The organism is Staphylococcus simulans, from assembly GCF_002994445.1.
Lineage (GTDB): Bacteria > Bacillota > Bacilli > Staphylococcales > Staphylococcaceae > Staphylococcus > Staphylococcus simulans_B.
Window position 1 is genome coordinate 1 of the sequence record NZ_MRZJ01000011.1, and the last position, 55,222, is coordinate 55,222.

Here is a 55,222-nt window from a genome sequence, read left to right on the forward strand (position 1 = left end):
ATGCTGATGCCGATGCTGACGCAGATGCAGATGCTGACGCCGACGCCGATGCCGATGCCGACGCAGATGCTGACTCAGATTACCCTAATGAACCAACTGAACCAGTAAATCCTGATGAGCCGGGTGAATCAGGACAGCCGTCTGAGCCAGGACAGCCGTCTGAGCCAGGACAACCGTCTGAACCAGGTCAACCAGGTGAACCTGCTGGTCCAACGCCAGAACAAGGTGTTGAAAATGGTTCAAATGGTGAACAACCAAGTCATGCTGAAGGTAATGGAGATAAAGAATTACCTGATTCAGGTGAAGAAAATAATAATAAACAAGCTACTTTATTCGGTGGTCTATTCGCAGCACTAGGTTCTGCACTATTATTAGGACGCCGTAAGAAAGATAAGAAACAATAATTCTATTTGAATAGTGGGCTGGACGATGTCCGGCCCATTTATACATATTTAATGAGAAGGGGTTTGGCCATGATGATAAACAACGAGATTGAACAAGTACTACAAAAAGCAGATCAACAATTGTTAGGTAAAGATTATGTGTTTGTAAGCTTAGGTAATCCGAATATGAAAGCAGTTGTTAAGCTGTTAAAAAACTCTAACAATCTTAAAAGAGATATTGTGAAACAATATGATCAGTTTAAAAAGAAAGCTGGGAAATATCCTCAATGGGTCAAAGTTGATTTTGTTTATCGTACGAGGGATGTTGTATTTGAAGAGGTCAAACGCGATTTAGAGGAAACACGTCGTAATTATATTGATTACGGTATCGCGTATGACCAAAATTGGAATTTGGCTTTTATGGCTGAAGAAATCAACATCAATGCATTTGTCAGACCTACGAAAGATAAAAAGAAATTCTTCTTATCAGAAGACAATATCAATAATTATTTGAAAAAGTATACGAAACATAAGCAGTTTTATAAACATCAAGATTATGCTGGAAAGCCTATCACAACGTTTTATACGAAAGGTTATTTTATTGAAAATCATGAAGTATATGAGTTAGGGGCAGAGGGTCGAGAAAAAGGTTTGCGTAAAGTGGATAATTTATCTCGCGAGATTGATAAGATGCTTGAAACATCTACGGATTATTTAGCGAATGAATTACAACCTAACGGAAAATTCTTCTATGGCTACTTCCCGCACTTTGATAAGAAAATCAGCTTCTATAATAATTTGAGACATGCTTCATCTACTTATGCTTTGATGGAAGGGCTACATTATTTAAATAAAGATATCAGTGTAGCTGAAAAGGCGATAGATTACTTAATCGACAACTATTTGTTTGAACAAAATGATAAAGCACATATCTTCGATGACACTAAAAACATCAATGAAATTAAACTAGGTCAAAATGCGGCGTTTATCTTTGCGGTTTGCGAGTATTTGAAAATCAAACCAGGTAATGAAAAGTATTTAGAAGCAGCACAAAAAGTTGCAGAAGGTATTCTCTCTATGATAAATCAAGAAACGGCTGAAACGGTGCATGTTTTGCATTATCCAAGCTTAGAAGTCAAAGAACAGTTTCGTGTGATTTATTATGATGGAGAAGCCGCATTAGGATTATTGCGTCTCTATCAAATCGATAACAACGAAAAATGGTTAGATACTGTAAGAAGTATGTTTGATCGTTTTATTAAAATGAATTACTGGAAGAACCATGACCATTGGTTAGGTTATTGTACGAATGAATTAATTCAAATAGACCCTAAAAAAGAATATATTGAGTTCGGAATCAGAAATGTTTCTAGCTATCTAGACTTTATCAAACATCGTATTACCACGTTCCCGACTTTCTTAGAGAGCGACGTATCATATTATTAGAAAAGCAAGAGAAAAAGGATATGGAACACTTGTCGACCAACTCATCAACGTGGATGCACTCATGGAAACCATTCATACCCGTGCAGATTATCAGCGCACAGGTTATTTCTATCCTGAACTGGCAATGTATTTTAAGAATCCAAAACGTATATTAGGTTCATTCTTTATCAAACACCATGGTTATCGTGTCAGAATCGATGACATTGAGCACTATATTTCAGGTTATGTTCAATATCAAAAAGTATTTAAAGAGAATGAATAAGAAGATAGGCCATGCTCCAAAGGGGGCATGGCCTATTTATTAAACTCCTAAATGTTCTCTGAACATATGTCCTTCATATGATGTACGATAGATATTGCGCTTTTGCAGTTCTGGAATGATGAGGTTGACGAAATCTTCTAAGCTGCCAGGTAAAGTCGGAGGCATGAGATTGAAACCATCTGCGACGCCTTCATTGAACCAGTGTTCCATTTCATCAACGATTTCTTCTGGTGTACCGATCAGTGTGAGATGACCGCCGCCTGCATTAAGGTAGCCGAGTAATTCACGTACTGTCGGATTTGTATCGCGGATAATTTCTAAGACTGTTTCATATCTGCCGACAGGTCCTGTAAATTCTGAAACAGGGGGCAGTTCTGGTACTTTCTCATCTAACGCCCATTTAGAACAATCTTGTTGTACAAAGAAGCTGAGTTGATTTAAGGCTGTTTCAATAGGAAGCAGGTTGTCTAATTCAGCTTTCTTCGCAAGTGCTGCTTCACGTGTTTCAGCGACATAAGTCACAAGACCTGGGAATACTTTAAGTTCGCGGTCAGTCTGTCCGGAGGTCTTGATTTCATCATCTAAACGCTGTCTGAACTGCTTTGCTTGTTGGATATTCCATGATACAGAATAAACAGCATCCGCATATTTTACAGCTAAAGCGACACCTTGTTTAGAAGCACCTGCTTGCATGGCAACGGGTTTGCCTTGTGGACTGCTCGGTGTAGATAGTGGACCACGTACTTGGAAATTGTCGCCTTTATGCTGGAACGGTTGAATGTGTTCAGCGTCAATCAGCTGATTGTTTGTGCGGTCATGTTTGAAGTCATGCACAGACCAAGATTCGAATAATTGATTCATTACTTTTGCGAATTCATCTGCGACCGCATAACGTTCTGCGTGATTCGGCAATGCTTCCATACTGTGATTTTGCGCTTCGATATCTGTCATGGATGTGACTAAATTCCAACCTACACGTCCGTTAGTGATATGATCCAAACTTAAAAGCTGCCTTGCGGCAGTATAAGGATTAGAAAATGTACTGGAAATAGTAGACACCAAACCGACATGTTTTGTGACTTGTGATATCGCGGTTAAGTTGACGATAGGGTCAAACCAGAATGCGGGCATGGTTGTGTCGTTGTTTGCGGGAAAAGATTGATTATCCGCAAAGAAAACGGCATCGAAATAACCGCGTTCTGCGATTTGTGCGAGTGTTTGATAATATTGGATGGTTCCGATTTGTTCGATACTGGAATCAGGCATTAACCAAGCTGCCTGATGATGACCAGTGCCATATAATAATACGCCTATATGCAACTGTCTCTCTTTTGGTACAGGCATGTTGTTTCACCTCTTAGTTCATTGTTAAGCCGCCATCGACTGTAATATTTTGGCCTGTAATTCCGTCTGCTTGTTTTGAAACTAAATACGCCACCATATTTGCGACATCTTGCGGTGTTGTTACTTTGCGAAGTGGTGTAGTTTGGGCAATCAAGTCAAAGACTTCAGGTGTTGTTGCAGAACTTGCATCAGTCGTTTTCAACAAACCGCCGGATACTACATTCGCATTGATACCGTATTGGCCTAATTCAGCTGCGATATTACGTGTGAAACCGATTAAAGCAGCTTTAGCTGTTGTATATTCGTGGTACGGTACAACTGGATTTTGATATAAATTAGTACCGATAGATACGACAGTACCGCGTTGGCGTTCCATAAATTGAGGAATGACACTTTGAACGACATTGAACGCAGCTTTTAAAGTGCCGTCGATTTGTGTTTGATAGTCTTCCCAATCCATATCTTTAAATGCTTTTTGAGCAGTCGGATCAAATTTGAATCCGATTAATGCATTATTGACAACGCCGTCAATTTGACCGAAAGCTTTCGTACCTTCTTGTACTAAGCGTTCTACATCTTCACGTTTTGTGACGTCTGCTTGAATTGCGACGGCATGTTCATTACCGATTTCTTCTGCGAGTGCTTTTGCTGCTGCTTCGCTTTGATTGTAGTTAATGATGACATTAAAGCCTTGTGTGCCTAAAGTACGGCTGATTGCTGCACCTAAGCCGCGTCCGCCGCCTGTTACTAATATTGTTCTTGCCATATTCATTCGCTCCCTTTATGAAATTAGACATAAAAAAATACACACCTGCAAAACAGCTGTGCGTAAAAGAGCGAGACAAAATCCTATTATAAGACATACTACATTTGCCGCTATCTCACACTTTCCTACGCTAGTTTCAGCTAGATCAGGTTCAAAGGGTCTGAGGCAAGGCCTCATCTCAGTTTTAAAACGCCCCTAGTGCATTATTCTTGTCATTACACTCAATGTATCGAGTTTCATATAACGTGTCAAGAAAGTGTGATTTTGTTTCAATTAGTAAAAAAACATGAACAGAAATGTTATGATGAAATGGAATGAAAAATACGGGATAACCCTGCAGAATTGGAGTGAGTGGAATGTTCTGGTTAGGTATGTCATTCCCTTTATTAGCAATTATCTTTATTGTGTTCGCAATACGTGAAGAAAAGCAGCGTAAAATAAAACAACAAGAAAAAGAAGCTAAATGGGAAGCACAAAAACAACAAGAAGCAAAAGCTCAAAATGAAACACAGCGTGTTGAAAATGCAACAAAATCTGAGACACAAACTACAGATGAAACGACAACTTCAGACAACCAAAAATAAGGAAAACAAAGCTGACCGAAAATACAACGGTCAGTTTTTATATGTAATGGCACATGACTGTTCCTAGAAATTAATACGACTATTCCTGATAGATTAGGTTATATAATCTAAAATAAGAAAATTCAGATAATAACTGAGTTGGGGGAATGTGTATGAAAGAAAAGGGACAGAATCATTCAGAGGATCAAACGTCTAAAATCAAACTGAAGACACCGCACACCTATGCATTATTAATGATGATTATTGCGGTGGCTTGCGTGCTAACTTACGTTATTCCGGCAGGTGAATACAAACGTGTAGATAAGGGCGGCCAGACTTTAGTGGTCCCGGGGTCTTATCATGAAATTGCACAGAATGGTGTCGGCTTTTTAGATTTGTTCAGAGCAGTGCCTGAAGGGTTATTGACTGGTGGAGAGATTGTCTTTTACATCTTCTTAGTCGGCGGTGCATTTGGAATTGTACATCGTACAGGTGCGTTTGAAAACGGCATTAACCGTGCGATTCAAATTTTAGGTTCTTCAAAAATATTGATGATTCCTTTAACTATGATTGGCTTCTCGATATTAGGCTTCTCTATAGGTTTAGCCGAAGAAACGATTATTTTTGTGCCAATCGGTGTCTTGATTGCACGTACGTTAGGTTATGATGCGATGACAGGGGCAGCGATGGTTATACTGGGTGCTGCAAGCGGATTTATCGGCGGTATGCTGAATCCATTTACGGTCGGAGTGGCTCAAACTGTCGCAGAATTACCGATGTTCTCAGGCTGGGGTTTACGTTCAATTATTTACTTATTCATACTGATAGCCGCAATTACATGTGTCATGCTGTATGCACGCAAAGTAAAACGCAATCCAAAGAAAAGTATTGTCTATGAACTTGAACAATCTGAAGGCAACAGTCATAAAGCAGTGGATTATGGCCGCTTTACTAAACGTCAAGCACTCGCTTTATTAATGATTATCTTTGCGATTATTTTTAATGTCTACGGTATCTTTACGTATGAATGGAGTTTTAATCAAATGAGTGCCAATTTTGTATTGGCAGGTTTAATTGCCGGACTAATCAGCGGATTAGGTTTGAATGGCACATTTGATGCGATGATTGAAGGCATGAAAGACATTTTATTTGGAGCGATGATTGTCGGCTTTGCGAAAGGGATTGTTGTGATTTTAGAACAAGGGAAGATTATTGATACGATTATTCACGCTATGACAACCTTGCTCAATGATGTTCCATCATCTATTGTGATTATTGTCATGTTTATTTTCCAATTCTTCTTAAACTTCTTTATCCCGTCAGGTTCAGGACAAGCACTGACAACGATGCCGTTGATGGTTCCGATTTCTGATTTGCTGGATATTAACCGACAGCTGACTGTTTTAGCATTCCAGTACGGTGACTCCATCAGCAACGTCTTATTCCCGACATCTGCTATTTTGATGGGAGCGTTGGCAGTCGCAAAAATTTCATATATACAATGGCTCAAATTTGCGTGGAAACTGATTTTGCTTTGGGGTATTATTTGTGCCGTTGCGATGTCGATTGCGTTGCTTGTCGGATATTAATGAAGAAAAGATTAACGTTAGAACAGGAGCATAGATAGTGAGTCAATATACAAAAGAAAAGCTGTGTTACACATATAAATATGAAGTCATGTGGCACAGTCAAAAGCATTATCAGCTGATTCGCGATAAGTTGAAAGAAAATATCAGTGAAACGGAATTAGATGATTTTATCGCAGCTGCTTTAGCTATAACACCGTCCTCAGAGTCTGTTATCAAGACATTTGATCATATGTGGGGATACTTTAAGAAGACTGCAGATGAAAAAGAAAAAGCACAGCACACAACACTCAAATCAGAGTATCTTCAAGGACAAACTACAAAGGAAGATTTGCTGCGGTTTATTAGAAGTCTTGCACAAAAATATGACAGTACTTATTTGTTGACCAGTTCATTTTTGAAAAAAGGGTGACAATCTTTCATTCAGTCATAAATATTTCCACAAATGTACAGGTTATTGAATGACATTCATAGTGTTTTCAATTAGTATGAGACACAAGTTCAAAATATATAAACCCAGCAAAAACTGCGGAATAACTTTATAAATATCCATTTAGGGTATATATCCCTGTGATGAATATAGACAACAAGGTGTGATTTGAGTGGAACAATTAATAAATGAGGATTATGAATATTGCAGGCAAATAATGGAGGAGTACTCTAAGACTTTCTCTTATGCTTTTAACAGTCTTCCTGAGGCAGAACGTAAAGCAGTCTGGGCAATTTATGCCGTTTGTCGAATGATAGACGACAGTATAGATGAATATGAAGATCCAAAACGCTTGGATCAAATTCGCAATGATTTAGAAATGATATATCAAGGCAATTCACAAAATACATCATTTCAAAGCAATGCTTCTGTGATGCGTGCATTTCGCGATACTTTACAATCATACCCAGTCCCATTACATGCATTTACTACATTAATGGACTATGTACAAAGCGATTTGACGATGACTGCCTTAGAGACAGATGAGGAACTTTATGCCTATTGCTACGGTGTGGCAGGTACCATTGGCGAACTTTTAACACCGGTATTAGCTTATGAAGCACATTATAAAACTGCCGATAAAGTAGGCATTGAACTCGGTAAAGCACTTCAAATCACTAATATCTTACGTGATGTCGGAGAAGATTTTGAGAACGACCGTATTTATTTAAGTGCAGAACGCTTAAAAGCTTATAATGTGGATTTGAAGGAAAACTTCGAACATGGCGTGACACAAAACTATATTGATTTGTGGGAAAGCTATGCTAAAGATGCAGATGCTATGTATGAGAATGCATTAAGCCATTTGGATTACTTCCATGAAGAAGCACGTCCGATTATTGAAGTGGCCGCAAAAGCGTATCGCGAAATTTTAGAAGTCGTACGCAAGAAAAAGTATTCCTTACACCAACGTGCATATGTCAGCCGTTTGAAAAAAGGACAAATTTATCGACGTGTCATGAAATCTTATAAATAATATAAAATCAGCACGCAATTCTTAGGAGTTGCGTGCTGATTTATGCGTTTTAAAGTTTAATCAAACTCTACTAATTGCGGTCCGTCTTCACTGTCGCTGTTCATTAAGCGAATCGAACGCGGCATGGCACGAATGACACAGAGTCTCGGATCAGACTTATTGTTGAAGAAGCTTTTATCAGATTCTTCCCAAATCCAATCAATGACATCAGGATCTTCTGTGACTTCTAAGTCTGCATAGATTTCTAAGAAACTGTGATTTTTAGTGTCGTCATATCCCAGTAAAATATGTGCAACAGGATTATTTTCTATCTCTTCGATTTTCAATGAATCTCTGCTTGTTTTTGTGTATAAGTCGAATTCTTGGTCATAGAAAATCATATAACGGCTGTCAGGTGCATTTTCATGTGCAGTAGAAAGTACCCCGATACGGGATTTTTTCATGATATCTTTTATCTTTTTCAATACAACTTGTCTGTCCATTTTTCTTCACCTCGTCATTTAAATACCCAAGAACAATGTCTTTTAAAAGTTGTGTCATATAAGCATATTTTGTGATGCATTAAAAAGCGGATATAATGAAGTTAAGTAAGGAGGAAGCGGTATGGTTATTCATAAAGTAGTGATTGCGCCGGATGCATTTAAAGAATCATTAACAGCAGCAAACGCAGCGCAAGCAATCGAACAAGGTATGCGTGCAGTGCTGCCGGAATCAGTCGTATATGATAAAGTTCCGATGGCAGACGGCGGAGAAGGGACGATGCAGTCCCTGCATGATGCTTTAGGCGGTACATTTCATACTGTAAAGGTCATAAACGCAGCAGGCGGTATTATCCCAGCGACGTATTCATATGTTGCGCATACAAAGACCGCAATCATTGAATTAGCAGAAGCCTCAGGGTTAGAAAAAGTGCGACGTACCAAGCGTAATCCTTTAATAACATCGACCTATGGAACCGGGCAATTAATTGCGGCTGCACTTGATCAAGGTGCACAAAAAGTCATTTTAGGGATAGGCGGAAGTGCCACGAATGACGGCGGAACAGGTATGATGAAAGCTTTAGGTGTAAAGTTTTTAGATGATTTCTCTCATGAATTGCCTGAAGGCGGTGCTGCGCTTGCACACTTAGCACATATTGATATGTCGCAAATGGATCCGCGTTTAACAAATGTCGTCTTCGAAGTCGTATGTGATGTAGATAATCCATTGCTCGGACCACATGGCGCAACCCATACTTATGCGAAACAAAAAGGTGCGAATACAGATGATATTACACAGCTTGAAGCGGCACTTTCCCGTTATAATCAAGTACTTATACAAACGTTTAATCATGACTATTCGACAGTTCCGGGTGCTGGTGCTGCAGGCGGAACTGGAATTGCTTTGGTCGCATTTTTAGCAGCACAACTATCGAGAGGTATTGATGTCGTTTTACATGAAACAAAGTTAGAACAAAGACTCTCAGATGCTGATGTTTGTATAACCGGAGAAGGCAAAATCGATCAGCAGACCATTTACGGTAAGACCCCAATCGGTGTCGCAAAAGCCGCAAAACAATTCGACTTGCCTGTATATGCATTGTGCGGTGTGACAGGAGAAGGGTATGAAGCGGTAAAAGCACATGGGATTGATACCGTCATGAGTATTACAGGATTAGATGATCGCCCGCAAAGTATAAAACCGCATCCTCCTATTCACAAACAAGATGCGATAGACCATGCTTTTGAACATTTAGAACAATTAGGGTATGAAGCAGGAAAATGGATTCAAGAGAACGCTGAAAAATAGGCGTTCTCTTGAATTTTTCTTAAAATTTTGTAACCGATTACTTGTAGAGTATGCAAGTCTTCAGGAGAAACAAGCAAAAATGTACTCGAAAAAAGATAGAAGTTTATTGTTGACATTGGTTAACTATGCGTTTAATATTATAAAACGTACACAGGGTGTACAATTAAAAATAACAATATTGAATGGGAAAAAATCAACGTGAAAGTGCAGAGATTAGCCTTTTGCGTTTAAAAATCAATAATAGTACATGGGGTGTACTATAAAAGGAGTAAGTAGTATGTGGAATGAATTCAAATTCATTAAAAATAACAAGATGTTAATTGTCGCATTGATTGCGATTGGTTTATTGCCGCTGATATATGTGGCACTTTTCGTAGGTTCCATATGGGATCCTTATGATAAAACAGACAATCTGAAAATAGCGATTGTAAACGAAGATAAAGCAGCAGAGTTTCAAGGCAAACAAATTACTATAGGCGATGACTTAGTAGATAAGCTGAAAGATAATAAAGACTTTAAGTTCCAAGAGACATCTAAAGCAACAGCAAAGAAAGAACTTAAAAACGGCAAATCTATCGGAACGATTATAATTCCAGAAGATACTTCCAAGAATGCGACTACATTATTAAGCAAGCATCCTAAGAAAATAGAATTAGAGACACAAGTCAATCCAGGCTCCAGCTATACAGGCAGCCAAGCAGCACAAAAAGCGATTGATACTGTGACTAAATCGATGCAGAACAATGTAAGAGCGAAATATTTAGATGAGTTGTTTGCGGCGAATAAAGAGTCCAAACAAGGTTATGCGGACACTTCTAATGCACTAGGACAAATGTCAGATGCTGAAGGACAATTAATCGATGGTAATGAACAAGTCACTTCAGGTTTAAAACAAATGGCACCTATGGCAGGTCCACAAGGCGAACAACTCGTTCAAGGCAATGAAAAAGTGACAAACGGTTTAGAACAGTTGAAACAAAATAATGATCAACTTAAACAAAAAATCGATGACGCAGTGAAAAAACAAACAAATGTCCACTTTGAAAACGAAAATGAAAAAGCGTTGAATGACATTGAAAAAGTCACAGAAAATAATCCGACAAAAGCAGATCATTATGGCGAAACAGTCTTGCCTTACATGGCAAGTGTGGGCCTATTTGTAGGTGCAGTTTCCTTTGCGGCTATTTATCCGTTAACGAAAACATTACGCAAAGAGACAGCACCGTGGAAACAATTTACCGGCAAAGTATTGTTATATGTCTTGCAAGGGGCATTCAGTGCATTAATGTTAAGTTTGTGGGTCATCTTCGGACTTGGCTTAGAAATTCAAAATCTAGGCAAATTCTTGCTTGTCGGTTTCTTATGGGCCATTTCATCACTCGCAGTCACATCGTTATTGGTCTTATTCTTAGACCGTGTCGGATTGTTCTTATCGATGTTATTGCTGGTCTTGCAGTTAAGCTCGAGTGAAGGTATGTTCCCGATTGAAATGTCAGCCGCATTCTTTAGATTTATTCATCCATTCTCTCCTATGTCTTATGCGATACAAGGTTATAGAGAAGCGATATTTACTAATGCTGGGCACTTCAGTTTCGGCTTCGTGATGGCAGTCTTAGGCGGTATTGCAATCGGTGCATTGCTGATACAATATCTTGTATTAATTTGGTTCAACAAGCGCGGCAAACCTTTAATTCAAATGAAATTCAACTAATGATAAATCTGTGCAGAACGATTAGAATATTAAGAGAATGAATATATAGAGAACGGAGGCGCACCGATGAGTTACGACATGGAAGAAGCACTGACAAGGTTTGATATTTCCTTAATGAATATTAATAAGACCATTTCAGAAATGCTTCAAGAAGCAGGACTTCAATACACAGTATCTCGTGAACAATTAGAGGCATTGATTATTATTCACACGCACCGTAGGCTGACGATTAATGAACTTGCACAAAAGCAAGGCATCTTTAAGACAGCTGCATCAAAAAGAATTTACAAGCTTGAGAAAATCGGATTGGTGCAGCAAGCACCTTCTGAAAACAAACGTATCAAATTAATGGAAATGACAGAAGAAGGCGCACAGTTTCTTGTCGATGTGAAACGCAAAATGGCACACATTGTAGAAGATGCACTGGATGGCCAATTAACTACAAAAGAAATTGTCCGCTTTGTCGATCAGCTTCAAATTATTGAGGAAGCATTAAAACAACGCAGAATAAAAAACAACTAAAGCAAAAGCCGTGTTGCATCAATGTAACGCGGCTTTTGCTTATCTTATTATTTTGCGAACAACATAATGATACCGAGCAGTATAATAAAAATATAAATCCAATGCTCAAAACGGTCATGCGGTGTTCGCTTAGAAATATATTTCCCGAGCAATACTGCAAGAAGCAATAAAGGTAAGGACATGAAAAACAACGGCAAGGTTTGAGCTGTCCAAATGCCCCCCTGAAACCTGACCGATAATCACAAAAACAGCTGTAATAAGGAAATGGGCTTGAATCGTTGGTTTAAATTCTTTAATTCGATATGGACTCAAGGTAGCATAAATAACAATCGGCACACCATGTGAGTTGTATATACTGCCGAGAACTCCCGAAAGAAAGCCTGAAACACCACTGAATATTGGATGCTTGAGCTGTAAATGTTGAAGATGAGACAACCATGTTGCTTTCGATAGGGCATAAAGGCCATATAGGATTAAAAATACCGCTAAACAGTTTTGAATCATGCCAGTATCAAAGCGGTGTAAGACAACAATGCCTATCGGTATACCAAAAAGACTGCCGATTAACATCACTAAAAGCACTTTGTAATGAATGCCTTTAAAATCACTAAGTATATTCATTAAAGCGACAGAGAGTCCCGCCAAACCTATGACAGAGATGGAAGTGTGGATATCTAAGCCGATAATTGCAAGTAACGGCATACTGATTAAAGCTTCGCCAAAACCGAAATAGGTACGGACTAAAGCTCCTAAGAAAATGGCGATTAGTGAGAGGATTAGTATTTCAGACATGTTTTACTCCTTAAACGTTATGACATGAGAAAGTATACCGATACAATCATTAGCAGAGGTAATGTACGGGTATTAATGTTAAAACAAATCTAATTAAATAATAGGAGTTATTATTGTGTCTATGATGTGGAAATTGTAAACACAGGTTATCTTTATAGTGTAACGTTTTTTCTAGTTTCGTACAAAATAGTATAAATAAGGAGTGAGTTGTATGTCTGAAATGATGAAAGCGATGGCAGTAAAAAAATACGGGAAAAATCCTGTAGAAATGATAGATGTGCCTGTACCTGAAATCAATGCAGAAGAAGTATTGATCAGAGTGAAAGCAGCAAGTATTAATCCAGTGGATTTCAAAATCAGGGACGGTAAATTAAAACAAGTGATGAAACATCAATTTCCGCTTATTCTCGGTAATGATTTAGCAGGTGTAGTGGAAAAGGTCGGTAAAGATGTGACACAGTTTAAAGTAGGAGATAAAGTATACGGACGTCCAGATAAAACGAAAATCGGGACATTTGCTCAATATTTTGCGATAGATCAGCATGATATAGCGTTGATGCCGAGTAATTTAGACTTCGTACAAGCCGCAAGTATTCCGTTAGTCGGCTTAACAACGTATCAAGCCTTTCATGAGGTCATGCATCTTAAAGAAGGCGACAAGGTATTGGTACAAGCAGGTTCTGGCGGTGTCGGTACTTTTGCGATTCAGCTTGGACGTGTGATGGGCTTGCATGTCGCAACGACAGTCAGTGAAAAAAGCGAACGCTTAGTTCATGAACTGGGCGCAGATGAAATCATCAATTATAAACAAACCAACTTTTGGGATGTACTATCTGATTATGACGGTGTGTTTGATTTGATGGGCGGCGAAAACCTGAAACAATCGTTTACCATCTTAAAACGCGGTGGTGCGATTGCGTCATTAGTCGGTCCGCCTACTGAAAAGTTCGCAGACGAATGGCATTTAGGTCTAACAAAGCGTGCAGGTATTTGGTTCTTATCAAGAGATGTGCGCAAGTGGGCCAAACAATACGGCGTACATTATGAGTTCTTCTTAATGCATCCGAGCGGAAAACAACTGCGCACGATTAAGAATCTGATTGAAGAAAATGAAATCAGACCGGTTATTGATCGTGTCTTTCCTTTCCATGAAACACAAAAAGCCCTTGATTACTCAGAACAAGGTCATGCGAAAGGTAAAATTGTCGTTAAAATAGAAGACTGACCGAGGCTTAGGGAAGTCTAAAGATAATGTAAAAGGCGCACCGTAATGGTGCGCCTTTTAAGTATGCTTACATGAAAATTAATGTGATTAAAATAACTACACTTGCTGTAGCGTTATTGAGTACATGGACCATATAACTGTCCCAGATATTTTTGCGGCGGTGATAAGCAAGGTAGAAACAAGCACCCATTCCCATATATAAGAAGAAGCCTATAATGTTGCCACTGGCGTGGTTGAGTGAGAATATCGCAGAGGATATCAGCATCGGCCACCAAAATGAAAACTTAGAGAAGAGTGTTTCTTTGAATATGCCTCTGAATGTGATTTCTTCAAAAAACGGACCTACAAAAGAGATGTGCACAAGAAAGATAACTAAAGCAATAACGATGATAGGATTGCTGAAATCTTTCAAGTTTTGTACTTGCTGCAAGAGTGCTTCGTCATTAGGAGAACTTTGTTCCTTAAAGATCAGTGCAATTAAAAGCATGCAAACAGCGGTCCAAATGCGTGTTGCTATGAAGTATAAAATATTCCAAGCGATATCGACGAGACGAAGCGGTTTCATTTTTTCATAACCTTTTTTGCGGTAATACCAGACGAGCAGTAAAGCTACGAGTCCTGACCAAACGATATATAATGCGACCAGTGCGATAAACGGCATAGCATTCATATTTGGTTTAGAAGCAGCAAAACCAACCATCAGCATCGCAACAATTGTAGGTGTTGTGCATAAAAACATAAAGACAATCCACAAAATAATGTTTAACCAACGTCTACCTTTAGGGCGGATATTATCTGGATGGTTGCGCTGCTTAGGTCTGTGCTGTTTGGGTTCAGACGGTGTTATGTAAGAGGAATCAGAATGCTCGGATTCAGTATGGTAAATATAGTCGTTGTTTTGTTCGCGCATGATGCGACTCCTTTCTCTATCTAGTTAGTTCAAGTCTATCATATGAAAAGTGTTTATCGGTAAGTCTAGCGCAAGTGGCTGTTTTTTCTTCTTAAGCGTAGATAAGTTTAAGATGAGTTGAAATAGAGAATGAATAGAAGTAAGCGTTCAGTTATTAAAAAAGCTCTGTTAATCTCTAAAATCAAATAATTTATAAACAAAATGTTTTGGAATTTTGTCACAAATGGTTTAAGATAGATAAGTAAAGCAGTGAAGGTCAAGTCATCTGATGACCGGATAATTAAAATGAGGAAGGTGGTTTCAAATGAGTCAAGAATCAAAAAACGTTATTTTGATTGGTGCAGGGGTCTTAAGCACAACATTTGGTTCATTTTTAAAAGAAATTCAACCTGACTGGAACATTAAGTTATTTGAACGCTTAGATGGTCCTGGGTTGGAAAGTTCTTATGATACAAGTAATGCTGGTACTGGGCATGCCGCATTATGCGAATTAAACTATACGGTAGAACAACCGGATGGTTCAGTAGATGTAGAGAAAGCAAAAGAGATTAATGAGCAGTTCGAGATTTCTAAGCAATTCTGGTCTCACTTAGTGAAAACCAATGCGATTGAAAATCCGCGCGAATTTATCCATCCATTACCGCACATCAGTTTCGTGCAAGGGATAAAAAACGTACAATTCTTGAAGAAACGTTATGAAGCGTTAAAAGATTTACCGATGTTCTCTGATATCGAATATACTGAAGATCGTGAAAAACTCGCACAATGGATGCCATTGATGATGCATGAACGTTCACCGCATCTTGCGATTGCGGCAAGTAAAATTGATAAAGGTACAGACGTGAACTTCGGGGAATTAACGCGTAAATTAGCGAAAAACTTAGAAGCACATCCGAATGCGGAATTAAACTATCGTCATGAAGTCTTCTCATTCGAACAACGTGCTGACAAAAAATGGGAAGTGCAAGTCCGCGATTTAGATGCAGATACAGTTAAAACGTATGTAGCTGACTATATCTTCATCGGTGCCGGCGGTGCAGCAATTCCATTACTTCAAAAAACACGTATCGAAGAAAGCAAACACTTAGGCGGTTTCCCTATCAGCGGTGCTTTCTTAGTCTGCAACAAACCAGAAATCGTACAGCAGCACGATGCGAAAGTTTACGGCAAAGAGCCGCCAGGCACACCGCCGATGACAGTTCCGCACTTAGACCGTCGTTATGTACGCGGAAAAGAAAGTCTGTTATTCGGACCATTCGCAGCTATCGGACCTAAATTCTTAAAACACGGTTCTAACTTGGATTTATTCCGCTCACTTAACCGCGACAACTTATTAACAATGGCTGCGGCGGGTGCGAAAAACTTATCATTAGTGAAATACTCAATTCAGCAAATGCTGATGAAAAAAGAAGACCGTATGAAAGAATTACGTCGTTTCGTTCCAGATGCGAAAGACGAAGATTGGGATTTACACATTGCCGGCAAACGTGTTCAAGTCATTAAAGACACAAAAGAACATGGCCGCGGCTTTATCCAATTCGGTACAGAAGTCGTACACTCTAAAGACCATACAGTGGTCGCAATGTTAGGTGAATCACCAGGGGCTTCAACTTCAGTGTCTGTTGCTTTAGAAATTATCGAACAAAACTTCCCAGACTATTTAGATCAATGGTCAGGCAAGTTGAAAGAAATGATTCCATCTTATGGTCAATCATTAATTGAAGATACGAACTTATTAAACAAAGTACGTAAAGCATCTGCAGAAACATTGGAATTAAACAAAAAATAAGATACATGCTGAGATGATTAGCTGTATAAAGAAGCGGAGTTGTCTGTAATAGACAGCTCCGCTTTTGTTATGCAGAATTAAATTTTCAAGGGAAAAGGGTGCATATACAATTACCTACTTATATTCCCCAAATCATGTAAGATAACCGTATTAATTTCAATTTTCAGAATTATTTGCACACTTGATTTAATTCTGTATATAATAACCCCAACTCGCATAAAACAGGGGGGACTGTGTATGAAAGAGAATGCAAAGAAAAAGGGGTTTATGGACAAATTTCTGGATATCATTGAGAAGTCGGGGAACAAACTTCCAGATCCAGTTGTTATCTTTATTTCATTATGTGTGATTATTTTAATTGCTTCGTTTATTACAGGGAGCTTAGGTGTAAAAGCGAAGAATCCGGCTGATGGGAAAGTCGTTGAAGCAGTGAACTTATTGACACCTAGCGGTATTGCGAAAATGATTTCTGAAGCTGTAAATAACTTCGCAACTTTCCCGCCGCTCGGCTTAGTACTGGTCGTTATGATCGGGGTGGGGATAGCAGAAAAGACAGGCTACTTTGAAACTGTGATGAAATATACAATTGAAAAAGCACCTAAACAAATTATTGTACCGGTGATTATATTTGTCGGGATTTTAGGGAACGCAGCCGGGGATGCAGCACCGATTGTATTGCCTCCGATTGCGGCGATGGTCTTTATTAAATTAGGCTATCATCCGATTGCAGGGCTGGTTATGGCTTATGCCTCAGCGCTCGGCGGTTTTTCAGCCAGTTTAGTCATCGGGATGACTGACGCTTTAGTAGTTTCTTTTACAGAACCCGCAACTAAATTGGTCAGCGATGCTGTCCATGTGAATGCGGCGATGAACTATTATTTCTTATGTGCTTCTACAGTATTATTGTTAGTTGTGGCTTGGTTTGTAACAGTGAAAATTGTCATACCGAGATTCGGACATTATGAGAACCGTGTAGAAGAAACTGAAGCAGATGTAACACCGCTTGAACGCCGTGCTATGATTTGGTCGAACATTGCTTTAGTTGTGGTACTGCTTGTCATTGCGGCACTGACAATTCCAGAAAACGGTTTGCTGAGAAATCCGAAGACAGGCAGTATTATCAATGACTCGCCGTTAATGGATGGCATTGTGCCGATTATTACGATTTTATTCTTAGTACCTGGTTTAGTGTATGGCTTTGTCGCAAAGACAATGCGTACGTCACGTCAATTTGCTGAAATGCTTGGCGAAGCGATGAGTACAATGGGACCATTTATCGTGATTGTCTTCTTTGCATCGCAGATGCTCGCATACTTCACTTGGAGTAATTTAGGAACAATCTTAGCCATCAAAGGCGCAGATGCCTTGCAAGGTCAAAATGGTGTAGTACTTATTTTAGGAGTGCTGATTCTCTCAGCCGGTATTAATATGCTGATGGGAAGTGCCTCTGCGAAATGGGCTATCTTAGCACCGATACTGATACCTATGCTGATGCTGCTCGGTTACCATCCGGCATTTACACAAACAATTTATCGTGTCGGGGATTCGATTACGAACCCGATTACACCGATGATGCCGTACTTGCCGTTGTTGTTATCCTTTGCACAAAAATACCAAAAGAATATCGGTTTAGGTACATTGATTGCAGGGCTTATGCCGTATTCTGTCGCATTCGGTATCTTTTGGACGTTATTGCTTGTGATTTGGTATCTGCTAGGTATTCCAGTAGGACCAGGCGGACCGATTCACTTGAAGTAAGGATGAGCTGTTAAGGGGGACAAACTATGAACTATGAACAATACAAAGATCGTATTATCGCATATCGCAGACATCTGCATGCACATCCTGAAGTTTCTTTTCAGGAATACGAAACAGCCGCATTTATTCGCGAGCAGCTTTATAACATGGACTGCAAAGTGGTAGAACTGACTGAAACAAGTACAGTTGCGGTATTTAACGAAGGCAAAGGCAAAAAGATTGGTTTACGTGCTGATATTGATGCTTTGCCGATGCAAGAACAACGTACCGATTTAGAATTTATGTCGCAAAACAAAGGGGTGATGCATGCATGCGGGCATGACGGCCATACTGCCGTATTACTCGGTGCAGCCCATTACTTTGATGAACATCGCACATCGATTCCAAATGAAGTCCACTGCATCTTCCAGCATGCAGAAGAACTGATTCCAGGCGGTGCGAGAGAAATGGTGGCGACAGGGTATTTTGATGACTTTGACTTTATATACGGCCATCATTTATGGACACCTTTAGAATTAGGATTCATTGATATTAAAGAAGGGCCGGCCAGTGCCAACTCAGATATTTATCATATTACGATTAAAGGGCATGGCGGACATGCCAGTCAGCCGAATTTGGCACTAGATCCGCTAGTGCTTGGTGCACAATTCGTCAATAACTTGCAGACGATTGTTTCAAGAGATGTCTATCCGTTTGATCCGGTAGTTGTATCTAATACTATCTTTCAAGCAGGTAATATCGGTGCTGAAAATGTCATCGCTGATAAAATCACCCTTGGCGGTTCTGTCCGTACAACGAAAGAAGAAAACAGACAACTGGTTAAAAGACAAATGGAACGTCTGCTCGCAACGACATGTGAAAGTGTCGGTGCAACGTACAAATTAGATTATCTTGTCGGTTATGATGGTGTCTATAATGACCCGGAAAAGACACGCTTTGTAAAACAATTAGCAGAAACTTATTTCCCAGGAAAAGTCGTCACGAAAGATCCGATGATGGGCGGAGAAGATTTCAGTGCCTTTTCTAATATTGTGCCGAGTACGTATGTCTTTATAGGTGCAGGTACTAAAGCAGGAGAATATGACAGACCGCATCATCACCCAAGATTTGCTTTGAATGAAGATGCATTCGAAATGGCGTTTGATATGTTTGTGGAAGTAGCGAAACATTATAAATAATGTATGATAAACCAATGTTTTTGTAACAAATATAAGGATTTTTACAATTAATTAATATTTAAATTCACCTTATAATAACAATTAAACTATTACCATAATTTTATATATACATGATTAATAGGTTGTGTTACGATATAAATAACTGACAGGCTATGATGTGTGTCCTCAATACTTTAATGTTATTGAGGACTTTTTTATAGCATCTAACATCAATCATTGATTGGTATCTATTACTTTAATCGAAAACTTGAGTATTCTGATAAAGTAAGTGCAGTTTAAGGCAATCAGTATACATAATGAACCATGCGTTGAACTACTTGAGCCGCCATCTTTAAGGTGCTTGAGCGTTTGATATAAATATATAAATAAAAAGTACTGGAGGAGTAAAGTTGAAATTTACGAAATTAGGAATTTTTATTGGATTTATCGCATTATTTATTATTTTAGCTGGATGTCAAAGCCAAGAGGACAAAGAGAAAGAGTTTAAAAAACAAACGAACCTATACATTGATAAACTCGCAAAAAATGTAGACAAAGTAGATAAAGCAGGTACAGATAACCCTGAGGACCATAAGAAAATCATCAGTGTTACAGACAAAGCGAATAAACAAATCAAATCAGATTTTAAAAAGTATAAAGAAGACTTCAACAAAGATGCATTAGATAATAAAGATAACAAAAAAATCTATCAAACTATCAGCAACATCACAGATATCTATACACAGTCTTATGATAACTTGCACAAAATTTCAAAAGCAGAAGGCTTAGATAAAGAATCATTTGCAAAACATGCATTGAATGAATTTACTAATTCATACGTGGCATTAGGAACACAAATGAGCAACTTAGAGAAAAGCAAAGCGAAGAAAATTTTAAATGAAAAAGCGTATGACCACTTAAAGAGCACGATTGATCGTTCAACGAATGAAGTGGATACTGTAGCTAAAGGCTATGCGATGCTTCAAGGACAAGGGTTTGATCTTAAAGCAGAAGATATGCCGAAGTTCGATGCTGTGAAGTACGGAAAATATCATAAAGACGGTGAAACGAAAGAAGTTTCTGCAGATAAATACAATCAGCTTGCGGACAAAGCCAACAAAATCTATGACAAAGATTCACAAGTACCGCATGTTGATAAAAGTGTGAATGAACTTTCATACAAACTCTTAGAAGAAAAATACAACTATGCAAAAGCAGTGAAAGAATTAGTCGACAGTTTAACAGAAGCAGCATAAAAAATTTGATATAAGCATAAAACACAGCCTCCGTATTGAATGCGGGGGCTGTGTTTGTCTTTAATGTAATCTATACTTCAACTTTGAAATCTGTCACATTCGGAATATCCAATTCAGGATGTGCTTGCAAGTAATCAATAATCAGCTGTGCACCTTCAGTCGGAATCGATTTGATAATTTTATCTTCACTGAACATTGGATAGTTGCCGCCGCCGACAGCACGATAATTATTCAGTACGACTTCATAGGTTTGATGCATAGCAATCGGCTGTCCTTGATGTGTCAAACGTGTAATACGTTCGCCTTTAGGATTGCCTGCTTTGATAGTATAGGTGATACCTGACCAAATATCATAATTGTAATGCTGAGGCTTAGGTTCAATATATTCAGGGTTCACAATGACTTCTTGGTCTTGTACTTCAAAGTATTTTGCTGTTTGTTCCAAAGCATCTTTAATGTCTTGTCCGCTGAGTTTAAGTACGTTGAAAGTATTAGGGAAGGGATAATTGTTTAAGACATCCCGCATTGTGACTTCGCCTTTAAAGCCGCGTGATAAATCAAATAAGGCAGATGCCGCAATCGGAGCATTGCTTGCTTCCATTAAGATATAATTCAAGAAGTTAAGGTATGGATGCGGTGCAGTGCGTGCTTTAAATTGATCTTCAACGGCCATATCTTCAGATAATAAAGTAATCGGTGCATCCAGCCATTGTTCGATGTAATCACTGAATTGCTGAAGCTCATCTGTCAGTACAGCTTTATCTGGATTATCATCTGTTAGAAGCTGTGCAGTCGCATGATAGACACCTTGATCATGGTAGTCTAAGACAATTTTGCCGACAGTATTGCCTTTAGAACCAGGCTGGATGACTGGGACGCCGTGAATGACTTGTGCGATTTCACGATGCTGGTGGCCGGTGATTAAAAGGTCGATGTCGGTGTGGAAGCGGTCGAGCAATGCATAACTTTCATTTTCTCCAGTTAAGGCTTCCGTAGGTGCACCGCTTTCTAAATCTCTTTCAAACCCGCCATGGTAACATACTGCCACAATATCTGATTTGGCTCTGACTTCAGGCAGCCACTGTGCCAATGTGCTTTCAGCACTTTCAAATGTCAGATCTTCAATGTATTCTGCTTTCTCCCAGTGCGGGATATATTGTGTAGTTAAACCAATCACGCCAATCGTCAATCCCTCTCTTTGTAAATACGTGACACCATGACCAGTGAAGGGTTCGCCGTTTTCTAAAATGTTCGCAGATAAGACTGGATAATCTAAATCCGCTAATGTGTCTTTGAGATAATTTAATCCGAAGTTAAACTCATGATTTCCGATTACACCTAAGTCAAATCCGAATTGATTATAAATCGCCGCCAGCTGTTCTGCAGATTCTCTTTCTTTCGCAAGATAATGTCCAATAGGCGATCCTTGAAGAAAGTCGCCGTTATCTATACGAATCGTGTTTTTGTACTGTGCACTATCTTCTTCTATGATGGCTTTGGTATGCAAGAGCCCCATCGGTAATCGTTGCGTCTTGTCTTGATAGTCGGTTGGAAAGAGATAGCCGTGTACATCGCTGACGATATAGAATGCAAGTTGTGTCAAAGTAAAATCCCCCTATGTGCGTATCAGTTAATCGTTATAGATTGTGTTTTCAGGTTATGCGAACCTTGTTTTAAACGCAAGTGTGCAGATCCTGAAGCATCAGATATTGTTTGACCTTTCAATGTCAGTGTCGCATTGCCGTTTCTGTCTGTTTGAACAGACTGTGCTGTACTATAACCTGGTGATGATTGTGTGCCGAATGTCGCAAGCTGTCGTCCGCCATCTGCGTAAATACCGGCACGCAAATCGTTTAAAGTTTGGTTGGCAGGCTGATCTTTAAATTGGATTTTGATAGTAAATGTTTGTCCTGCTTGAAGCTGTTCAGGCACATCGAATGCAATGCCATTCGTATTGATAGATGTGCTGCTTGTATCCTCATCTGGTGTTGAAGGCTGTTCTTCTTTTGGAGTTTCAGATTGTGAGCCTCCATAGCTGCCAGCCGCAAAAGTTGATGGGTCATACCATTTATAACCTGCTTTAGGTGCTGACCAAGGTTCTTTTTGCGGTTCTGTTGATTGCTTTGGCTGTTCGAAATCTTTCAATGGTGTGGCTTGGTCTTTTGAGATACCGAGTGCTGTGATCGATTCGGCATCCTCTTGTTTGCCGAGCCACGTTGTTAAGTTAGAGAGCAATTGCTGATTGTCTGCTTCTTTAAAGCCGTCATAAGTTTTCTTTGTATCTCCGCTGTCTTCTCGTTTGTATTTCGGTGTGCTGTCTTCAACTAAAGATGAATCACCGATAAATGCAGCTTTGCCTTTGCCGACTTTAGACACCGCGACATAAGGCCCTTCAGCTTTACCGCCTCCGGCATAAACGCCTTGATCCACTGCATGCGACCATTTTTGTTCTGAAGATAAACCTTCAGGTGTATAAATAATGCCCTTTGCTTTATCAGGGTCAGTAATGGCTAACGTTGAGCCTGCATGCATAGAAACACTGTTGACATTATCTGTGATGCCCATTGCATCTTTGCCTGTTACCATATTTTTCGTTGTAAGATTGTTTAAACCATTATATCTAAAGCGTACACCAAAGTTTTCAGCTAACCAATCAGAACTGTTTACGCCTTGCATAGCCTCTGATTGCTTTTCATCTTGTGTCATATCTTTGGTCATATCATTGTATGCACCGCGGCGATAGCCGTTCATGGCTTCAGATGAATCAATACGGTTCAAGTTGCGGTCTGCGTTATAGTGATCAGAAATAAAAATAATACTGCCGCCTTGTTTCGCAAAATCAACCATAGCTTGTTGTTCAGAAGATTTGAAAGGTGTATTCGCTTCAGGAATGACTAGAATCTTTGTATCTTTTAACTTTTCAGGCGTGATACTTGCTCGTCCGCGTAATTCTTTCACTTGATAACCTTGCTTTGCGATTTGGTTGGCATAATCAGAAAAACCGCCGTCTAAGACCCAATCTGCCGCACCTGCGGTTTGGGCATGTGAATTATCCATAAGTACTTTTCCTTTTTCAGCTTCTCCGATAGTCGGTGCATCAGTTGTACTTTGTGCGTATGTATCAGGTGATGCACTGAGTAGTGTAGTTGCAATCAGAACAGAACTTGCGACGTAACGATGGATTACTTTCAATTGAATGTTCCTCCTAAAATGGTTATGTATTTATTTTTATTTACTTGTCCTTTCATTATATTCGTAATCTTAGAAAGTTACATTGGATAAATTTAAGATTTACGATAACTTAACTAAAGCTTCAAATAATTTAAAACGAATCAACATCGCATAAATTATTTACTCAATCTACACAAATATTGTGTTGTTTCTCACTTTAATTCACTCATATAATAAATGTGTAACACATCACAATACATATGGAGGAATGTTGAATGAGAAAGAAACATGCGTTAAAGTCACTCTTCGCTTTAATGATGGCAGTTATTTTATTCGTATCCGCTTGCGGCAACGGCAGTTCTTTAGACAATAAGAAAGAAAGTGATAAAGAGGGAGGCAGCGGGGATTACAAACCTAAAGAATTAACAGTTCAATTCGTCCCTTCTCAAAATGCTGATAAGTTAGAAGCGAAAGCAAAACCGTTAGAAAAATTATTATCTAAAGAGTTAGGTATCCCAGTGAAAGTTTCAGTTTCAACGAACTACAACACAATTGTTGAAGCAATGAAATCTAAAAAAGTAGATGTTGGTTTCTTACCTCCAACAGCTTATACATTAGCGCATGATCAAAAAGCAGCCGATGTATTGCTTCAAGCACAACGTTTCGGAGTGAATAAGGACGGTTCAGATTCAAAAGAACTTACAAAGGACTATAAATCAGAAATTCTTGTTAAAAAAGATTCAGGTATTAAAAGTGTTAAAGATTTAAAAGGCAAAAAAATCGCGTTGCAAGATGTGACTTCAACTGCAGGGTATACTTTCCCACTTGTTGAATTAGACAAAGAAGGCGTAAATGTCTTAAAAGACATGAAAGTTGTGAACATGAAAGGCCATGACCAAGCAGTCATTTCATTAATGAACGGCGATGTAGATGCGGCAGCTGTATTCAATGATGCACGTAAAATCGTGAAAAAAGATGAACCGAAAGTCTTTGACGAAACTAAAATTTTAAAATTAACTAAACCAATTCCAAACGATACAATCTCAGTGCGCAGCGATATGGATTCAAAATTCCGCGACAAATTGAAAAAAGCTTTTAAAGATATTGCGAAAACAAAAGAAGGGCACAAAGTTATCAGTGAAGTTTACTCTCATGAAAACTACGTAGACAGCAAAGATGAAAACTTCGATATCGTTAGAGAATACGAAAAAAAAGTCAAAGAAATGAAGTAAGCACAAAGCTAACAGATGTGCACCATCACACCATTTTAATGAGCGTATTTCAACGCAGTGAGGCTTGTAAGAGCACATTGAGTCCGTTGAATACGCTCGCTTTGTATTAAAGCGAGAAGGAAAGGAAATGAGTATGAGTCAAATTGAATTTAAAGATGTACGCAAAGTTTATAGTAACGGTCATGTTGGTTTAGACCGTATTAATTTAAATATTGAAAAGGGTGATTTCGCAGTCATCGTCGGCTTGTCAGGATCAGGAAAATCGACATTACTGCGTTCTATCAACCGGCTGCATGATATTACAGAAGGGGAAATTCTGATTGACGGCAAATCGATAACGAAAGCCAGCGGCAACCAACTGCTTGAAATGCGCAGAAACATCGGTATGATTTTCCAAAATTTCAACTTAGTCAAACGTTCTTCGGTGATGCGTAATGTACTCAGCGGACGTGTCGGCTATCATCCGACTTGGAAAATGATTCTTGGTTTATTTCCGAAGGAAGACAAAATCAAAGCATTAGAAGCTTTAGACCGCGTCAATATTTTAGATAAGTATAAATCACGTTCTGATGAATTATCCGGCGGGCAGCAACAGCGTATTTCTATTGCTAGAGCGTTATGCCAAGAACCTGCGATTATTTTAGCAGATGAGCCTGTTGCTTCATTAGATCCCTTAACAACCAAACAAGTGATGGATGATTTGAAACGTATCAATCAAGAATTAGGCATTACGATTATTATCAACTTGCACTTTGTGGATTTAGCACGCGAATACGGCACACGTATTATTGGTTTGCGCGATGGTCAATTGGTCTTTGACGGGCCTGTTGAGCGTGCAACAGATGAGGCCTTTAATGAAATTTACGGCCGTTCTATTCAAGACGAAGAGAAGTTAGGAGTGAATTAACATGGATCATGCGAAAGATTATGCGTCGATGTTAAATAACAAGAAATCGTTTAAGACGACTTTCAGTGCAGTCCTTATACTCTTCTTAGTAATATGGAGTTTAAATTATACGGGATTCAGTATCGGTGATTTATTATACGGCTTGCCTCAAATCGGTGTCTTATTTACAGATATGTTTCCGCCGGATTTAAGTTATTTATCTCAAATATTAAATCCAATGTTAGATACGATTCGTATGGCAATCGTAGGTACATTTATCGGTTCAATTATAGCAGTACCCATTGCTTTATTATGTGCTAAGAATATTTCGCGGACGAAATGGATAGCAATGCCGGCACGTTTTGTGCTGAACATTGTGCGTACGATTCCGGATTTATTGCTTGCGGCTATTTTCGTTGCGGTCTTTGGGATTGGTCAAATTCCAGGTGTGCTTGCGGTCATTGTATTAACTATCAGTATCGTCGCAAAGTTATTATATGAAGTTTTAGAAGCGATTGATCCAGGTCCTTTAGAAGCCATGACGGCAGTAGGGGCGAATAAAACTAAATGGATTTTGTTCGGTGTCGTTCCGCAGGCACTAGCTTCTTATGTGTCTTATGTATTATTCGCTTTTGAAATCAATATTCGTGCAGCTGCAGTACTTGGTTTAGTTGGTGCCGGCGGTATCGGTCTCTTTTATGACCAAACACTCGGCCTGTTCCAATATGATAAAACGGCAGTGATTATCTTATTTACACTATTGATTGTAGTCATTATTGACTTCATCAGTTCGAAAGTGAGGGAACAACTCACATGACGACAATGAGTAAAACAGAGTTATTAAACAACTACAGCAATAAGCAGAAGAAAATCAAATATACCTTAACAGCACTAGTGGTTGCGGCACTTTTGATTTGGGCTTTTGCCGGTATGCCGGCTTTAGAAATTAAAGATAAATCTCGTCAGATTCTAGGTTCTATCTTACAAGGGTTAACCCATCCGGATTGGGGCTTTGTCTATCAAAAAGGCGGAGAAGACTTGCTGCATGGTTTGTTAGAAACCTTGGCGATTGCAGTGGTCGGAACAATATTAGCAGCGATTATCTGTATTCCTTTAGCGTTCTTAGGCGCAAAGAATATTGTCAAATTCCGTCCAGTCACAGGGACAAGCAAATTCATTTTAAGTATTATTAGAGTCTTTCCTGAAATTGTAATGGCTTTGATTTTTATTAAAGCAGTAGGACCAGGATCATTTTCAGGGGTATTGGCACTCGGTATTCATTCAGTAGGGATGCTAGGAAAACTCTTCGCAGAGGATATTGAAAATATTGATTTAAGTGCAACGGAGTCGCTTAAAGCAAGCGGCGCAAATAAAATTAAAACATTAGTATTTGCGGTTATCCCACAAATCTTACCGACGTTCATGTCATTAATTCTTTACCGTTTTGAGCTGAACTTGCGTTCAGCATCCATCTTAGGTTTAATCGGTGCCGGAGGTATCGGTACACCATTAATCTTTGCCTTGCAGACACGTTCTTGGGATCGTGTTGGAATTATCTTAATCGGCTTAGTAATCATGGTCGGTATCGTGGATTACATCTCTGGAAAGATTAGAGAGAAAATTGTATAAGTAAAACAATTGTTGTGCGCTCAATCATTGTGGTTGAGCGCTTTTTTGCATTGTAGGTCAGACTGAAGTTTGTCTGAAGGAACAAAGCGGGGTGTCTAAAAATACATATAAAAAGACCACTCCCTAAGCCTAGGAAGTGGTAAGGAAATATAGTTTTAAGCATCCTATATTTTATCTAATATTTTGATTTGTGCCACTTGTTTGGTGTGAAAGCATCTGGTTTCACAACTGCTTTGATACGCATAAAGAGATAATAAAACAGCATGGTTGCGATTAATGATTGAATGGCAGGGATACCGAGTTGATGTACAAATTGAGTATAGTAGCCGATTATCATGCCGATTATCATGCCGATTACCATCGCCAATGTTGCCATTACATTCCATCCGGCTACTTTTTGCCATGTACGTTCTCTCAAAAAGAAGAAGTCTACGAACAAAACACCGGCAATGGCAGGATATACAATCGCAGTTAAACTTAAGAAATCGGTAAAGTATTTTAAGAAGCCTGCTAAAGCGACACCAATGGCAATCAGCGTGCCGAGCAGCGTTAATATTTGCCGCCCGCGGTGGGAATCGATATTAAGCAAGTTCGCAAAAGCCAATCCCATACTATAGTTGTTCACTAACTGGCTCGTCCATGTCGCAAACCACAATATCAAGAAGCCCCAAACCGGAAAACCGAGTCCCATCATCACTTCTACGATATCAGCTTCGCCGACGCCGACACTCATTACAGCACCGACGATAAATAATGGAATGCCGACTGCGATAATGCCGAGTGGTATCAAGATATTATCTTTCCATGTTGGTTTGGCATAACGTGTATAGTCTGCCGCAATGACCCATTGAGAGACATTGACACCGATGATTAAACTGATCGCAGTCAGTACGGTCATTTTAGGTTCCGGCTGCCATTGCATCAACTTGTCTAATCCATTATTGCTTAAGGCGTAATAAATACCGCCGATGACTAACAGTAAGCCTGCAGGGACTGCAAGGTAATCTGTCCATTTCATCGACTGGTAACCGATGATAGAAGGTGCCGCAAACAACAAGCCGGCTACTATTGTAATCAGTGCCCATAAGAACCACTGTTTATGGTAATCGATACCTAACATGGCAGAAATGGCGTTGCCTGCGACAGCAGTCTGAAGCGACCACCAACCTAAGGAAACAATAAAAATCGTTCCGCCTGCGATTAAACGTGCTTGGATATCTCCAAAGCTGTTCTTCGCAATAACAGAAGAGGGGCGGCCTGTTTTTGCCCCGATATAGCCGTTGATAGTGTTGCCGAGCCATTGAAAGACCACCATAGCGATAATAGTAATCCAAGCGACTTGAACTAAACCGAATGATCCGGCTAAGGATGCTCCGACCATTAAGACCGGTATGGTAAATTCAAGACCGCCGAAGATGACTGCAGGTGTTGTCCAATGCTGGCGCTGGTCGACTGGAATACTGTCTAAAGGGTTGTCTGAAGATTGCGTGTTTCTTGAAACTGGTTTTTCTTTCATAGGCAACGCCCTCTCTGATATCTATTTAATTGCTTTGTTCATAACCATAAACGTCTTGTGCTTGTTCTGAGGTGATGATGCCGTTTTTCAAATCGCGTGCGACAGCTTCTCGGCTGCGTGCTTTTGGATCGCCGTAACCGCCGCCTGTCGCTGTGCGCAAGACTACTTTATCGCCTTTGTTTAACGGATATTGATTGTATTTGCCGTATGGACCGTCTACGGTACCGTCTGCTTTGACGAATAAGAATTCGTTGTTTGATCCTTCGTGGCCGCCATCTGCGCCCCATGTATTGCTTTTATGGTGGCCGAAGCTGCCTGTGAAGAATTGACCATCTGTCAGTGCTTTGTAAGTACGAACCGCACCTGAACCGCCGCGGTGTTTGCCGGCACCTTTGCCGTCTGTACGCATTGAGAATTCTTCCACTTCAATACCATAAGTGTGTTCAGCAATTTCAACAGGCACATTAAAGGTTTGACCGTCAGAGATACAGAATTGACCCGTATCACCATCAAAGTCATCTGCTGCCCCCCAACCGCCGACAGAAGGTTCGACGATTAAGAAGTTCTCATCTTTTTCAGGCAGTTTGCCGCCCATAATGACTACACATACAGAAAGCAAGTGGCCTGCAGTTAAGCGCTTAGGCAAGACAGGTGCTAAGGCACGCCAAATCATTTCTGTACCGTATAACATAGATTCCCAATACATTGAGACGGGGGCAGGGCGCTTTGCTGAAATTATAGACCCTTCGTCTGTGATAATTTTAAGTGGTCGAAAGGCGCCGTCATTTACTTCTTGCGAAGGGTTTGTGATAGCTAGGAAGATGGTTCTGACTGCTGAAACAAGTCCAGTATAGGAACTATTAATCGGACCTTGAACTTGTGGCGAGGAACCTCTGAAATCACAAATGAATTCATCATCTGTAATTGTCAATTTCAGCTGTACTGGAATTAAATCATCAGTAATCCCGTCATCATCAATCCATTCTTCAACTTCATAGACACCATCCGGCAGTTTAGCGATTTCTTTAAGTGTCAATGTTTCGCCTTGGTCTAAGAAACGATCCATGCTTTCTAAAATGGCATCGGTAGAATACTTTTTGCATAAGCCTTTAATCCGGCGTTCTCCTGTTTTTAAAGAAGCAATTTGCGCCCACATATCGCCAATAGAGAGTTGCGGGAAACGCACATTGGATTCGATGATTTTAATAATCGCTTCGTTTTTAACACCTTTATCGAACAATTTGATACAAGGGAACTGCAGTCCTTCTTGATAGACTTCTGTAGAGTTGGTAGACATAGAGCCTGTATCTTTACCGCCGACTTCTGTCCAGTGTGCTTTGTTTGCGACAAAAGCGACCAGTTCTCCATCTTCGAAAATCGGCAATACTAATCCGACATCGCATAGGTGAGAACCTCCGCCGTTATAAGGGTCGTTAAGGATAAAGACATCACCTTCATGAATATCATCGCCATACGTCTTTAATGTTTCTTTGACCATAAACGACAGCATGCCGATAAACCCAGTGACACCATTGCCTAATGTCACGAGTTCACCTTTTTTATTTGTTAATCCGCATGCATAATCCAATACTTCATAGATAATCGGACTCATTGATGTTCTTGCTAAAGCGATGAACATTTCTTCACCGGTAGAGATTAATGAGTCTTTAATCACTTCATACGTAAACGGATCTGTGTTATAGCTCATAATTATCACCTCCAATGTGAATCAATAGATTGCCGTATTCATCTTTGACTAACCGGTCGTCAGGGTTAAGCGGGATTGTCGTAGATTTTTCTTCAATCACTGCAGGCCCTTCAATCGCTTCGTTAATCGGCAATTTATCACGATCGTAAACTTTAACACGTTCCCAGCCTGTCGCTTCGAAGTAGACATCGCGTTCTTCTTTAACAGGGTCGCCATGTGGTGCTTCTGCTTTTTTGATGACAGGTTTCTCGATTTTGCCAAGCACTGAAATCTTAACATTTACAATTTCGATGCCATTCCCTAAAAGTGTATACGTGTATAACTGTTCGTGTTTTTGGTGGAAGGCTTCAATAACCTTGTTTAAGTTGTCTTCTGTCAATGTGTCGAAAGGTACAGACACTTCTACTGGATGGTCTTGGCCTTGGTAGCGCATATCGATTGTTTTATAAACCACAATGTTGTTCTCGTCTACGTTTTCGTGCTCTAATGTTTCAATGGCTTCGTCGATTAATGTTTGGTACATTGAATTAATTTCTGAAAAGTCTAAATTTTGTGTGTTCGCAAGATAAGTTTGGGCATAGTCGTGACGTAAATCAGACATTAACATGCCCCATGAAGCGAAGACACTGGAGGCGGAAGGTACAATGACTTTTTTCACGCCTAATTCGCGTGCTAAGTCTTGTGAATGCATAGGACCGCCGCCTCCGATTGCGACCATTGTAAAGTCTCTAGGATCATGACCTTTACGTACTGAAATCAATTTCAACGCATTCAGCATGTTGGAATTCGCAATTTTGATAATTCCCATAGCTGCTGTATCCAAGTCCACATCCAAGTGATTGGTAATGGATTGTTCGAATTGTTTTTTTAAGGTGCTGATAGGTGTATTGGTATCGAAGTTTTTCAAATCAAGACGACCTAATAATAAATTGGCATCTGTGGTGGTAGGTTCTGTACCGCCTTTGCCGTAGGCAATCGGTCCAGGTTCTGCACCTGCAGATTTAGGTCCGACTTTAATTGAACCGCTGTCATCGAACCAGGCGATTGAACCGCCGCCGTTGCCGATTTCTACGATATCCACTACAGGCACCTTCATCGGATAACCTGCGTAGTTATGCGTTTGTTCAAGGTGATAGTCGGTGGAGACTTTGACATGATTGTTTTCAATCAGAGAACATTTCGCAGTTGTGCCACCGATATCTAATACAATTAAATTCTCTTCGCCGATTAATTCTCCAAGTACGGCTGCGCCGAAAATACCGGAAACAGGTCCGGATTCCACCATGTTGATCGGTGCCCTTTTCGCATGTTCAAAGGTACTGGTACCGCCGTTCGACTGCATGACATAGTTGTTGGAACTATTGCTTCGCTCGGTAATATGACGTTCTAGATTAGACAAGTAGTCGTTTGCGATAGGTTTAACATATGCGTTCAGCACTGCAGTCGATGTGCGCTCATATTCTCGCCACTCGTTATTCAATTCGGTGGAATAGGTGATTGAAAATTCTGGATGATAGCGATTGATATAGTATGCAATTGCACGCTCGTGGTCGTTGTTTTGGTAACTATGCAATAATGAAATTGCGACTGCTTTAACGCCTTCACGTTTGAAATCTTGAAGAATTTCTTCAACTTCTTCAAAGACCAGTCCTGACGTAATTTCACCTTTATGGTTCATACGTTCAGAAACTTCTCTTCTAAGATGGCGTTCTACGAAGGGGTCGGGTTTCTTATAGCGTGCATTAAAAAGGTCTGGACGATTACCGCGTGCAAGTTCTAAAACATCTCTAAAGCCTTTTGTCGTAATTAATCCTGTTTTGACGCCTTTCTTTTCTGTTAAAGCGTTGATTACGATTGTAGTACCGTGAATAAACATGTTCATATCTTTTAAATTCACTTTTGCTTGGTTGAGTACGTTGAAGATACCTTCTTCGAAGTTTTTCGGTGTTGTATCTGCCTTTCCTAGAATTAATTCCCCGTTTTTATTTAATGCGACTAAATCTGTAAAAGTTCCTCCAATATCTGTTGCTACTCGCATAATAAATTCCCCTTTCAAGTTTGGAAGTTAAAACAGTTTCGGTGTGACTACACTTAATACTGTAGCTGGAGATTCTGATTCGTTACTGCAATAGTGTTTAAATCGAGAAGGGTAGTGAAGTACTTCTCCTTCTTTAACTGTGTACTTTCTGCTGTTGACATAAAACGTTAATTCTCCGGATATCATATAATAAAACTCTTCGCCCCCGTGCATTGAATTCTCGCTGCGATCACCGGGTAGAAGTGTAATAATAAATGTTTCTAAGTTACGATTTTCAAACTCGCTGGAAACGCGTTTGATAGTTAAATTAGAATGGTTAATATTTAAAGGTTTCATTTTTTGAGGTTGTACATGGAAGTCGTTATTCTCTGCTGGTGAAAAAAATGAAGTAATATTAACATCTAAAGCTGTAGCAATTTTGTCGAGTGATGTAATCGCGATTGATGATTCACCCCGTTCGACTTGAGACAAGAAACTTGTTGACAATCCTGTCAACGCACTGAGTTGTTTCAAAGTTTGTTTCTGTTGATTCCTAATAAGTTTGATTTGAAAACCAACTTCCTCAATCATTTGCTATCCCTCTTTCAGTTACAGTATTAGTGTAATTTTGTTTAATATTACCACAATTAGACGTATTTTCAACAAATATTCCGAATATTACAATTAATAAAACCGCATTAAGTCCTGTGATAACAACGGTTGCGCTTATTTAAATTTTTTGCAATATTTTAGTTGATTTTTGGTTAAAAAGAAGGTCAAACTAAATTTTTTTCAAAAAAATTTCAGTATTCGCTGTAACCACTGATACTGAAATATCGAACGGGGAAAAAAGCCTCTTAAAAACCCTAAGAAAACGGGGGTTTTTGCCAATCTGAATTTGCGTAAAATCTTCATTGTGTTAAGCTAAGAAACATCTTTGCTAAAAAGTTAAAAGCAATTTTTTGCAAGGGAAAAAGGATTTCAGGTTAATATTTTGGTCAGATAAAAGGTTCTCAATCCATAAAAAAGGGTATGAGAAAATAGCTTTTATAAAATTTGTTTCTCGAACAGTATTTTATACAACGTTACATAAACAAAGGACTTTGATTTAGGACATTGGGGGAAGTCTGTTTGAGAGACAGTTCAACATGGATTGAGCAGTTCGAGAGGGGCGAGTACATTGCATGTACTTTTCGAATGTTTGATTGCTGATCAAAATAAAATTTCAGGGTGAATGGGGGCTGTATGAAGTCATTCAAACACTTGGCTTCTAAGCTTTAAATGGATTCTGAACCTTGTCATTGCAATGCCTAAGAACGATCCGTACATTTTATTCCAATAATTTGAAAGGATGTTTATTTTAGACATGTTTACTTTAGGAGCAACATTGAGACAACAGGTACACCCAGACTGGCAGACTTATATCATGATTGGATTATACTTCTTAATCCTTCTTGTGATTGGTTACTACGGCTATAAGAAAGCTACAGGCAATGTCAGTGAATATATGTTAGGCGGACGCAGCATTGGGCCGTACGTTACAGCACTTTCTGCAGGGGCATCCGACATGAGTGGTTGGATGATTATGGGCTTGCCCGGCGAAGTTTATACTACTGGACTTTCAGCCGCATGGCTCGCAATCGGTTTAACATTAGGTGCATACATTAACTACTTCGTAGTGGCACCGAGACTTCGTGTATATACTGAACAAGCAGGAGACGCAATTACGCTTCCTGACTTCTTCAAGAACCGTTTAGATGACAAATCAAATATTATTAAAATTATTTCTGGCGGTATTATCGTCGTATTCTTTACCCTTTATACACACGCGGGTATGGTATCAGGCGGTAAACTGTTCAACAGTGCATTTGGAATCGACTATCATTGGGGACTTATTTTAATTTCAGTGATTGTTATTGCATATACATTCTTCGGCGGTTACTTAGCTGTATCGCTGACAGACTTCTTCCAAGGTGTCATTATGTTAATCGCAATGATTATGGTGCCGGTAGTAGCACTATTGAAATTAAATGGATTAGATACATTCCAAACTGTCACAGACTTGAAACCGACAAACTTGGATCTGTTTAAAGGGACAACAATCATCGGTATTATCTCATTCTTCGCATGGGGGTTAGGTTACTTCGGTCAACCGCATATTATCGTGCGCTTTATGAGTATTAAAACAGTAAGACAATTAAAAACTGCACGCCGTTTCGGTATCGGCTGGATGGCTGTCAGTTTAATCGGTGCAGTATTCGTTGGTTTAATCGGTATTGCATTCGTTAAAGATAAAGGCGTGGAATTAAAAGACCCGGAAACATTATTCATCTTAATGGGCCAAATCTTATTCCATCCGTTAGTGGGCGGTTTCTTATTAGCCGCAATCTTAGCTGCGATTATGAGTACGATTTCTTCACAATTATTAGTAACTTCAAGTTCATTGACTGAAGACTTCTACAAATTAATCCGCGGTGAAGAAGCAGCAAGAAAACGTGAAAAAGAATTCTTACTTGTAGGTCGTTTATCAGTACTGATTGTCGCAATCATCTCAATTGCGATTGCATGGTCTCCAAACGACACAATCTTAAACCTTGTAGGTAATGCATGGGCAGGCTTCGGTGCCGCATTCGGTCCGTTAGTTGTAATGTCATTATATTGGAAAGGTTTAAGCCGTACAGGCGCAATCAGCGGTATGATTGCAGGAGCAGTAGTAGTTATCTTGTGGATTGTATTCGCTAAACCACTAGGTGAAACAAACGACTTCTTCAACTTATACGAAATCATTCCAGGCGTGATTGCCAGCGTATTAGTTACAATTATTGTATCTAAATTGACTAAAAAACCAGCAATCGATGTTTCAGGCGACATTGATCGTGTGAAAGCAACGATTGATAAACAAATGAAATCTTAAGTGTTTATAAAATGACTCGGCAGATGTAAAATCTGTCGAGTTTTTTATATCCCAGGAAATAATGATAAGCATTAAAAAGGCCCCGCCAAGAGGCAGGGCATATCATAAAGTTAATTTTGATTGTTTTCGTATTTTGCTTTTTCAGCATCACGTAATTCTACGCGGCGGATTTTGCCTGAGTTTGTTTTAGGCAATTCTTCCACAAATTCGATAGCACGCGGATATTTATAAGGTGCGACATCGTATTTTACATAATTTTGAAGTTCTTTGACTAAGTCATCGCTTGCTTCATAACCGTCTTGCAAGATAATGAAGGCTTTAACAATATTACCGCGTAATTCATGTGGGCTTGCGACAACTGCACATTCTTTAACAGCCGGATGTTTGGTTAGTGAATCTTCAACTTCGAAAGGTCCGATTGTATAACCAGAACTGATGATAATATCATCTTTACGGCCTTCAAACCAGAAGTAGCCGTCTTCATCAATTTTCGCTAAATCGCCTGTCATAAAGTAATTGCCGACAACACGTTCGCGTGTACGTTCTTGATCTTTAAAGTAACCTTTAAAGAGTGCAGGCAAGTCAACAGGTACTGCAATATTTCCGACTTCACCGACTTTTGCAAGATTGCCGTCATCGTCGATAATTGTTGTTTCACTGCCTGGGATGGCTTTGCCCATTGAACCTGGGCGGCCTTCTACGTCTTTAAGCAAGCCGATAAGCAAAGTACTTTCAGTTTGGCCGTAGCCGTCACGTACAGTAATATTGAAAGTATCTTGGAACTTTTCTACAACTTCTTGGTTCAGCGGTTCTCCGGCCGATACAGCGTCATGCAAGTGTGATAGGTCATATTGGCCTAAATCTTTGAGTTTCGCCATAATACGGTACTCAGTAGGCGTACAGCATAACACGTTGATTTTGTACTTCTCTAGCAGCTCTAAATAGATAGTGCCGTTGAAGCGTCCGTTGAATACAAATGCTGTGGCACCAGATGTCATTGTAGATAAGAATGGACTCCAAACCCATTTTTGCCAACCAGGTGCTGCAGTAGCCCAAACAATGTCATCTTCTTTAATATTCAACCAGTGCTTCGGTGCCATTTGCATATGCGCATAGCCCCAACCATGCGTATGCACAACCGCTTTTGGATTGCCGGTTGTACCTGAAGTATACGGCAAGAATGCGACGTCATCACGCTTTGTTGGTGTGATTTCAAGTTCATCGCTCATTGCTTGTTTGCCGTCTTCGACGTTAATCCAATCCTCTTTATGTTCCCCAATGATGAACTTAGTCAAGTCATCATATTCTTTAACGCCTTCGAATTCGTCTGCACCTGAAGCGATAGATAATACAGCATCTACCTCACCGTGCGTAATACGGTATTGCAAATCTTTGGTTCTAAGCATCTCTGATGCTGGGATTAAAGCAACACCTAGTTTTAAGGCCGCAATATAGACTTCATATGTCTCGATACTGCGTTCCATTTTGATTAATAAGGTATCCCCTTTTTTCAAACCGTTTTCTTTAAATAAGTTGCCGATACGGTTTGCGCTTTTAATCAATTCTTTATAAGTAACTTTAGTAGTTTCACCTGCATTGTTTTCAAAGATAATTGCTAATTTAGATGGATCTTTCGCATACATTTCAATTTCTGAAACGATATTAAAATCCTCAGGTGCTACCAAATCGGGTTTATTCATTTTTACTCCTCCTAACACTAACGCACGTTTCCATGATTTTGGAAATAGAATACTTCTCCATTCTATCAATCTTCAGCTTATAAGATAAGCAAAGCACCTTTTATTTTACTTAGAAAACGCTTTCCTAACGTATTTTTATTGTCCTATATCCTTATATGAGTAATGTTATAATCTATTTGAATATAAATAGAAATGATTAGGATTATCTCAGAAAATAATTATTGTTTGAATTCGACTAATAAGGAAGGTTCTCAAAATATGTAAGTCAAAAAGCTGTTTTCATACAAAGAAGACACCCTCATAAAGAGGGTGTGCAGTTATAGTTATTGTATTAATTCGAAATATTTCGATAATTATTATGCTAAATTCGTATCGTTAGGCAAGACCGCTTTCTTTTTTCCAGCATCCGCACGCTTGTCCTTAGGCAATTTCACAATCTTGAAGCCAGTGTATGCGAAGATGACAGAAATGATCGGTACTAAATAGTTTAAAATCGCAAATGGTGCATATTCCATAACACCGACGCCTAATGTCGAAGCGATGAAAACACCGCAAGTGTTCCAAGGTACGAAGACAGAAGTCAGTGTGCCGCCGTCTTCTAATGCACGTGATAAGTTTTTCGGATGCAACCCTTTTTCATTGAATGTTTTCGCATACATACGTCCTGGTACAATGATTGAAATGTATTGTTCAGAACAAGTGAAGTTGGTACCGATACAAGATAAAATAACTGAAGTTAACAGAGAACCTGTATTCTTTGCCCAACGTAAAATGATACTGATTAATGAATCCAGCATACCTGAGTATTCCAAGACCCCACCAAAAGTCATCGCAACTAATGTTAATGAAATGGTATAGAACATAGATTCTAAACCGCCGCGGTTAAAGAGTTCATCTACCATTTTATTACCAGACTCCATTGTATAGCCTGTTTGCAGCGCTGTCAGTGCTTCTATTAAAGAACCGCCTTGTACAAAGATTTGTGCAAAGAAACCTAAGATAATACCGGCACAAATCGCTGGAATTGCGGGTACCTTCAACATAACTAGAATAATTACTGCTAATGGAATCAATAATAACCATGGTGAAATCAAGAATTGATCTTGCATTGTAGTAAGGATTTTATTGATATTTTTCGGATTAAAGTTTTTATTTCCGTATTGCATACCGATAAAGAAGAATGCGACAACAGAAATCAGCAACGCAGGTATTGTTGTAAACATCATGTGTTTAATATGTTCGAATAAATCTACTTTTGTCAGTCCTGATGCTAAGTTCGTCGTATCTGATAGAGGACTCATCTTATCACCGAAGTATGAACCGGAAATGACTGCCCCGGCAACCATTCCAGGATTGATTCCCATACTCATACCAATCCCCATAGAAGCAACCCCCACAGTTGCCATGGTAGACCAAGAACTTCCGATGGCCAGTGCGACAATACCGCAAAGCAGTACAACGACCGCTAAGAAGAATCTCGGATCAATTAATTGCAATCCGTAATAAATCATTGTCGCAACCACACCGCTGCCGATCCAAGAACCGATAATCAAGCCGACTAAGATGATGATGACAATCGCAGGCAATGCGTGTCTGATCCCCTTATACATCATCTGCTCGACGTCTTCGAATTTATAACCATGCAGCATGGTTACCCCAATCGCAACCGCTGTCCCAATCATAAGCGGTATATGCGGTTCTTTCTTTAAGACTGCTACAGTAAATAGCATGACTGCAATCATCAAGCCTAAAGTGAATAATGATGGCCAAATACCAATGGGCTTTTTCTCTTTTTCTTCAACAACTTGTCCATTTTTCTCTTCTCCTTGCATAACATCAACCACGCCCCTTTTATATCTTTAGTGTCATAATACATAAATTTGAAATCGCTTTCAACACTAATATGGCAAGGCAATTGCCACTTTAAGACAAGTGTTTGTATTTTTAGGGAAAACACTGTCATTTCACAAAACGCTAGAAAGCTAGTTATATCAAGTGTTTTGATAATTCTGACAAATTGAAAATTGAATGAATTTGACACCGTTTTAAGTGCTGAAAAAAATTAAAATTATTTTTGATGTGTTCATAGCACTTTGAGCATTATTACAACATTTAAGATTTATGTAAACATGGTTTTGTATCTGCTTCCGCTTATTTCATAACTTCTCTAATTATTATTAATTCAGATTCATATATTTCCGTAAAAAAATATGATTATTTAGTGTCACAACGGAAAGAATATTATTAATAGGAATAATCTTGGGATTATTCTTAGATGTAGGAAAACAAAGGAGCAGCGTTATAAGTAACAATTTCAAATGACAAAGGGGAGTTGTCTATGACAAAGACGTTAAAAAATCCATTGGTAGTATTGGCAGGTGCAGTAGCGGCGATTGTTATCGGTATAATATTGCTTGCACCTTCTAATGCAGGCGCAGCGGATCGTTATCAATCGATGACAGAATTACAGCAGCAAACACAAGAAGGTGTAGATTGGCAGATAGATACGAAACAAGGGACAAATGACACAGTCATTGTGGCACCGCACGGCGGTGGTATTGAACCAGGTACAAGTCAAATTGCAGAAGAAGTAGCAAATAAAAACAATGCAAGTTATTATTCATTCCAAGGTATCAGACCGACGAATAATAAAGAATTGCATGTCACTTCTATTCATTATGATGAACCGAAAGCACAAGAAATGGTGAATCAATCTCAAAGAACAGTCACAATCCATAAAACAGCGCGCTCAGGCAATGATATTTATGTAGGCGGACGTGATGCACAATTACGCAACAATATTTCACAATCTCTTACTCAAAGAGGATTCGATGTTGCGCCTGCGACTGGTAATATTGCGGGACAAAGTTTAAATAATATTACCAATCAGAATCAGCAGCAAGCAGGTGTACAGATTGAATTGAATAATCAGTTTGCCAACAAGTTCTTCAAAAACGGCAATGTCTTCCGACCTGAACGTGAAAATCCTGAAAACTATACTCAGCAAATGCATTCATTTGCGGATGGTGTTAATGAAGGATTGAATCAGTCTCAACAATAAGAAGAACATGTAAAAGCAGTGTGTTGTCATCAGCACGCTGCTTTTACATATATTAAGGAAAATACAAAAATCAATTGCCTCAATCATGTCTCAAATGAACCTGCTTAGACAGTCTTATAATTCTTGTGCCGAAAAATTGAGACGTGTATCATGGGCAGTAACTGAAATTATGAGCAAGGGGGCAAGGCGTATGACCAATCACGCCTACATAAAAGGGATTGCCGCAGCGGTGTTAGTCATCGGCATCATCGTGATTATTATCGTGATGGTGTTGTCGTATACTTCTCATACAGGATGTGCCGCTGATAAATACAATTCCATGACAGATCTTAAAAGTGATACTGAGGAATGCAAAGATTGGGAGATAGAAACACGCAATGAAACCAATCCGACGGTAATTGCGGCGATACACGGCGGCGGTATCGAACCGGGAACGACTGAAATCGCAAGAGAACTTGCTGATCAAACAGGTTCTGGTTTCTATTCATTCAGAGGTATACGTTATGAAAATAACCGAGACTTGCATGTCACAGCTATTCATTACGATGAGCCGAAAGCACAAAAGATGATCAGACAATCTGAACGTACCATTACTATTCATAAAGCAAGCTTGAGCGACAGCGATGTCTATATCGGTGGGCGCGACATAGCATTAAGAAACCGCATTGCACGTGTTTTATCTGAGAGAGGTATCTCAGTCACAAGAGCAGAAGGGAAGCTTGGCGGTAAGAACCCTCATAATATCGTGAACCAAAATAAAAATCGTGCAGGGGTCCAAATGGAATTATCCAACCAATTTGTCAGAAACTTTTTCAAAGACGGCGATATGTCTAAAGCATCCAGAGAAGATTCAGACAACTGGACGTCTAACTTCTATGAATTTATTGACGGTATGGATGAAGCATTGAATGAAAATGAATAATGAAAAAAGAGCAGTGAAGCTTCGTTAATAAACAAAGCGGCACTGCTCTTTTTAGTCGGTTAATCTTGAGGATAAGGCTTAACCTTTTTATAAACAAAACGTGTAAAGAAGATAGAAAGGATAATACCAGCTAAACTGATGAATAATAATAGGTAGAGATGGGGCGGTGTGTAAGACAGTTCAATCTGTTTTTGTCCCTTCTTAACAGGAATGACAGTTTGAATACCGTTGCCTTTTTTAACTTCCACTTCTTTTCCATCAGCTTTGGCTTTCATCCCTTTTTTATAAGGTGTCGGTACAACGAGATAGCCTTTATCATTTTTGTCTTTAGTGAATCGATAACCATGATTGGTTTGTTTAATTTTAACTTTATCTACCTCTTTAGCGGCAGATTTCAATGTGTCGTAGTCTTCGCCGTAAACGCCTTTTAATTGATATTTGTACTTGCCTTTTTGCAGGTTCAATCGTACTTTATCGTCGGCTTTTACGCGAATCGTAATCGGATTGACGACACGGCGGTAAGAGTAGTTGAGTGAAGAACGTTGTTGTCTGGCTTCATTCAATTTCACTTTGTGTGGCTTGTCTGGTGATTTTAATTCCAGTTCCATCTCGAAATACAAGTCTTTGTATTTGTTTTTAATGTTATCAGGGACTTCATAATCAATACCGCCGTTTTTCTCTTTAACGTGCAGTGTATGGTCATCTGGTTCCCAATCTGCATCATCGGACTGTTCTTTGATATCGTCTTTTAAGTTAACATTATGTTCGATGTCTGATGTGGTTGTCTTAGGGTGGTCTAACACAACACCTTTTAACATTGCATGTTCACGGTCAATCGGTGTTTTCAGTGATTGTTTATCATACACTTTATCTGTGATGTGTGTGGCTGGATAATCAATGGTGCTTTCGGAATGTTTGTATTTATTTTCATTGCCTTCGATGACTTTCTTCGTTTTGAAGCCGTAAGGCATGGTGTTGTCAGGCGGATTCTTGAAGCGGTCTTGTACATTCCATAGTGCCATTAAGTTGGCGCGATTCCCTAAGAAGCGGTGATTACTGTTCTTATCAATCGGTTGCTGAATCTGCATGATATTATCGTAATAGTCCAAGACATCTCCGTTGAATAAGCTTGAATATAAAGCTACGCCTCTAAAGCCGTAAATCAATGGAGAGTTCTGTGCTGAGAATGAAAGGTATTCAATACGGCTGAACGGATCTTTAGTTTTCTGTAGATGATCAAACTGCTTTTGAAGCTTTTCGCTGTTGTAATTATCTTTCTCCATAGAGGCGATAGGGCGTTCATAAATGTCCATATGTGTATCATGATAGTTCTTTATCATTACAGCTTGCTGGATAAAGATTAAGCCAATCATGATATAAGGTGTATATTTCATGGACAACAGTTCTTTGTTTTGAAGCAAGACATACATAAACAGCATGATAATGAAAGTTGCGATCATAAAGCTGTTATCGCCATCATAGTTGGTGAACATATACAGCATACCGCAAACACATAATGCAGAAGTGATGACAAATTGCTTAATCGACACTTCAGCTAAATGCTTCATGAATAACGCAATGAGCAAACTGGATGAGAACCCTAACAGATAGATCCATCTTCTGGCTGGTAAGGAAAAGCCGTTAAAGAAACTATCGAAATAAGGGGTTAATGAACCAATCAGCATAATCCAAGTGACAATCGCAGATAAGCGATAGAAATAATATTTATATAAGTTGAATGCACATAGTGCAACAAAGGTAAGCATTGAAATCGTGATATAGAAACCATCTGAAAAGATATGGTATTTCTCTTGGAAATCAATGAACCACGAGAGTTTTAAATTAGGATTGATTTGTCGGTCATTAGCCATGACACCTGAAACGCCTGTGTAAAAGCCGACGATACTGACCATTAAACTGAGTACAGCCGCAACAGCTAATACATAAACCTTTTGTACACGATTGACCACATCTTTTCGATAAGGCCAAATGATACGATAAAGGAAATAGAAACCTAATGTAATGAACTCATAATAACTGAAATAGAAATTAGAGAATAAAGTCAGTGCGACTGCAATAATAAATAATCCGATTTTACGTTCTCGAAAGAAACGTTCCATCCCTAATAGAGATAGGGGGAAGAATATTAATACATCTCCGTAAAATGACCACGTAAAGTTGAAGTAAATAGTTACGACAGAGATGGCATACATTAAAGTCGCGCAAATTGCGATTGTTCTTTTGTTGATAAGATATCTGAATAAGTAGTAACTGACCGCAACGGTTAAGAAGACACGAATATAACATAAGAAAATTTGCGTGCCTGCCCAAAACTTGATGTCATGTGTCGGCAGGTGAAAGAGCTGTTCGCCTATCCAAATGAAAAAGAAATAAATCAACATAATCGGTGATGTCGCATAGTAATAGGATAAACTCTTAGTATAATCACCGCCTAAACCAAATGACACATCATAGAAACTTCTAAAGTGTGTATATTGATGATACAAATACTTCTGAAAAGGAATTAACTGTGAAAATCCATCGCCTTTACCAGCAAAAGCCAGCCCTTTTGAAAATGAGTTGATGAAAAAAGGAATAAAGATGATGGTGGTCAGTGCTAAACTGGCCAGCAAGATTGCGAGCAATCGCAATGCCTTAGTTTTATGATCTTGTGAAATGGCGATGCTACCTCCTTTAAAATAAAAGAAGCGAGGTATGAGATACAATCTTGCCATTGCTTTACTCATTGCCTCGCTTGCTTTTTGTACATAATCAGGTGGGAGAGGGCGGAAAGTCCCGCCGTCTTTTGCACCTTATCTGATTTCTACGTCGTGTCCTGTTTCGACTTTTTTGTCTTTCTTGAAGTAAGCGGCACCTTGAAGACTTCCGAAGTTAGGGTTGTCTGAACTATTGGCAGGTTTATAACCGAGGTCTTTGAAGTTTTTGATTTGTTCATCATCCATACCGTCTTCATAATACATTTTCTTACCATCGTTATAGAAACGCGGTTTCTCAATTGCTTTTTGCAGCGAGTCGCCGTTACGCAAGTAAGAAGATAAGAATTCATGTGTTAATGTCGGTACTTTGTTGCCGCCTGGTGTACCTGCACCTACGTAATAATCATCACCTACAACGATTGTCGGTGAGATATAAGAACGCGGTGATTTATGCGGCTCTCCTTTATTATCACTTTCGGGCGCTGTTGAGAAGCGTTTCAGTGAGTTGTTTAGGAAGAAGCCTTGTTCAGTATACTTGCCGTTACCGAAGAAGTTATTCAATGTGTTCGTTGTACTTGTCATTTTGCCTTTTTTATCAATGACAACGAAGTGTGAACCTGCTGTATTGACTTGTCCTTGCAATCCGAAGTTGTTTTCTTGATTTTTGTATTTGTTCGCACGTTTCAGTACGTATTCATCTTCAACTTTCTTCATGTCGTTTGGCACTTTATCATTGATTAAATATCTGTTCTTAAAGTTGACGTTTCGTGCGTTGGCTACACTTTCTGCGAAGTCTTTCGGTGTATCTTCGCCATAGTTGCCGTTTAAGGATTGATCGATTTTCAATGCCTGTAATGATAAGAACCCGCTTGTCGGGTTAGGTGTGGTATAGACTTTATTGTTGAGATAGTCTGTAGAAATCGGTTGTTTCTTTTTCGTACCATAGTCGTTAAAGTCTTTTTCTTCTAAGTTGCCGTCCGTTTGTTTAGCGATACTTGAACCCAGCTTTTTATAGAAGTAGTCGTCACCATGATCTCTGATGCCTTTTAGTGTATCTGCTAAGTCTTCTTGTTTTACAACGTCACCGCTGCTCACGACTTTATTGTCTTTGAAGAAAGGTGAGTCTTTATCGATGGTTGCGCTGTATTTTGAAAGAAGTTTGGCTAAGTCTGTGTTGACTTGGAACCCATCCTCAGCTAACGGAATCACATAATTCAAGATTTTTTTCTCGCTCATTTTTCCCTCTTTGTCATGCATGTCGTGCATACCTTTAACAAAACCTGGTACGCCGACTTGGTCGCCGTTTTTGTAGTGGTAAGATGAAACAGCACTATAGTCGTATACGCTTGGTTTAGAACCTTTCTTTCCATCATATGTCATGGAAGCCCCTTCGCCGCCTAAACCAGCAGCATAAGGCTCTGTTACCGCTAACGTATATGCAACACCATAGGCTGCATCGGCAGAGTTTCCGCCGTCTTCTAAAATTTTATTACCAACTTCTCTGGCGATTTTGTTATTCGTTGATACCCCATATTTTTTATCGGCGCTTTTATGATTTTGCGACGCTAATTTGTTCTCATACAATTTATCTTTATCTACTGTATCTTCTTTGTTCACGAAGTAGAAGACCGTCGAAATGATGAGGGTGACTACAAAGATGACACCCAAAACCTTTTTGCTATAAATACTCATGGAAGATGACGCCTCCATTTAGACTTACTTTTTGTTCGATTTTAAGGTCTTGCTTTTCATATTTATCTAAAGGCTCGTTTGCGTTACTCATGATAATCATCAGAAAGATAGCCGCAATTACCAGCACGATTACACCGTAAAGAATGTAATTTTTAACTTTCATATTGGTAACCTCCTTTAGTTTGTTTTAATTTGATCGACGGATCTGAGATACGGTTTGTTAATTTTTGTTTTTCAATGAAATTCATATTATCTTTCGTAATTTGGTCTCCTGATGTCTTAATCGGTGTGATCATGAATTTACTTTTATCTCCGTCCCATGATTGCTGCAATGCGAGTCCTTTTTTGTTCTCTGATAAGAACTTGTCGGAAGTCACATTACCGAGACTGTAGAAGATATCTGTATCTTTATGCTTCTCGATTTTTTGTACGACTGAGTTATGACCAACAACGACATCAGCGCCGGCATCTGCCAGGGCATGACCGTATGTACGTTGACGGCTTGTAACGTTCGGCTCATCTGGGATACCCCAATCGACATTAACAATGACCATGTCATTATCTTTCTTTAATTGCTCGATTAAAGGTAAAAAGATTTTAGGGTCTAAAGCAATCGAAGTCGTCGCTTTTCTAGGGTCCATATATTTTGAGTTCACATCTGTAAAGGACACACTGGCGATTTTCTTGCCTTTGACTGTCTTATGCGACACTTTACTGTTAATCGCATTTGAACCGTTACCCGTAATAAAGTTATAGCCGAAGCGTGAACTTGTCTGTTTCTCGATTTGTTTGATTTGTTCTATATCAACAGAGTTGTTCGTTAAGTTTAAGTTTTTAAAGCCTTGATGTTTTAAGAAACTAATATTTCTCATGTTCTTTTTGATATTTTTTTTAGGATCCTCAGCAAAGTTATTTACATTCAAGCTTGCTGTTGAATAATCACTGTCTTCAATGATGTCTGAAATTGAACTGAACATATCATGCAAACTGTTTTGGCGGATATGTTTGTTTAAAGTGACGTTGCCTAAGTAAGCAAGATGTACATCGTCTTTTTTGTCTTTCGCAAATACGTCAACTTTATCTGTTTTGAACGCTACCATAAAGATAATGAGCAAAACGAGAGCAATGACAGTGACACCAATCATATATTTAGAATTATGCTTTTTCTGGTTTTTAGACTTTTTAAGAATCCAATTCTCTATATTGAAAGGTTCTTTATTCGCCATAATGCATCTCCTTTTTATTTAATGAAGCTATATGCAAATAAAACAACGTAAGTCATGCAAGTCAGCAACATACATGATGCTAATGTTGTAATTGTGCCTTGTTTTTGAATTGTATTTGCGATAATACCAGGAATGACGATACCGATACCGGATATCTGTATGACCTCAAAGGGAGTCAGTGGATAAATCAAGTCGAATATGAACTTGATAATCATACCGGTTAAAATCATTGCTGCGAACTTACGACGACCGTACAGCAATGCAACTCTGCTAATACCATGTGCAACGATGAAGTATGTTAAACAACTGATCAGAAGCACGGATAATAACATAATCGGCTGATCGAAGATTAATGCTAAGTAACCTGGAACAACAAGACCGGCTGGTGTAATCCCGAATTTCTCAGCGAATATCAAACTCAGCACGATGCCTACGAATAATGAAAAATACAGCTCTGAACCTACCAAAATTAATCCAACCCTTCTAATAAATTGACAACTTTCTTACCATTGCCGTGTATATTTCCGACACAAAATATCAGTGCAGATTTTGATTCTTCAAAAATAGCTTGTTCTACTTCTTCGAACGGCTTCCCTTCAAAGTTCAAGTATTTCTTGTCCGGGCGCTCATTCTTCATGACTTCTGTTACTAATTGCGTACTCTTACCGACACAAATCAATGTGTCGTAATCGACTTTAGTAATGAAATCTTCAGCGAAGAGTTTCGTGCGGTCTAATCTATCGCCACGACAGTTTAAGATAATGACTTTCTTTTCGTGAGGATATTTATAATCGATGACTTTCTGCAAGATGGCTTTTGAAGATTGCGGTTCGTTTGCCGCGAAGGCGTTAACGAAAATATTCTTCGTATCATTCTTGTGGTAATAATGTATATGAACAGCACCGCTGTCTGGCGGAGCATTCAGCATACCTTCAAGTGCTACTTCTTTGTTAGCACCGATTGCTTCAGCAACTCCCATCGCGATTGCGACGTTATCTGGGAAAACAATGTAATCGAATTTACGAAGGAGGGACTCTTCTACTTCGTCTCTGTCGACGATAATTGTTTCGGTGTTGCGTTTGTCAGCAACCTTTTTGAAAAATTCTGTGTAGTCGTCTTTCATGATGACTAATTTGCCGTTGTATGGAATCGTAGCTGTAAATGCTTCTGCCACTTCATCCAAAGTAGGGCCGAGTGTTTCCATATGGTCTTCCATAACGTTAACAATGACACCTACATTGGCACGTAATAACTTCTCCTGGAATGTGATTTGATAGTCAGGGTTAACAGCCATACATTCGTTAACGATAGCTTCACCATTATTATCAATCACATTTTGAAGAATTTCTTTTTGCTCACCGATGTTAGGGCCTTGCGGCTTACGAACAACGGGATACTCTTTCTCATCAAACCAATACAGCATACGTGCATCGGTTCCTGTCGTCTTACCGATTACTTTGTAGTGATCTTCGCGCATAATGCCGTAAATCAAACGTGTAATGGTAGATTTTCCGCGGATACCGTTGATGTTGATACGTAATGGGATTTTATCAATACGTTTTCGATGTTTGCGCATTTCTAAGATGCCTAGAACCAAGATTAAAGCAGAAAAAATTACAACTAGTAACAACTATTTCACCTCATTCTTTTTTGTCCCCGAACAGATTAACATATTAGATTCTTAAAAAATACAATTTTACCGAAATGTAAAAATGTTTATAATCTGTTATTAATCGTTAATAAAAACAGTATTAATATTAGATGAATATAACTAAAATAGTAATTATCTAAATAGAGGGGGAATTCGGAAATTCTATAACGACTATAAAGCAAGACACTACAATTGTTAACATGAGTCATCTTTGCGTTCTGCCTAACAATTGTTTGACAATGGTAATATTTGTAATATATGTAATATCTTTAGTGTATTGAAGAAAAATAATAGAAATAGTTTATAAGTATCAATTTATATTTACACAAAAGAGGAAAGATTTTTAGCGTGCAAGGCTTTAATCAGCTGCTATGTATTATGGTGTTGGATTCTATCGCAGGCGATGAAAAAGAGGAGGGAGAAAATAAAAAATACCCGCGCACTTCTAAAGAAATACGCGGGATAATTATTAAAAGAAAAAGAACATTAAGCCTAAAATCGCAAGGATACAAGCGAGTATTTTGCTTTCTTCAAAAATATAAACAGCGAAGCTGACTAACATGATAAGACGTGAGCTTCTGAAGATAAGACTCGCACCAGGAATATGCATCAGGTGTGTACGATTTAAGATCATAATAATGAAGACGATTATCATAGCTATGATACCTATGCATAATGCGATTTTCTGGTAACTTTTCATACGGTCGAAGCGACTAAGTACGGTCATCGGTGTACCTCCTTTAAGATGTGATGAAAACTGTGATATGTATGAATGCATTTAACCTATAAGATATACAAAGGATTAACGTTTTTCAATGCGATTTACATTAAAAATATATTAGTGCAATAATCTGAATAAATCCTTTACATTTGCTTGTTTTACGTGAAACATCATTGATTTTGCATGATTTGAAGAATTTAGGGAAACGATTGGCATATCAAACTTTAAATCGCTTCACAGCATTTATACAGAGAAAGGGAATGAATATGGAAACTTTAAACTTAAAGGGAACCAACTTGCATTACCATAAACTCGGACAAGGACCAGTTTTAATATTAATTCCAGGGGCTAATGGTACTGGAGATATCTTTTTGCCGATGGCAAAAACATTAGCAGAGGATTATACCGTCATTGCGGTAGATCGCAGAGGCTTTGGACAAAGTCATCTTACAGCACCGCTGCCTGCAGAAGTCAGCAGTTCTAAAAGTGAATACCGTGTTAAACAAGATGTGGAAGATATTGCACAATTAGCAGAACATGAAAGCAAAGATGCACCGGTCAATATTTTCGGTACAACCACAGGCGCAATTATTGCGATGCACCTTTTGCAAGACTATCCTGATATCGTTAATACAGCAGCGTTGCATGAACCTCTTATTAATTCATTCTTGCCTGATGCAAAACATTGGCAAGATAAAAATCAAACAATCGTAGAAGCTGAAAATGATGAAGGCATGTCAGATGCGATGGAATTATTGGGAGAAACATTACGTCTCGCATCTCTTGATCAAGAAATGATGACACAACCAGCAGAAGATGCGGAAGATGAAGTGACAGTACAACACTTGAAAGAAATGGAAAATTGGTTTGAATATGAATTGCGCCAATATACTGCATCTCAAGTGACAATCGAAACGCTGCGAAAACTGAAAGAGAAAATCGCACTCTTAAACGGCACAGATACCACAGGCTCATTTCCGCAAGAAGTGAACAATTATCTTGCGGCAGCATTATCTATTGAAATAAACAGAACTCAGGGCGGTCATCTAGGATATGTCCAAGAACCGCATGACTTCGCTGAAACACTCAAAAAAATCTATCAATAAAGCAGATTCAAGAAACTCGCGCTGTATCCATTAGGTGATACAGCGTATTTTTTATGTTCGTCTATTGTAATTTTCAAAAAATATTTGTTGACAAAAACAAATAATTAATTAATTATGATAAAAGTATTGTTGGTTGATAGTGGGTAATCTAAAAATATAAGAAAGCGCTTGCGTGGTTTAACCTTATGATGACAGTGTTATAGATATACAACTTGTGAGCGATTGTATGTTATAAACATACAATGTTTAATAATATGTACAATTAAATATTTCGTTTTACCATTATGATAAAGGTGTGAGGCAAAAGAAACTTCGTTTTAACTAGGAGGTCTTTGATTAGAAATGAAAGAAACAGCAATTTTAAAATCGCTTCACGTATGTTTAGGCATAAATGTTAAAGCATACGATTCTAATCTGAATGAGATACAGGAGTATACATCGAAGAAACACATAAGCCCGCAATATAATGAACTTGATCTTATTAAGTCAGTTGAGCGTGAGAATGAGAGGCTGAATTGTTTTATTTTGACAGGCAGTTTAGATGAGGTATTTCTACTGCACTATTTTGAAGAAAAATATTATTTATTCGGACCGCTCAAAGTAAACTGCTTACCGTCTGAGGATTGCTTTGAAAAGTATCTGAAAGACCAAAACATCAATATTAAATTTAAACACGCAATCAATGATTATGTACAAGCGTTGAAAGTTTATTCACTTGAAGATCTTAAAGACATCATTAAATTGGTAGATTACCTTTTTACGTCAGACACAACCGACAATTCTTTTGAGCCTATACATAATTATGCGATGAAATTGCAGAAAATGTTGGATGAAGCAGGGCTGGAAAAATTATTTTTTATAGAAAATGATATTGAAAGAAAAAAATTAGAGTATGAAAAGCAAGTACTGAAACTAGTAAGACAAGGTTCGATGAAAAAGTTAAAAAAATCTCTGTCAGATTTGGAAGGAGGAATCATGCCTGTAAGCAAAAGAGATTCGATTCGCAGCGAGAAAAACTATTCAATTATTGTATTTGAAAAGTTATCACAACTTGCAATTGAATCGGGCATGGATGTTTTAGAAGCTACACGCACAAGAGATCAAATGATAATTGATAATGAAGCCGCAAAAAGCTTCTCTGAAATTATGAAAGTTAGAAATGGTGCCATTGTCTTCTTTACTAAAAAGATAAGCGAAATCGTAGATGAAGAAATTTCACCATTTCTATCTTCTATACTCAGTTATATCAATAAGAACTTGTATAATGAGCTGACTATAGAATCTATCGCAAAGGAATTCAACATTAGCCAAACGACATTAAATTTAAATTTTAAAAATGAACTCGGAATGACAGTGAAGAAATATATCACTAAATCTAAATTGGAAGATGCTAAGAAATTACTAGATAGAAATCTAAGTATAAGTGAAATCTCCCAAATGTTAGGTTATGCCGATTCGTCTCACTTTTGTAAAAAGTTCAAAAAGGAATTTAAAATGACACCTACGCAATACAGAAGAAATACGAAATCTTAATTTTCAAAATTTCGCAGTAATAGTACAGTTTTCACTATTAAATACAATATTTTTTATTTGGGTTTAAATATCATTAAATTAAGTCGACTGATTTGTAATTGTACTCAACTCATGATGTGAGTCCCCAGGGATGAAGAGAGTCTGTCTATTTCACTATAAAACCTTCTCCGGCGTTCTTTTAGTACATAGCAGATTTGTTCGGCTCTTTTTTAGCATTATGGGAGTTATAAATATTAACAAAATTTTGCTATCGAAAGGGGTAATAACATGAACAAAAGTTCAAATGGGTTTGACGCAAGACGTCAAAACAAATATTCCATCCGCAGGTTCACGGTTGGAACAGCATCAATTATCGTAGGAGCAACATTATTATTCGGATTAGGTCAAGAGGCAAGAGCAGCTGAAACAGCAGCAAACGACTCTAGTCAATCTACAGGCAGTACATCAGAACAGCCTAATACGCCAACAGACCAACCTGCTCCAGATGCACAAACTAGTCAAACAGAAACACAAACAAATACTGCAGATCAAACAAAAACACAATCTGCAGAAACAACTAAAGAAGCAGCACCGACGACTGCACCAGAAACTGCAGAACAACCAGCACCAACACAAGATACAGCGCAGCCAGAAGCTCAACAAACTGAAACAACTGCTGCAAAAGAAACAGCAACTGAAACTGCAAATCAACCGGCACAAGAACAAGCGTCAGCAACACAAGAAGCACCAGCTGAACAGCCGGCACCTACTAAAGAAGAAACAACAGTAAAAACTGAAGATACTGCAGTACAAGCACCAAAATCACAAGAAACAGCACAAAAAGAAACGTCAACTGCTAACGAAACAGTTGCACCAAAACAAAATAACACAACAGCACCAGTAGAAAATACAGTGACAGAAACAGCGCCAAAACAAGAAAGTGCACCAGAACAAAATGTAACTTCTGCACCTCAAGCAGATACTGTTGAAAACACAACATTAACAGCAGCACCGCAACAACTTACAGCGGCAGAACCGACTAATGCTGAAGTAACAGGTACAAATAATGATGCAGCGACACAACAATTAGCTGAACAAGCAGGTGTAACACCTCAAGACTCACCTGAAGTTGCAGCTGCTAAATTGTTGCAGCAGTCATCTCAAAATAAAGATGCAAATACAATTGAAACAGTAGCAGAAACAACGCCAATGTTAAGATCAGCATCAGCTTTCACTGCAGGAGCACCTAACGATACATTAGTAACGCAAACAGGGGCGAATGTTAATGATTTAGTAACTGTTTCAAATGCGCAAATCACTGAAACAGCAATTGATCCTAACCAAGGCGGTAACTTTGCTCTAACAGGAGATTACACTGTGAACGGTACGGTTAAACAAGGAGATTACTTCACTTTCCAATTCCCAGATAATGTTAATTTAGATGGCGCATTGGACTACACAGGCAATGATAATAAAATGGTCTTCTCTCTTGATTCTCCAGCAGGCTTTACTATTGCGGATGGTTCTTATGACACAAATACTAAAACATTAACATATACCTTTACTGACTGGGTGAATGGCAAAGACAACATTGCAGGAAGCTTTAATATTGCGCAATTCCCTGACCGTCAAGATGCACAATCAGTTGGAACTTACCCATTAAACTATGATTTAGCGGGAGAAACATATAGCCCTGAAATCACTTATAATTATTCACCTGTGGATGAAGGTTTTGAATCAGCAAGCTTATCTTCTTCAATATCAGATGTGGATAACACGAATACAACAAATACGTTCAAACAAACGATTTATGTTAACCCTCAAGATAAAACTTTAAACGATGCTTTTGTAACTTTAGCGCCTAAAGAGGGAAGCAGTGCCATTATTAATACTACTGATTCAAAATTCCAAATCTATAAAGTGGATGATCCGAATACGCTGACAGACAGCTACTATTTCGATACAACTGGAAAACAAGATTTAGCAGCAGATTTCCAAAATGCTGGCAAAATCCACACAAATCAAGATGGCTTAGTTCAAATTGACTTTGGAGCAATCGATTCACCATACGTCATTATTATGGAAACACCATTCGATACAACAATCGGTAATGAAATTACTACTAGAGATACTATCTATACTACAGACACTAATAACATCAAAAACAGCTACTATTGGGATAATGGTGTCATTGTATCTGATAGTTCAGGTACTGGTGACGGTACAGAACAAACATATCGTTTAGGCGACTATGTATGGGAAGATACAAATAAAGACGGTATCCAAGATGCAGGTGAAAGTGCACTTCAAGGTGTTAACGTTACCCTTAAAGATGAAAGCGGCAATGTATTGCAAAATGCGGTAACTGACCAATACGGCAACTATTTATTTACAGACTTGACGAATGGCAACTATGTAGTTGAATTTGCGACACCAGAAGGTTATGAACCAACGGTTCAAGGCGATGGTACGAATGCAGATGTTGATTCAAATGGTTTAGTTGCGAAAGCAACAATCCAAGGTGGCGACAATCTAACAATTGATTCAGGTTTCTACAAACCAACACCAGTTCCAGCAACATATAACTTAGGTGACTATGTTTGGGAAGACTCAAACAAAGACGGTATCCAAAACTCAAACGAAGTGGGTATCGCAAATGTAACTGTTACTCTAACAAAACCAGACGGTACAACTGAGACAGCAACAACAGATGCACAAGGTAAATACAACTTCACAGGTTTAGAAAACGGAGACTACACAGTAGAATTTACAGCACCAGAAGGTTATGAAGCAACATTAACAAACGTTGGCGACCAAGCATTAGACTCAAACGGCTTGAAAACAACAGCGACAATCAATAACGCAGATAACAAAACAATCGACAGTGGTTTCTATAAACCTGCGGTTGAACCAACACCAGTTCCAGCAACTTACAACTTAGGCGACTATGTTTGGGAAGACTCAAACAAAGACGGTATCCAAAACTCAAACGAAGTGGGTATCGCAAATGTAACAGTGACTCTAACAAAACCAGACGGTACAACAGAAACAGCAACAACAGATGCACAAGGTAAATACAACTTCACAGGTTTAGAAAATGGCGACTACACAGTAGAA

The 55,222-nt window shown here is 38.9% G+C and carries 43 protein-coding genes, 1 pseudogene and 1 riboswitch; of the genes and pseudogenes, 24 read left to right on the forward strand and 20 right to left on the reverse strand.

The window, feature by feature from the left end; all coding sequences use genetic code 11:
* Together C7N65_RS12830 and C7N65_RS10995 are read left to right on the forward strand one after the other, a co-directional pair.
* Positions 1–404: LPXTG cell wall anchor domain-containing protein (locus C7N65_RS12830; RefSeq protein WP_158698126.1), on the forward strand; the 404-nt coding region annotated here is incomplete at its 5' end.
* A 69-nt stretch (positions 405–473) separates the two neighbouring features.
* Positions 474–2,091: pseudogene (locus C7N65_RS10995) on the forward strand (poly(glycerol-phosphate) alpha-glucosyltransferase).
* A gap of 39 nt (positions 2,092–2,130) precedes the next feature.
* On the opposite strand, the gene C7N65_RS11000 reads toward C7N65_RS10995, so the two are convergent.
* Complete coding sequence (locus C7N65_RS11000; protein WP_105994518.1) at positions 2,131–3,435, reverse strand: LLM class flavin-dependent oxidoreductase; 1,305 nt, start codon at positions 3,433–3,435, stop codon at positions 2,131–2,133.
* A 13-nt stretch (positions 3,436–3,448) separates the two neighbouring features.
* Positions 3,449–4,201, reverse strand: coding sequence for a 3-oxoacyl-ACP reductase (locus C7N65_RS11005; protein ID WP_105994519.1), 753 nt, complete (start codon positions 4,199–4,201; stop codon positions 3,449–3,451).
* A 105-nt stretch (positions 4,202–4,306) separates the two neighbouring features.
* Positions 4,307–4,408, reverse strand: a riboswitch (TPP riboswitch).
* A gap of 149 nt (positions 4,409–4,557) precedes the next feature.
* Here C7N65_RS11005 and C7N65_RS11010 point away from each other — a divergent pair.
* From C7N65_RS11010 to C7N65_RS11025, 4 genes are all read left to right on the forward strand, one after another.
* The gene (locus C7N65_RS11010) at positions 4,558–4,785 is read left to right on the forward strand and encodes a hypothetical protein (RefSeq protein WP_105994520.1); all 228 of its coding nucleotides are present in this window, start codon (positions 4,558–4,560) and stop codon (positions 4,783–4,785) included.
* Between the two features lie 152 nt (positions 4,786–4,937).
* The gene (locus C7N65_RS11015) at positions 4,938–6,353 is read left to right on the forward strand and encodes a YfcC family protein (protein ID WP_105994521.1); all 1,416 of its coding nucleotides are present in this window, start codon (positions 4,938–4,940) and stop codon (positions 6,351–6,353) included.
* A gap of 37 nt (positions 6,354–6,390) precedes the next feature.
* Complete coding sequence (locus tag C7N65_RS11020) at positions 6,391–6,762, forward strand: YbgA family protein (protein WP_105994522.1); 372 nt, start codon at positions 6,391–6,393, stop codon at positions 6,760–6,762.
* Positions 6,763–6,952: 190 nt separating this feature from the next.
* Positions 6,953–7,816: a phytoene/squalene synthase family protein gene (locus C7N65_RS11025; RefSeq protein WP_234019085.1), complete on the forward strand. Its 864-nt coding sequence runs from the start codon at positions 6,953–6,955 to the stop codon at positions 7,814–7,816.
* A gap of 56 nt (positions 7,817–7,872) precedes the next feature.
* Here the strand turns inward: C7N65_RS11025 and C7N65_RS11030 are convergent, their stop codons facing one another.
* Complete coding sequence (locus tag C7N65_RS11030; RefSeq protein ID WP_105994524.1) at positions 7,873–8,298, reverse strand: pyridoxamine 5'-phosphate oxidase family protein; 426 nt, start codon at positions 8,296–8,298, stop codon at positions 7,873–7,875.
* 121 nt (positions 8,299–8,419) lie between these two features.
* Between C7N65_RS11030 and C7N65_RS11035 the strand changes: the two genes are divergently transcribed.
* From C7N65_RS11035 to C7N65_RS11045, 3 genes are all read left to right on the forward strand, one after another.
* Positions 8,420–9,604 carry a glycerate kinase gene (locus tag C7N65_RS11035; RefSeq protein WP_199790689.1) on the forward strand — a complete coding sequence of 395 codons (1,185 nt, stop codon included), beginning with the start codon at positions 8,420–8,422 and terminating at the stop codon, positions 9,602–9,604.
* A gap of 277 nt (positions 9,605–9,881) precedes the next feature.
* On the forward strand, positions 9,882–11,315 hold the full coding sequence (locus C7N65_RS11040; RefSeq protein ID WP_105994525.1) for a YhgE/Pip family protein: 1,434 nt from the start codon (positions 9,882–9,884) through the stop codon (positions 11,313–11,315).
* 66 nt (positions 11,316–11,381) lie between these two features.
* The gene (locus C7N65_RS11045; protein ID WP_105994526.1) at positions 11,382–11,837 is read left to right on the forward strand and encodes a MarR family winged helix-turn-helix transcriptional regulator; all 456 of its coding nucleotides are present in this window, start codon (positions 11,382–11,384) and stop codon (positions 11,835–11,837) included.
* 129 nt (positions 11,838–11,966) lie between these two features.
* Here C7N65_RS11045 and C7N65_RS11050 read toward each other — a convergent pair whose 3' ends face one another.
* Positions 11,967–12,629, reverse strand: a complete 663-nt coding sequence (locus tag C7N65_RS11050) for a sulfite exporter TauE/SafE family protein (protein ID WP_234019086.1) — start codon at positions 12,627–12,629, stop codon at positions 11,967–11,969.
* Between the two features lie 223 nt (positions 12,630–12,852).
* Here C7N65_RS11050 and C7N65_RS11055 point away from each other — a divergent pair, with 223 nt between their 5' ends.
* Positions 12,853–13,854 (forward strand): NADP-dependent oxidoreductase, encoded by a 1,002-nt coding sequence (locus C7N65_RS11055; RefSeq protein WP_158698129.1) that lies wholly within the window; start codon positions 12,853–12,855, stop codon positions 13,852–13,854.
* A 67-nt stretch (positions 13,855–13,921) separates the two neighbouring features.
* On the opposite strand, the gene C7N65_RS11060 is transcribed toward C7N65_RS11055, so the two are convergent.
* Complete coding sequence (locus C7N65_RS11060; protein WP_105994528.1) at positions 13,922–14,764, reverse strand: CPBP family intramembrane glutamic endopeptidase; 843 nt, start codon at positions 14,762–14,764, stop codon at positions 13,922–13,924.
* 304 nt (positions 14,765–15,068) lie between these two features.
* On the opposite strand from C7N65_RS11060, the gene mqo reads away from it, so the two are divergent.
* The 4 genes from mqo to C7N65_RS11080 all read left to right on the forward strand — a co-directional run bounded on the left by mqo (position 15,069) and on the right by C7N65_RS11080 (position 20,724).
* Positions 15,069–16,553, forward strand: a complete 1,485-nt coding sequence (gene mqo / locus C7N65_RS11065; RefSeq protein ID WP_105994529.1) for a malate dehydrogenase (quinone) — start codon at positions 15,069–15,071, stop codon at positions 16,551–16,553.
* Positions 16,554–16,790: 237 nt separating this feature from the next.
* Complete coding sequence (locus tag C7N65_RS11070) at positions 16,791–18,311, forward strand: AbgT family transporter (RefSeq protein ID WP_105994530.1); 1,521 nt, start codon at positions 16,791–16,793, stop codon at positions 18,309–18,311.
* Positions 18,312–18,337: 26 nt separating this feature from the next.
* Complete coding sequence (locus C7N65_RS11075) at positions 18,338–19,489, forward strand: M20 metallopeptidase family protein (RefSeq protein ID WP_199790690.1); 1,152 nt, start codon at positions 18,338–18,340, stop codon at positions 19,487–19,489.
* A gap of 389 nt (positions 19,490–19,878) precedes the next feature.
* A complete protein-coding gene (locus C7N65_RS11080; protein ID WP_105994531.1) occupies positions 19,879–20,724 on the forward strand; it encodes a hypothetical protein in 846 nt (281 codons plus the stop codon).
* Positions 20,725–20,794: 70 nt separating this feature from the next.
* On the opposite strand, the gene C7N65_RS11085 is transcribed toward C7N65_RS11080, so the two are convergent.
* Both C7N65_RS11085 and C7N65_RS11090 read right to left on the reverse strand, forming a co-directional pair.
* Complete coding sequence (locus C7N65_RS11085; RefSeq protein WP_105994532.1) at positions 20,795–22,327, reverse strand: bifunctional metallophosphatase/5'-nucleotidase; 1,533 nt, start codon at positions 22,325–22,327, stop codon at positions 20,795–20,797.
* 23 nt (positions 22,328–22,350) lie between these two features.
* Positions 22,351–23,916, reverse strand: coding sequence for a DNA-binding protein (locus C7N65_RS11090; RefSeq protein WP_105994533.1), 1,566 nt, complete (start codon positions 23,914–23,916; stop codon positions 22,351–22,353).
* Positions 23,917–24,170: 254 nt separating this feature from the next.
* On the opposite strand from C7N65_RS11090, the gene C7N65_RS11095 reads away from it, so the two are divergent.
* From C7N65_RS11095 to phnE (C7N65_RS11110), 4 genes are all read left to right on the forward strand, one after another.
* Complete coding sequence (locus C7N65_RS11095) at positions 24,171–25,127, forward strand: phosphate/phosphite/phosphonate ABC transporter substrate-binding protein (RefSeq protein WP_105994534.1); 957 nt, start codon at positions 24,171–24,173, stop codon at positions 25,125–25,127.
* A gap of 133 nt (positions 25,128–25,260) precedes the next feature.
* Complete coding sequence (gene phnC / locus C7N65_RS11100; RefSeq protein WP_105994556.1) at positions 25,261–26,034, forward strand: phosphonate ABC transporter ATP-binding protein; 774 nt, start codon at positions 25,261–25,263, stop codon at positions 26,032–26,034.
* 1 nt (position 26,035) lies between these two features.
* Positions 26,036–26,830 carry a phosphonate ABC transporter, permease protein PhnE gene (phnE, locus tag C7N65_RS11105; RefSeq protein WP_105994535.1) on the forward strand — a complete coding sequence of 265 codons (795 nt, stop codon included), beginning with the start codon at positions 26,036–26,038 and terminating at the stop codon, positions 26,828–26,830.
* Positions 26,827–27,642 (forward strand): phosphonate ABC transporter, permease protein PhnE, encoded by an 816-nt coding sequence (phnE, locus tag C7N65_RS11110; protein ID WP_105994536.1) that lies wholly within the window; start codon positions 26,827–26,829, stop codon positions 27,640–27,642. The genes phnE (C7N65_RS11105) and phnE (C7N65_RS11110) overlap by 4 nt, the downstream gene beginning before the upstream one ends.
* 175 nt (positions 27,643–27,817) lie before the next feature.
* Here phnE (C7N65_RS11110) and C7N65_RS11115 read toward each other — a convergent pair whose 3' ends face one another.
* Genes C7N65_RS11115 through C7N65_RS11130 form a run of 4 tightly spaced genes read right to left on the reverse strand, consistent with a single transcriptional unit; the run spans position 27,818 to position 33,474 of the window.
* A complete protein-coding gene (locus C7N65_RS11115; protein ID WP_105994537.1) occupies positions 27,818–29,158 on the reverse strand; it encodes a cytosine permease in 1,341 nt (446 codons plus the stop codon).
* Between the two features lie 25 nt (positions 29,159–29,183).
* Positions 29,184–30,866: a hydantoinase B/oxoprolinase family protein gene (locus C7N65_RS11120; protein ID WP_105994538.1), complete on the reverse strand. Its 1,683-nt coding sequence runs from the start codon at positions 30,864–30,866 to the stop codon at positions 29,184–29,186.
* Complete coding sequence (locus C7N65_RS11125; protein WP_105994539.1) at positions 30,856–32,904, reverse strand: hydantoinase/oxoprolinase family protein; 2,049 nt, start codon at positions 32,902–32,904, stop codon at positions 30,856–30,858. Before C7N65_RS11125 ends, C7N65_RS11120 begins: the two co-directional genes overlap by 11 nt.
* 27 nt (positions 32,905–32,931) lie before the next feature.
* Complete coding sequence (locus tag C7N65_RS11130) at positions 32,932–33,474, reverse strand: helix-turn-helix domain-containing protein (protein WP_232167667.1); 543 nt, start codon at positions 33,472–33,474, stop codon at positions 32,932–32,934.
* A 775-nt stretch (positions 33,475–34,249) separates the two neighbouring features.
* On the opposite strand from C7N65_RS11130, the gene putP reads away from it, so the two are divergent.
* On the forward strand, positions 34,250–35,797 hold the full coding sequence (gene putP, locus C7N65_RS11135) for a sodium/proline symporter PutP (RefSeq protein ID WP_105994540.1): 1,548 nt from the start codon (positions 34,250–34,252) through the stop codon (positions 35,795–35,797).
* Between the two features lie 110 nt (positions 35,798–35,907).
* Here the strand turns inward: putP and mbcS are convergent, their stop codons facing one another.
* Positions 35,908–37,497, reverse strand: coding sequence for an acyl-CoA synthetase MbcS (gene mbcS, locus C7N65_RS11140; protein WP_105994541.1), 1,590 nt, complete (start codon positions 37,495–37,497; stop codon positions 35,908–35,910).
* A gap of 356 nt (positions 37,498–37,853) precedes the next feature.
* Positions 37,854–39,329, reverse strand: coding sequence for a Na+/H+ antiporter NhaC (gene nhaC / locus C7N65_RS11145; protein ID WP_105994542.1), 1,476 nt, complete (start codon positions 39,327–39,329; stop codon positions 37,854–37,856).
* 506 nt (positions 39,330–39,835) lie between these two features.
* Here nhaC and C7N65_RS11150 point away from each other — a divergent pair.
* Both C7N65_RS11150 and C7N65_RS11155 read left to right on the forward strand, forming a co-directional pair.
* Positions 39,836–40,558, forward strand: a complete 723-nt coding sequence (locus tag C7N65_RS11150; RefSeq protein WP_105994543.1) for a poly-gamma-glutamate hydrolase family protein — start codon at positions 39,836–39,838, stop codon at positions 40,556–40,558.
* Between the two features lie 190 nt (positions 40,559–40,748).
* Positions 40,749–41,480 (forward strand): poly-gamma-glutamate hydrolase family protein, encoded by a 732-nt coding sequence (locus C7N65_RS11155; RefSeq protein ID WP_158698127.1) that lies wholly within the window; start codon positions 40,749–40,751, stop codon positions 41,478–41,480.
* Positions 41,481–41,539: 59 nt separating this feature from the next.
* Here the strand turns inward: C7N65_RS11155 and C7N65_RS11160 are convergent, their stop codons facing one another.
* From C7N65_RS11160 to C7N65_RS11185, 7 genes are all read right to left on the reverse strand, one after another.
* Entirely contained in the window at positions 41,540–44,227 is a 2,688-nt protein-coding gene (locus C7N65_RS11160; RefSeq protein ID WP_234019087.1) for a YfhO family protein, read from the reverse strand.
* Positions 44,228–44,293: 66 nt separating this feature from the next.
* Positions 44,294–45,889, reverse strand: a complete 1,596-nt coding sequence (locus C7N65_RS11165) for a gamma-glutamyltransferase (RefSeq protein ID WP_105994546.1) — start codon at positions 45,887–45,889, stop codon at positions 44,294–44,296.
* On the reverse strand, positions 45,876–46,052 hold the full coding sequence (locus tag C7N65_RS12565; RefSeq protein ID WP_158698128.1) for a hypothetical protein: 177 nt from the start codon (positions 46,050–46,052) through the stop codon (positions 45,876–45,878). The genes C7N65_RS11165 and C7N65_RS12565 overlap by 14 nt, the downstream gene beginning before the upstream one ends.
* The gene (locus tag C7N65_RS11170; RefSeq protein ID WP_105994547.1) at positions 46,042–47,115 is read right to left on the reverse strand and encodes a CapA family protein; all 1,074 of its coding nucleotides are present in this window, start codon (positions 47,113–47,115) and stop codon (positions 46,042–46,044) included. The genes C7N65_RS12565 and C7N65_RS11170 overlap by 11 nt, the downstream gene beginning before the upstream one ends.
* 14 nt (positions 47,116–47,129) lie before the next feature.
* On the reverse strand, positions 47,130–47,582 hold the full coding sequence (pgsC, locus tag C7N65_RS11175) for a poly-gamma-glutamate biosynthesis protein PgsC (protein ID WP_105994548.1): 453 nt from the start codon (positions 47,580–47,582) through the stop codon (positions 47,130–47,132).
* Positions 47,583–47,584: 2 nt separating this feature from the next.
* Positions 47,585–48,745 (reverse strand): poly-gamma-glutamate synthase PgsB, encoded by a 1,161-nt coding sequence (gene pgsB / locus C7N65_RS11180; RefSeq protein WP_105994549.1) that lies wholly within the window; start codon positions 48,743–48,745, stop codon positions 47,585–47,587.
* A gap of 490 nt (positions 48,746–49,235) precedes the next feature.
* Complete coding sequence (locus C7N65_RS11185) at positions 49,236–49,493, reverse strand: hypothetical protein (protein WP_105994550.1); 258 nt, start codon at positions 49,491–49,493, stop codon at positions 49,236–49,238.
* 260 nt (positions 49,494–49,753) lie between these two features.
* Here C7N65_RS11185 and C7N65_RS11190 point away from each other — a divergent pair, with 260 nt between their 5' ends.
* The 3 genes from C7N65_RS11190 to C7N65_RS11200 form a co-directional block, all read left to right on the forward strand.
* Positions 49,754–50,593, forward strand: coding sequence for an alpha/beta fold hydrolase (locus C7N65_RS11190; RefSeq protein ID WP_105994551.1), 840 nt, complete (start codon positions 49,754–49,756; stop codon positions 50,591–50,593).
* Between the two features lie 342 nt (positions 50,594–50,935).
* Positions 50,936–52,126, forward strand: coding sequence for a YSIRK-targeted surface antigen transcriptional regulator (locus C7N65_RS11195; protein WP_105994552.1), 1,191 nt, complete (start codon positions 50,936–50,938; stop codon positions 52,124–52,126).
* 267 nt (positions 52,127–52,393) lie between these two features.
* On the forward strand, positions 52,394–55,222 hold a 2,829-nt coding region (locus tag C7N65_RS11200), incomplete at its 3' end, for an SdrD B-like domain-containing protein (RefSeq protein ID WP_105994553.1).

Excerpts from the sequence above, each read along its gene's own strand:
- C7N65_RS11055 (WP_158698129.1), top strand. The coding sequence starts at position 12,853 with ATGAAAGCGATGGCAGTAAAAAAATACGGGAAAAATCCTGTAGAAATG.
- C7N65_RS11120 (WP_105994538.1), bottom strand. The coding sequence starts at position 30,866 with ATGAGCTATAACACAGATCCGTTTACGTATGAAGTGATTAAAGACTCA.
- phnC (WP_105994556.1), top strand. The coding sequence starts at position 25,261 with ATGAGTCAAATTGAATTTAAAGATGTACGCAAAGTTTATAGTAACGGT.
- nhaC (WP_105994542.1), bottom strand. The coding sequence starts at position 39,329 with ATGCAAGGAGAAGAGAAAAATGGACAAGTTGTTGAAGAAAAAGAGAAA.
- C7N65_RS11000 (WP_105994518.1), bottom strand. The coding sequence starts at position 3,435 with ATGCCTGTACCAAAAGAGAGACAGTTGCATATAGGCGTATTATTATAT.
- C7N65_RS11040 (WP_105994525.1), top strand. The coding sequence starts at position 9,882 with ATGTGGAATGAATTCAAATTCATTAAAAATAACAAGATGTTAATTGTC.
- C7N65_RS11195 (WP_105994552.1), top strand. The coding sequence starts at position 50,936 with ATGAAAGAAACAGCAATTTTAAAATCGCTTCACGTATGTTTAGGCATA.
- C7N65_RS11150 (WP_105994543.1), top strand. The coding sequence starts at position 39,836 with ATGACAAAGACGTTAAAAAATCCATTGGTAGTATTGGCAGGTGCAGTA.
- mbcS (WP_105994541.1), bottom strand. The coding sequence starts at position 37,497 with ATGAATAAACCCGATTTGGTAGCACCTGAGGATTTTAATATCGTTTCA.
- C7N65_RS11060 (WP_105994528.1), bottom strand. The coding sequence starts at position 14,764 with ATGCGCGAACAAAACAACGACTATATTTACCATACTGAATCCGAGCAT.
- C7N65_RS11070 (WP_105994530.1), top strand. The coding sequence starts at position 16,791 with ATGAAAGAGAATGCAAAGAAAAAGGGGTTTATGGACAAATTTCTGGAT.
- C7N65_RS11160 (WP_234019087.1), bottom strand. The coding sequence starts at position 44,227 with ATGAGTAAAGCAATGGCAAGATTGTATCTCATACCTCGCTTCTTTTAT.
- C7N65_RS11185 (WP_105994550.1), bottom strand. The coding sequence starts at position 49,493 with ATGACCGTACTTAGTCGCTTCGACCGTATGAAAAGTTACCAGAAAATC.
- C7N65_RS11035 (WP_199790689.1), top strand. The coding sequence starts at position 8,420 with ATGGTTATTCATAAAGTAGTGATTGCGCCGGATGCATTTAAAGAATCA.
- C7N65_RS11030 (WP_105994524.1), bottom strand. The coding sequence starts at position 8,298 with ATGGACAGACAAGTTGTATTGAAAAAGATAAAAGATATCATGAAAAAA.
- C7N65_RS11165 (WP_105994546.1), bottom strand. The coding sequence starts at position 45,889 with ATGAGTATTTATAGCAAAAAGGTTTTGGGTGTCATCTTTGTAGTCACC.
- C7N65_RS11010 (WP_105994520.1), top strand. The coding sequence starts at position 4,558 with ATGTTCTGGTTAGGTATGTCATTCCCTTTATTAGCAATTATCTTTATT.
- mqo (WP_105994529.1), top strand. The coding sequence starts at position 15,069 with ATGAGTCAAGAATCAAAAAACGTTATTTTGATTGGTGCAGGGGTCTTA.
- C7N65_RS11130 (WP_232167667.1), bottom strand. The coding sequence starts at position 33,474 with ATGATTGAGGAAGTTGGTTTTCAAATCAAACTTATTAGGAATCAACAG.
- C7N65_RS11075 (WP_199790690.1), top strand. The coding sequence starts at position 18,338 with ATGAACTATGAACAATACAAAGATCGTATTATCGCATATCGCAGACAT.
- C7N65_RS11125 (WP_105994539.1), bottom strand. The coding sequence starts at position 32,904 with ATGCGAGTAGCAACAGATATTGGAGGAACTTTTACAGATTTAGTCGCA.
- phnE (WP_105994535.1), top strand. The coding sequence starts at position 26,036 with ATGGATCATGCGAAAGATTATGCGTCGATGTTAAATAACAAGAAATCG.
- putP (WP_105994540.1), top strand. The coding sequence starts at position 34,250 with ATGTTTACTTTAGGAGCAACATTGAGACAACAGGTACACCCAGACTGG.
- C7N65_RS11005 (WP_105994519.1), bottom strand. The coding sequence starts at position 4,201 with ATGGCAAGAACAATATTAGTAACAGGCGGCGGACGCGGCTTAGGTGCA.
- C7N65_RS11095 (WP_105994534.1), top strand. The coding sequence starts at position 24,171 with ATGAGAAAGAAACATGCGTTAAAGTCACTCTTCGCTTTAATGATGGCA.
- C7N65_RS11190 (WP_105994551.1), top strand. The coding sequence starts at position 49,754 with ATGGAAACTTTAAACTTAAAGGGAACCAACTTGCATTACCATAAACTC.
- C7N65_RS11170 (WP_105994547.1), bottom strand. The coding sequence starts at position 47,115 with ATGGCGAATAAAGAACCTTTCAATATAGAGAATTGGATTCTTAAAAAG.
- C7N65_RS11050 (WP_234019086.1), bottom strand. The coding sequence starts at position 12,629 with ATGTCTGAAATACTAATCCTCTCACTAATCGCCATTTTCTTAGGAGCT.
- phnE (WP_105994536.1), top strand. The coding sequence starts at position 26,827 with ATGACGACAATGAGTAAAACAGAGTTATTAAACAACTACAGCAATAAG.
- C7N65_RS11155 (WP_158698127.1), top strand. The coding sequence starts at position 40,749 with ATGACCAATCACGCCTACATAAAAGGGATTGCCGCAGCGGTGTTAGTC.
- C7N65_RS11045 (WP_105994526.1), top strand. The coding sequence starts at position 11,382 with ATGAGTTACGACATGGAAGAAGCACTGACAAGGTTTGATATTTCCTTA.
- C7N65_RS11115 (WP_105994537.1), bottom strand. The coding sequence starts at position 29,158 with ATGAAAGAAAAACCAGTTTCAAGAAACACGCAATCTTCAGACAACCCT.
- C7N65_RS12565 (WP_158698128.1), bottom strand. The coding sequence starts at position 46,052 with ATGAAAGTTAAAAATTACATTCTTTACGGTGTAATCGTGCTGGTAATT.
- C7N65_RS11015 (WP_105994521.1), top strand. The coding sequence starts at position 4,938 with ATGAAAGAAAAGGGACAGAATCATTCAGAGGATCAAACGTCTAAAATC.